Source organism: Asticcacaulis sp. P2_B1 (assembly GCF_056404915.1).
Window position 1 is genome coordinate 1 of sequence record NZ_JBFUDD010000022.1, and the last position, 48,618, is coordinate 48,618.

The following is a 48,618-nucleotide window of genomic DNA, read 5'->3' on the forward strand; positions in this document are numbered from 1 at the left end:
GTTGTCGTCATGCATGCCCTTGGTCGTCGGCAGCAGCAGGCTGTCGGCGCGATGGTCGTCGTGGACGCGGCCCAGTTGGTAATAGTCGTTGAGCTGGGACTCGTAGGTCCCCTCGGAATAGGTTTTCGGTGTTATCTTCTGCGTCGCGGCCGCCTTGATCGCCTTGATGATGCGGGCGTGGCTGGCATCGGTCGCCACCAGCTCGCCGACGCCAAGGGCACGTAGGCGGTTCGACGGTGCGCCGATATCGAAAGCGACCGGCGTCAGGCCGTGGGTCAGGGCTTCCGACAGGGTATAGACATAGGTTTCCGGCCATGGACTGAGGAACAGCGCCGTTTGCGCGCCAGAGGCCTGAATCTTGGCTTCCAGGGTTTCAGCAGTATAGGGACCGAGGTCTTGGAGATTGGGGAAGGAGCGGATCAGATCGATATCGTCGGAGAACCCGATCAGGACGAATTTCAGCTTCGGCTCGCGCTTTTCGGCCCAGCGCAGCAGGCCGATAACCTGATTATAGCCTTTGTGGGTACCCAATCCGCCCAACAGGGCAACCGTGATCGCTTCCGGTGCTTCGATCGGCGCGACTTGAATCGAGGGCGTGGCCGGCCCCTGGTGCGAATGAACTTCCAGCGGCAGGTCGACAAAGACCCGGTTATAGATATCAGCGGCGGCCTGGGACGGGGCGATCAGAAGCTGGGCATTCTTCAGCAGGTCGTGCCATTTATCGCGCCACTTGGTGATATCTGGCCAGATGCGGTCATAGCTCGGGTTCATGTCGCGATGGGCGCCGCCACGTTTCAGGCAGGCATTACAGGCGGCGGCCTCGATCGGCGCCTCGCTGTATTCGCCGCCGTCGTCGAGCAGGGTGACGCGCGGACAGAGATAGAAATAATCGTGCAAGGTGACATAGTAGGGGATGCCCGCCGCGACGAGAAAACGGTCCAGCCCGTCTTCCAGATCGATCAGGTGATGGACGTGGATGAACTGCGGCGACAGGGTCAGGATATCGGCGCATAGTCCGTCCAAACCATCGTTTTTGGGATAGAAGAGGGCGGCGTCGCTGCCCCATTCGGTCAGGCAATAGGCGTAATTGCCGGTCGTCATGCGCTTGGCGATGAGGACCCGGACGCCTTCAGCCTTCAGCTTGGCGGCGAGGAAATTGATGTTGGTGTCGACGCCGCCGCCGGTCGCCAGCGATACGAAAACGACATTGGCGCCCTTGCTCCACAAGGCCTTTTGCACGCGATTGCGGATGGCAGCCATCGGATCGCCGTCCATGAAGCGGCGGACGTGACTGATATAATCCGGATAGATTTTGGCCAATCGGGTCATGGCGGCGGCGACCAGTTCGGCCTTTTCGCCGAATGAGACGGCGCCCTTGTGATAGACCAGGCAGTCGCAGGCGGCGAGGTGACGCCAACCGCGGGTGGCGGCGCGCATGGAAAAGTCGTTTTCCTCGCCGTAACCCTTGCCGAAAGTTTCGGCGTCGAAGAAGCCGACCTCGCGCAGAGCGGCACGACGGATGAACATGCAAAAGCCGTGGGCCGTCGGCAGGTCGACGGTCAGGCCGGCGTTTTCGCGCGCCAGCAAATCATTGATGCCTTTGAGATCGAGGCCGTAGGGCAGGGTTTCGCTGCCCTTGATCGTCGGCAGGGATAGTATGGTGGCATTGTTCGACAAGGGCGTGACCGACGCGACGCGCGGCGCCGAATAGGCGGCGGCGAGCAGGCGATCGAGCCAGCCATCCGACACTTCAGTATCGGCGTTGAGGAGGACGACATCATTGTCGTCGTTGAGTTGCATGCCACGATTGACGGTCTGGACGAAGCCGAGATTGTCGGCATTGTCGAGCAGGCGATAGCCGTGTTCGGCCGCATGCGCCTTCAGCGCCTTGGTCAGATCCGGATCGGGACTGGCGTCGTTGATGACGATCAGATTGCCGCGCGCTTGCGTCTTGGCGTTCAGTACGGAGTCGATACAGGCGAGCGTTTCCGCCTTGCCGCGATAGACGGGAATAATGATATCGACGCCGCCGGCCAGGCTATCGCCGTGACACGGTTGGCTGGATTGCCAGAAACTGGGCAGGACCGCGGGTTCCGTGCCGCGCGCGCTACCCAACAGGACATGGCGGCTGAAAGCCTCCAAGGCTTGGCGACGGGCTTTCGGTAGGTTGCCGCGATCGAGCGCCGATTGCAGATCCAGGGCATTGATGCCGACGAGATATTGCCCCAGCGGATAAAAGGTCGTGCCGCGAATGCGGATGCCCAGTATGCTGGCGGCCTGGCCAAAAGGCGGCTCGGACAGGTCGAACTGACCGGTATCGCCATCGGTCATGACCGTTGCCGCCGTGACGTCGTCGACGTCCATGTCGATTTCGATGGCGACCCCGGGCCTGGTCGTGTCCCGGAGCCAGCCCGAGATGGTCTCGCCGGCAGCCGTCAAGGCGCCCTGGTAGGTTGATTGATGGTGGAAGATGCCGCTGGTCGCCCCTTTACCGGTGCCGGATGCGACCTGAATTTTATGGGCGCGTGCATCGAAAACGGTGAGCGGCAAGGCAAGGCGCAGCAGCCCGCCTTCCCAGGTGAAACTCAAGGGGCGGCCGGTTTCGTCATCCAGAGTGAGATTGGGTTGCGGGTCATAGGCCAGTCCCGCGATCAGCAGGCTTGTATCCTTGAGTTCGAACGTGACTGTCATATGTTATCAAACCATGCGCCGCAGGGCGGCTGCCTCATATTTTTTGCAATTTATACAAACAGATTTTTGCCGCAAGAGTCACGCGCAAAAGGCTTTTTTACACTGACAAAAGGGGCGCCGCCGCCAGGGCGTCGAACACCGGCTTGCGCCTTATCCGCAATTCGCGGCAGAAAGCCCGATTCGCGGCGATGAAACGGCTGGCATAATCGAGATTGCGGTCGTCGCCCAGCTTGCGGTGCGGGGAAGTAACCGCACCGAGCTTCGGTGTCACGCCGACCAAATCGGCGACCGCCGTGACGACGGCTTTCGGGTCGGCCTGGGTCAAGGCTTCGTAGGTGATGAAGCGTGGCTGCATGCCCTTGTCGGCGGCGAAGGCTAGCAGGCGCAGTTCCTGGCTCACAAAGGTATTGATACAGTTGCGGATTTCGGCTTCGTCATAGGGTACGGGCGGCAGCTTGTCGAATCCGGTTTCGGCGGTACGATGATAGAGTTTGCGAACGACGGCGAAATAGACCGAGATGGCCTGTTCGACGATGTTGTCGCGAAACAGAAAGACGGCCGGTACGGTGAAAGGGAACCAGTCTTCAAGCCGGACTTCCCGCGACCAGTCGTCATAAAAGTCGATGGTCATCTCATGGCCGAAAACGCCGCCCGGGGAAAAGCGCGAGCGCATGCGGCTGAAATATTCTTTGAAGGTACGGGCGCCGAAGGCGCTGGCCTGGCCGTCATCACCGCCGATGAAGCCCGGGTTCAGCCATTCGCGTGGTGCGCCGACGCCGCCGGAAGTGAGCAAGTCGGTGAGATGCGACGATCCTGTACGCGCCAGGAACAGGACGATGAAATCCTTGTCGGGCGCGCGTACAGGCTCATCAACGACGTGGCGGGCCGTCGCGGCCAAAAGCGTGGCGAGCGGGCCGGTCATACGCTTAGTGCAGCGCGCCGCCAGCGACCGCGCCCATCGGCAACATCTTCTGGAAATCCCAACCCTCGACGTCGCCGAAATAGTCCTGAGCGCCGCCGTTCAGGACCAGCACCTTGTTGCAGACATTGTGAATCAGACTGATATTGTGGGTCGCAAGGACCAAGGCCCGCGACTTGCTGAGCACATCTTTCATGCGCTGGGCAGCCTTGGCGGCGAACCCCGCATCGCCGGCGCCGATCCATTCGTCCAGCAACAGGATATCGGGTTCGAGGCTGGTGGCAACAGCGAAGACCAGGCGGGTCTGCATACCGGCGCTATAGGTCTTGACCGGCAGGTCGATATACGGGCCGAGTTCCGAGAATTCGACGATCTCATCGACCTTGGCGAGGATCTGGCGGGTGGTAAAGCCGCGCATCCGGCCCATGTTGAGCATGTTTTCCCGGCCGGTGAAGGACGAATCGAGACCGAGGCTGATATCGATCATGGAGGATATGCGGCCGACAACCTCGACCCGGCCGCGGTCGGGCTCGTAAATCCCGGCGATGACCTTCAGCAGGGTCGACTTGCCGGCGCCGTTATGGCCGATAATGCCCATGCGATCGCCCTCATCGAGGGAAAAGTTGATGCCGTCGAGCGCCTTGACGTGGATGATGTCCTGGCCATCCTTCAGCAACTTGCCGCCGATGGCGAGGTTGGCGATGGTGTTGCGCAAGGAATGGGCGCGGATCGAATAGACGGGGTAGGAGAGCTCGACGCCGCTCAGTCGGATAAGGGCTGACATGTCGTTATACTAAATCCAGAAGGGAATACGTTTGCGGAAGGGCGGGAAGACGAGCGCCCAGGTTATAATGCCGACAATCATGCTGCCGATAGCCAGAGCCCAGGCGTGAGCCGGCGGCGCATAGCCCAGCAGGGGCGCGCGCATGACTTCCAGCAGCCCATATAACGGATTGAACTGGGCGACATAGGCGCGCTTGGTCGAAATGTCGCCGACGCGCCAGATGATCGGAGTCACATAAAACATGAGCTGGCCGATAAAGGGCAACATGAAGCGCAGGTCGCGAAAGCGGGCGGACAAGAGGCCGACGATCGTGCCCCAGCACATGACCGTGACCAGGACGATGGGCATACCCAACAAAAAGGTCCAGTGCGGTACGGCCACATTGCCGACAGCGGCGCAGACTAGGAAAAAGATGATGACGTTGTGGGCGAAGGTCAGAACCGATTTGCAAGCCGTCTCGAAAACATAATAGCTAAACGGATAGGCATGGTTCTTGATAGTATTGCCGGAACCCAGGAACAATTCCGGACCTTCGGTGAAGATGAAATTGACGATGGCGAAACAGAGAAAGCCGCCGGTGATGTAGGGCAGGATATCGTGCATGTTGCGGCCCATCAGCCCGCCCCATACCAAGGCCATACAGAAGGAAGTCATGACCATCGATCCGGCAAGCCAGAAGGAGCCGAGGAAGGTGCGTTTATAACGCGCCGTCATTTCATGCCAGGCCTGGTAGGTCCACACCCGCCACAGCGCTGCGCCGCGGGCGACATCGTTAATTGCTTTACCGAACATAGAGACTTTGATTCCGCATAATATCGTTTGAGGGACCTTAATAACCGATCCATATACACACAGCATCCCCCCGGCAATCCTGCGGGCGCGATTGTTAGACTATCCGGCAGGCCAACTCAAGCGCGTGCCGGTAAAGTCGCGAAAAAAGCCGTATTCGGGCGCGTCGCGTGATGGGAAACGGCGAAGAAAAATATGTACCTTAACCGTCTTTGCACCTATAGAAACCGACATATGGCCCGACTCCAGGCCTCAACCGAGTTTCATTATGAAGATTGCCGCCTTCGGATCTTGCCTGTCCAATATCACGATCGCCTGCATGCAAAAGTTCGGTTTCGAGCAACTTTTGAGTGTTCACCACAACCGCAGCGACGCTTTTTTGAAATATTTCGTCGATAAGTCGGCGCCGCAGATCCCGCTTGACGTCCTGATGGAGAAGTTCGTTTTCAAGCCCGAGCATGAGGCCGAAACGCGCAAATATATCCTCAATCAGTATGTCGAGGGCCTGGGCTATCACGACCTGCTGGCGCGCAAGGAAGCGAACGGTCTCGATTTTTTCCAGGAAATCCAGCGTGAAAAGTTCGACGTCATCCTGATGGATAACTTCATGGACCTGGCGTCGAAGATGGCGGTATGGAAGGACCATCCCCTTTACGGCAATTCACCGGTCTTCTTCAATTTCGGCTCTTTCATCAACGAGAAGGAGCTGCTCAGCGAGTTCGACTATACCTACGACTATCTGTCTGGGGTCCAATCGGCCAAGAACAACATGCGCATCTACAAATGGCTGCGCCACTATCAGCCCGACGCCAAGATATTCTTCATGTGTTATCACTGGTGCTCCAGCACCGACAATCCGCGGCGCCAGCGCGACGCCCAGGACTTCTTCAAGAAGCTGACGCAACTGACGGTTTTTGAAAACCTGATGATCATCCCGCCCTTGACCGTCGAACCGCAATGGGGCAAGGGCACTGAGGATTGGCCGCACTTCGATCACCGTGTCTACGAAGCCCTGGCCGGCTATATCTTCCTGCATACCAATGCCGGCTACAGCGCGCCATTCAAGCCGTTCAAGCTGCCCAAGTAAAAACCCGGGACTACGTTAATGACGACCAGCGCGTACATGATCGCTCACAGCGATGATGATTTCCTCGATCAGGCGATAGCGTCGGTTATCGACCGGGTGGACGAATTGGTTTTCGTCGACGGCGCCTACAAATGGGTAGCACCGTTTTTCGAGAAGATGGGGATCGACCCTGAGCGGTCATGGCAGAAGACCCATGACATCCTGAGCAAGTACGGCAGCAAGATCAAGTATCACAGCGGTATCTGGGATGACGAACTGCACAAGCGCAGCTTCGGCTACGACCAGTGCGAAGGCGACGTCATCATCCGGATCGACGCCGATGAGATATTCCAGTTCGATGACGCGCAATACGATGCTTTTCTCGCCTCGGATAAGGGCGTGGCCGAGATGGAATTCCCTTTCCTGCTGACACCGGAGTCTCAGCGCCTCCAGGCCGAGCTCAATCACACGCCCAAGCAGTGCGCGGTCTTTAAGGCCGGGCATTTCCGTTCACCGCTCGATCACTGCGCCTATCTGTGGCTGGTTTTGACTCCCGAAGAGCGGGCGCGTTGCCGGGAACCGAATTGGGAATACCTCTACGGCGAGCCGATCATCAAGACTGCCCACCTGACGGCCTTCCGCACGCCGCGAACTTCGGTCAACCGAGCGCGTTTTTATACCCTGCAATATATCCGCACAGCCGGGCACCTGCCCTGGGCCTTCGACCAGACCCCGGTCACCCGCCCGGAAGACAAGATCCCGCAAATCTTCAACCTGATGACCGCCGACGAATACTCGTCCTTCCTGGAAGGACACGACATCGTTTCGGGTTTTGCTAATATGCAGGACTTTCGTGTCACCCCCTATAGCTTCGACGGCCCGGTTCAGGCCCAGGTCGAGGCAGCCTTCAGCCTGCGTAATAACAGCGTGGCGGCCTTGCTCGATTTCACGGACCATCCGCGTGTTGTCGTTTCCAAGGCGGTGTCGATGGTCGATGTCACCTCCCTGGTCGCCAAGGGCGTCACCAAGCTGGAAATCACGACCGAAGACGCGCTTGAATCGTGCAGCGGCCACCTCTATTTCCTGTTGACGACGGCCGACGATCAGATCGGCAAGAACCTGGCGCCGGCCATCTTCCAGACCGAAGGTCGCACGAGCGTTGCCAGTTTCGCGGCTGTGGACATGTCGCGCGTCTTGCAGGCCGTGTTGATGGTTTGTCCGGTGACACCGGCGCCGTTGAAAAAAACGCGCATCACTGGCTTGCAAGTGCTGACATAAACCGGTCTCATGCCCGGGTATCCCCTGGCGCGGAGGCATCATGGATTCGATCATCACTATTTCCGGTCTCGACAAGACCTATAAGGGCGGGTTCCATGCCCTGAAGGCGGTCGATCTTGAGATCAAGCGCGGTGAAATCTTCGCCCTGCTGGGGCCGAACGGCGCCGGCAAGACCACCTTGATCGGCATTGTCTGTGGCTTGGTGCGGCCTTCAGGTGGCACGGTCGTCGCCAATGGTCACGATATCGTCAAAGACTTCCGCGCCGCCCGCTCGGAAATCGGCCTGGTGCCGCAGGAACTGGCGACCGACATGTTCATCACGGTGTGGGACACGGTGACCTTCAGTCGCGGCCTGTTCGGCAAGGCGCCGGACAAGACGATTATCGAAAAGATCCTGCGCGACCTGTCCCTGTGGGACAAGAAGGATAACAAGATCGCCACGCTTAGCGGCGGCATGAAGCGGCGGGTGCTGATCGCCAAAGCCTTGTCGCACGAGCCGAAAATCCTCTTTCTCGATGAGCCGACCGCCGGCGTCGATGTCGAGTTACGCCGCGACATGTGGGAAATGGTCCGCAAATTGCGCGCGCAAGGCGTGACCATTATTCTGACCACGCACTATATCGAAGAGGCCGAGGAGATGGCCGACCGCATCGGCGTTATCGACAAGGGCAAGATCATCCTGGTCGAGGAAAAGCACGCCTTAATGCGCAAGCTGGGCCAGACCGAGGTGACAATCGAACTGAAGACGCCGCTCGATACTGTGCCGGAGGCGTTGAAGGACTGGCCGCTGGAACTGTCTGACGATCGCTTGACGCTCAGCTTCACTTTTAAAGGCGAAGGCGAGGCCGAAGATGATGTTAGTGATGGGGGCGCCGCCGACCTGATCAAGAGGATGGCCGCGATCGGCATCGACTTCAAAACCATCAACATGCAGCGTTCGTCGCTTGAAGACATTTTCGTCAGCCTGGTGGGGAAATCGTCATGAACTGGCACGCCATACAAGTCATCTATCTCGCCGAACTGGGCCGCACCTGGCGCACCCTGTTCCAGAGCCTGGCCGCTCCGGTCATCTCGACTTCACTTTACTTTATCGTCTTCGGTTCGGCCATCGGTTCGCGCATGCCGGCCGTTGACGACATTTCGTACGGCGCCTTCATCATTCCGGGACTGGTCCTGCTGACGCTCTTGACCGAAAGTACGTCCAACGCTTCGTTCGGCATCTATTTGCCGCGTTTTACCGGAACGATCTACGAAGTCCTATCGGCGCCGGTTTCAGTGTTCGAGGTCTTGGCCGGCTATGTCGGGGCGGCGGCGACCAAGTCGGTCATCCTCGGCATCATCATGCTGGCGACGGCGCGGATTTTCGTCGATTATCACATCGTCCACCCGCTGGCGACCGCCGGCTTCCTGATCCTGATCTCGGTAACTTTCAGCCTGTTCGGTTTTATCCTCGGGGTCTGGGCCGATGGCTTCGAGAAGCTTCAGGTCGTGCCCCTGTTGATCATTTCGCCCCTGACCTTTCTGGGCGGCACCTTCTATCAGATCAAGATGCTGCCGCCGGCCTGGCAGACCTTTACCCTGTTCAATCCGATCGTCTACCTGGTCAACGGCTTTCGTTGGGCGTTTTACGGCAAGGCCGACGTCAACGTGTGGATAAGCCTGGGGATGACCTGTGTGTTTCTTGTGGTTTGCGTGTCGATCATCGCGTGGATATTCAAGACGGGTTATCGGCTACGGACCTAAGCTTCGGCCCATCGCCGCAGCAGGTTGTGATAGGTCCCGGTTAATTGGATGATGGCCGGATCGTCCTGGCCGAGGCGCGTGCCGAGGTCCTGAAGCGCCGTATCCATTTGAAAGAGCGTCAGCCGCGCCGCATCGTCGCGCACAAGGCTTTGGATCCAGAAAAACGCTGCCAGCCTCGCGCCGCGCGTCACCGGCGTAACACGATGCAGGCTCGATGCCGGGTAAAGGATCATGTCGCCGGCGTTAAGCTTGACGCTGTGGCTGCCATAGGTGTCCTCGACGATTAGCTCGCCGCCGTCATAGTCTTCCGGCTCGCAGAAAAAGACGGTCGCCGACAGGTCGGTACGCACACGGAAATCCGTGCCGCGTAGTTGCCGGATGGCGTTGTCGATATGGGTGCCGAAGGCCTGTCCGCCCTGATAACAGTTGAACAGCGGCGGAAATACCTTGGTCGGCAGGGCGGCCGAGACGAACAGCGGGTTGGCGGCCAGGGCGGTTTCGATGACGGCGCCCAGTTGCCGTGCCACGGCGGAACCTTCCGGCAGTTGCAGATTGTGCTTGGCCTGGGTGGATTGGTAGCCGGCGGTAGCGGCGCCGTCGATCCACTGTGCGGCCTCCAGTGCCGCCCGGCCTTGGGCGACTTGCTCTTGCGTCAGCAGGGCGGGGATATGCAGCATCATGGTGTGTCGTCCAGGTGGATGTCACGCTCAGCCAGCCAGGCCGTCATCTTGGCGACGAAGGCTTCGGGTGAACCCAGGCGGGCCCGACGGAAAAGGGCCAGTGCGGCCTCCATCTGGCCATCGGCGACCAGGCATCGTCCGAGGTTGAAATGGCCGCGAAAATCGCCGCTTTCCGAGGCACGGCGGTAATAGTCGCGGGCGCGGTCGAGATCTTTTTCGACCACCCAGCCGTCTTCGTAAAAGCCGCCGATGATGTTGAGCGACTTGGCGTGGCCAAGCGCCGCGGCCTGACGATATAGGGCAAGGGCTTCGGCCTTGTCCTCGGCGACGCCGCCGCCCAGGGCCAGCAGGGTGGCAAGATTGTACATACCCCAATCGAGACCGAGGCCGGCGGCGCGGCGGTACCAATCGGCGGCGGCGCGGGGACTGGCCGGTCGGCCCCAGCCGTTTTCATAGCAACGCCCGACCATGTTGCAGGCCATGGCGTGGCCGGTGCGCGCCGCCTTGAGGAACCAGTCGAAGGCGGCGGCATGGTCGGCGGCGATTCCACGGCCGTCGAGCAGGACCTGGCCGTACAGCGCCTGGGCCTCGGCGACGCCGCGGCCTGCCTGATCACGCAGCCAGGCGGCTGCGTCTTCGGGCGGACCGGCCATGATGGCGGCGACGTCATCATGGCTCAGGGTGTCGGCTATCTCAGGCGTCATCAGAACCTGGCGTTCAAGGTCAGGACGACCGACCGGCCCGGGGCGATGGTGGCATAGTGGTTGGTATAGGCCTGGCTGAAATAGACCTCGTCGGTCAGGTTCTGCACATTGAGCTGGGCTGTCAGGTGGTCATTGATGATATAGGACGCCATGGCGTCAAACTTGGTGTAGGACGGCACCCATTTCGGCGCCAGCGGGTTGGCATTGCCGTAGACCTTGTCCATGTAAGTGGCGCCGCCGCCGATCGTCAGGCGCGGGGTCAGCTTATAGGTCGTCCACAGTGAGGCGCTGTTCTTCGGTGTGTTGGGGAAGGGGGCGCCATCGAGCAGGCCCGCCGCGGCGCCGCTGCCGCCGTTCTTGACGAGGATGGCGTCGAGATAGGTATAGCCGGCGAAGATATCCCAGGCTTCCGTGATCGAGCCCGACAGGCCGAGCTCAAAACCGCGCACGCGCTTCTTCCCGGCCTGACTGACCGAGGCGTCGAAATTAGTGATGCGGGCATTGTCGGTGTTGATCTCGAAGACAGCGCCGGTCAAGGACAGCTTGCCATCCAGCATGTCCCACTTGGCGCCGGCTTCCAGCGTCTTGTCCTTTTGTGGCTTGAGGGCGGCATTGATCGCCGTCGACAGGGCGCTGCCGTCGACCCCCTGCGCGAGACCGTTGCCGGCGGGCGTCGCGGCGGTCGCATAGGAGATGTAAATAGCCGCATCCTTGACCGGCTTGTAGACCAGGGCTGCCTGATAGTTGAACAGATCGTCCCTGCGTTTGAAGGTGCTGCGGACGCCACCAGCCGCCGGGAGACCCGTCGTCGCGACAACCGGCAGGGCCGTGGTGAAGCTGGCATCGTAATCGTCGAAGCGGACGCCGAGATTGGCCTGCCAATGCTCGCTGAATTCGATGGTATCGAAGGCGTAAAGCGCCTTGGTCGTCGTCCTGGCCTTGGTCGGGTTATTGGCGCGGGATATGGTGCCGGTAAAGGGCGCATTGCCGTTCGGATCGATGACGGGGATGCACAGGCCTGCGGTGACAGCGGTCACTGGGCAGGTGGTATAGGTGGTCGCCAGCAGGCCGTTATAGGTGACGTTATAGAGATCGTTCTGCCCCTTTTCTTCGGACAGCTCCAACCCGGTCGAGAAGTTGTGCTTGACCTTTCCGGTCATGAAGACGCCGTAAAAATCGGTCTGGTTGATCAAGGTGGTGACATCGGAAACGCGCGACAGCGGCCGGGCATAGATATAGCCGTAATAGAGGTTGCCTTTGCTGTCGTCGGGCTGGCTCCAGATATAGCCCTGGCGCGTTTCGGCGTAACGCGTCGTATTGCGCAGGTGCAGGTCGTGACCGAAACTGTGCTCGTAGCGGAAGGTCGCCATGTCGGACTGTTCCTTTCGGAAGTCGCGCTCGGCATTGCCGTACCAGGTATTGCGGTCGACCTTGATCGGTTCGCCGTCACCGGGAACGGGGACGATCAGCGTGCCGCCGTTCGGTGCGACGGTCGGTGCGGTCGGGTTGTTATAGGGAATGCCGCTGTCGGGTTCGTCATCGCTTTGCAGGTGGTAATAGCTCAGCGTAAAGCGGTTATTCGTCCCCAGGCCGGCGGTGATCGACGGAGCGATACCCCAGCGGTTGTAATGGACGAAGTCGCGGCCGTCGACGTCGGCGTCGTGGACCATGGCGTTGAAGCGAACGGCGACTCCGTCGTCAAGTACATGATTGACGTCCAAGGTGGCGCGCTTGTAGTCGGCCGAACCCAGGCCCAATTGCGCCGTTGTGAAGTTGTCGCGCACCGGTGTCTTGCTGTTGATATAGATGCCACCGCCGGCGCCGCCGCGGCCGGCATAGGCGCCGCTGGCACCCTTGATGATCTCGATGCTGTCGGTATTGAAGACTTCGCGTGATTGCGAACCGATGTCGCGCAGACCATCGACAAAGGTGCTGGATTGCGAATCGTAACCGCGCAGGAAGGGCCGGTCGCCGACCGGATTGCCGCCTTCGCCGGCGCCGAAGGTGATGCCCGGCACGGTGCGCAGGGCTTCGACCAGGCTGGCGGAGCCGGTGCTCTGGATCAGTTGCTGGGGTATGACGGTGACGGATTTAGGCGTATCGCGCAGAGGTTCGGGACGTTTGGGGGAGTCGATTTCGCGCTGGCCTTTGACGATAACTTCGGTGGGCTGGTCGCTGTCGGAATCCGCTGCCGTATCCGCCATGGCGTGGGTCATGCCGCCCAGCATGGTAAAGGCCAGGCTGGCCGCGCCGGCGGCTTGGAGGCGGGAGGTGGTACGGTTCGAAATCAACATTGTCAGGCCTTATTGTTACAATGCGATTGCGAATAGGTCGCATTCTTGGCCGAGTCAATGGATTAAATGCAAATCATTCGCAATTTCATTACGGGTTCAAATAGGCGATGGATCGTCGAGGTCGGGCGCCTCCGTTAGGCCGCTTTCAGCGCATCTATAAATGTCCGCTGCAACAGGGTCGGACGAAAGCCCGCGCGGGTGGCGATGCCAATGTCGCGCAGCGACCCCGTCAGGGGCGGGCCCATGACCTTGAGCAAACCCGACGCCACATCGGCCGCGATCTGCTGGGCCGACAAAATAGCGGCGTGGTCACTGCGCGACAGCATTTCGCGCGCCGCCACCAGGGAAGAGCATTCCACAACCCGGCGCGGCGAAGGTAACCCTTTGGCGGCCATAAAGGTCTCGAAATTGCCGCGGCCGGGTGTGCCGGTCCGCGGCAGGATCCACGACAGGCCGCCCAATTGCTCGGGCGTCAGCTTGTCGGTCATGCTGTCGAAACCCGGTGCCATGGGGTGGTCGGCGCGCACCACGATCACGACCGGATCCGCGAATACCTTCTCCTGCGCGATATCCTTGTATGGCTCGGCGCGCAGGGCGCCGAGGATAAAGTCGATACGGCCGTGGGTCAGGGCGTTCAACTGCTCATCGTAGGGGCCGTCGACAATGGTCACCCGAGCATCCGGAAACCGCTTAAGGGTGGCCGTCATGGCGCGTGGCAGCCACTGCGAGCGGGCCAGCGGCAAGGCACCGACGCGCAGGCTGCCTTCGATAAAGCCCTGGATTTCGCGAATATCTTCATAGGCAAGGGCCAGTTCGCGAAAGCAGAGGTCGCCATGGCGGGCGAGAAGACGCGCCTCGGTCGTGGGTTCGACGCGCGCTCGGTCGCGTCGCCATAGGGATACGCCGCACAGGGTCTCCAGATCGCGGCCGGCGCGCTGGACGCTGGGTTGTGACAGGCCCAACCGCCGGGCGGCCGCGCTGAAACCGCCGGTCTCGATCACCGCCGACAGGGCGCGCAACTGCGACTCGACGACCAGGCGATGCAGGGGCGTACGCGTCCGGATGGCGGCCTCGCCGTCTTTCAGGTGGCCGGCCGCGGCGCGCAGGCGCTGGCACCAGGCTTCGCCGGCACGGGTCGGGATCATGCCGCGCGACGTGCGTTCGAACAGCGGCGTGCCGATATCGGCTTCGCATGCCGCAACGGCATCGGTCACAGCCGGCTGCGAAGCATGAATCCGTTCCGCCGCCTTGAGTGTGCTGCCGGCGTCATAGACCGCCAGGACGGCCCAAAGACGGCGGAAATGAAATTGGACCATGGGCCCTCCTATAGCCAAAACCTATAGCAGAGGACGGCAATTCAGGGAACCCCTGCGTGTCGATATGTGGAATATGGCGGACAGCTCTCATAGGGACTCGTCATGCCTGTCGTCATCACCGATATCCAACGCCCGTCCGCCGCCGCCTGCGCGACCTTGCAAAGCCACGGTGTGGCCACGGTTCACGAAGCTCAAGGGCGTGTCGGACTGATGAACGCCTATATGCGGCCGATCTATCGCCCCGCCATGATCGCCGGTCCGGCCGTCACGGTCGAGGTGGCGCCGGGCGACAACTGGATGATCCATGTCGCCGTCGAACAATGCCAGGCCGGTGACATCCTGGTCGTGACGCCGACCAGCGCATGCGAAGACGGCTATTTCGGCGACCTGCTGGCGACATCGTTGAAGGCGCGCGGCGTCAAGGGCCTGATCATCAATGCCGGGGTGCGCGATATCGCCACTCTGACCGAGATGGGCTTTCCGGTGTGGTCGAAGGCGGTCTATGCCCGCGGCTGCGTGCGCAATACGCTGGGCAATGTCAATGTCCCCGTCGTCTGCGCCGATGCCCTGGTCCATCCCGGCGATGTCATCGTCGCCGACGACGACGGTGTTTGCGTCGTGCCGCGCGACAAGGCGGACGAGATCGCGGCCAAGGCCGATGCCCGCGCCGCTTCCGAAGAAGCCCGCCGGGTCCGCTTCCAGAACGGTGAACTGGGGCTCGACATCTATGACATGCGCGAGACCCTGAAGAGTCGCGGCCTGACCTATATCGCCCAAAAGGACCTCTAAGGTGCCCTCACGCGCTATTCCCTGCAGCGTCTATCGCGGCGGCACGTCGAAGGGGCTCTATTTCCTCAAGGACGACCTGCCCGACGACACCGCCACGCGCGATGCCGTCCTGCTGGCGGCCATGGGCTCGCCGGACGCGCGTCAGATCGACGGCATGGGCGGCGCCCATCCGCTGACCTCAAAGGTCGCCATCGTATCGCGGTCCCAACGCGATGACGCCGATGTCGACTATCTCTTCCTGCAGATATTTCCCGACAAGGCGATCGTTACCGACCAACAGAATTGCGGCAACCTCCTGGCCGCCGTCGGGCCGTTCGCCATCGAACAGGGCCTGATGGCCACGACCGGCGCCGTCACCAGCGTTCGCATCCACATGGTCAACACCAAAAGCCTGGCCATCGCCCATATCCAGACACCGGGCGGCGTGGTCGAATATGACGGCAACGCGCGCATCGACGGTGTCCCGGGCACGGCGGCGCCGGTGCCAACCGATTTCCTCGACGTTGCCGGTTCGAGTTGCGGTGCCCTTCTGCCGACGGGCAATGCCCAGGATGTCATCCAGGGCGTGGCGGTCACCCTGATCGACAACGGCATGCCGGTCATCGTGGTCAGGGCCGCCGATCTCGGCCAGACCGGTTACGAAACGCCCGAGGTCATGGGACTGGATGCCGAATTAAAGGCCCGGGTCGAGGCCATCCGGCTCGAGGCCGGGCATCTGATGAACCTCGGCGACGTTACGGATAAGTCGGTGCCGAAGATTTCGCTGATCGCGCCGGCCCAGCATGGCGGTACGGTGGCGACGCGAACCTTTATCCCCCATCGTGTTCACGAGGCCATCGGTGTTTTCGGCGCCGTCTCGGTCGCCACGGCTTGCGTGCTGAAAGGTTCGGTCGCCAATGATCTGCTGGGCCTGGATGTGCAGGGGGCAACCGATCTCGAAATCGAGCACCCGACGGGCTTTTTTACGGTTTCCATGGATATCACGGGCGAAGGGAAAGCGCTGGTGATCCGGCGGTCGGCCCTGTTGCGGACGGCGCGTAAACTGATGACGGGCGAGGTCTTTGTGCCCGCCAAGGTGTGGCCGAAATGACCATTTCGACTGTCGCGCTCATCGGTTTTGGCGAAGTCGGCCAGGTGCTGGCCGCCGACCTTAAGGGCGTCACCGTCAAGGCCTTCGACCTGCACAAGGCCTCGCCCTGTGCGTCCGCTACCGAGGCGGTGAAAGACGCCGATCTGATCATTTCGGCTGTCACAGCGGCCCAAACCGTTGCAGCGGCCCAGTCCGTAACCACGGGCATGAAAGCCGGCGCCTGGTTCATGGACTTGAACTCGGCCTCGCCCGAGGCCAAGTTGGAAGCCTGCAAGACCATTACCGCCGCCACCGGCCGCTATGTCGAAGTGGCGGTCATGTCGCCGATCGAGCCGAAACGCCTGGCCTCGCCCATGCTGCTGGGCGGCCCCCACGCTGAAGGTTTCGCGCCGCTAATCCAGGCCCTGGGCTTCACTGGCGCTGAATTCTACTCCGAAATTTCCGGCAAGGCCTCGGCGACCAAGCTGTGCCGCAGCGTCATGATTAAGGGGTTGGAGGCGCTGATTTCAGAATCGCTGCTGTCAGCACGCTATTACGGCGTCGAGGATACGGTGCTGGCCTCGCTCAACAACCTGTTCCCGCATCCCGACTGGGAAGGTTATGCGCGCTACATGATCTCGCGCACCCTGGAACACGGCACGCGCCGCTCCGAAGAGATGCGTGAAGCGGCGAAGACCGTGGCTGAGGCCGGGCTGACGCCGTGGATGAGCGACGCCATCGCCGAGCGTCAAGCCTGGGCGCCCGACTATGCCGCCGCTCTCAAGGCCGATGGCCTGAAACCCATGCTGGACGCCATCAGGGCCCAAATAGAAAAAAAGCTAGAGGATAAGTCATGAGCCTGGATACGCCGCTCATTATCGATTGCCACGGTCACTATACGACCGCGCCGGCGCCGTTGACCAATTTCCGCGACGCCCAGGTGGCGCACTTCAAGGACCCACTGAAGCCGGCGCCGACCGGCGTGGTCGTGTCGGACGACGAGATCCGCGAGACCATCGAAATGAACCAGCTCAAACTGTTGAAAGAACGCGGCGCCGACATGACGATCTTTTCGCCGCGCGCCTCGGTCATGGGGCCGCATATCGGCGATGAGGATGTGTCGAAACGCTGGACGGTCGAGAGCAACAATATCATCAAGCGCGTCGTCGATCTGTTCCCCGACACCTTTATCGGCGTCTGCCAATTGCCGCAGTCACCGGGTGTCGGGTTGCAGGGTTCGATCGCCGAGCTGCAACGCTGCGTCGATATGGGCTTTGTCGGCTGCAACCTCAATCCCGACCCGTCCGGCGGCCATTTCTCGGCGCCGCCGCTCTACGACCGATACTGGTATCCCTTTTTTGAGAAGATGATCGAGCTCGATGTGCCGGCCATGGTCCATGTCTCGGGTTCGTGCAATCCGGCCTTCCACGCCACCGGCGCCTATTACATCAATGCCGACACGACCGCCTTCATGCAATTTATCGAAGGCGACCTGTTCAAGGACTTCCCCGACCTGCGCCTGATCATCCCACATGGCGGCGGCGCCGTACCCTATCATTGGGGGCGTTATCGCGGCCTGGCCGACATGCTGAAAAAGCCCAACCTGCGCGACCACGTCATGCGCAATGTCTATTTCGATACCTGCGTCTATCATCAGCCGGGTATCGACCTGTTGTTCAAGGTCATTGACAACAAGAACATCCTGTTCGGTTCGGAAATGGTCGGCGCCGTGCGCGGTATTGATCCGGAAACCGGCTTCTATTTCGACGATACGAAACGCTATGTCGACAATCTGGCGATTTCGGCCGAGGACAAGTACAATGTCTTCGAAGGCAATGCTCGCCGCGTCTATCCGCGTCTCGATGCGGCCCTGAAGGCGAGGGGGCTGTGATGGATACGGCTGTGTTCACGAAAGACGTCGACTGGCTGGACTGGTGCGCCAATCCGTCGAAGCCGACCTTCCAATTGCCCAAAGGCGCGGTTGACGCCCACTGTCACGTCTTCGGGCCCGGCGATCAGTTCCCCTTCGCCCCGGAGCGCAAATATACGCCGTGCGACGCGTCCGCATCCCAACTGTTCGCCCTGCGTGATTTCCTCGGGTTTTCCCGCAATGTCATTGTCCAGGCGACCTGTCACGGCGCCGACAACCGCGCCCTGGTCGACGCCTTGCAACGTTCTGACGGCAAGGCGCGCGGCGTCGCCACGGTCAAGCGCTCGGTGGCGGACGAAGAACTGTACAGCCTGCATGCCGCCGGCGTGCGCGGCGTGCGCTTCAACTTCGTCAAACGCCTGGTCGACGCCCTGCCATTCGATAGCCTGGCCGCAATCGCCGAGCGCGTCGCCAGGCTTGGCTGGCACATCGTCATCTATTTCGAGGCCGAGGATTTGAAAGAGTATTTCAACTTCTTCACCTCCCTGCCGACGACGGTTGTGGTCGACCATATGGGCCGGCCGGATGTCGCGAAGGACGCCTTCGGGCCGGACTTCGACCTGTTCGTCAAACTGCTGGAATACGACAATTTCTGGTGCAAGACGACGTGTCCGGAGCGCCTGACCAAGTCGGGGCCGCCGTATGACGACGTTGAGCCGTTCGCCAAACGCATCGTCGAAGCCTTCCCGGGCCGCGTGATCTGGGGCACCGACTGGCCGCACCCCAATCTCAAATCGCACATGCCTGACGACGGCCATCTGGTCGACTTCATCCCAAAGATTGCGATAACGGAAAGCCTGCAAAAGAAGCTGCTGGTCGATAATCCCATGCGGCTCTACTGGCCGGAGGAAATCTGATGGTGAAGTCACGTCCCTATGACGATGTCCCCGGCACGACCGTGTTCGACGAGCGCATGTCGCGCCAGGGCTATCATCTCAACCAGTTTTGCATGTCGCTGATGAAGCCGGAAAACCGCGCGCGCTTCAAGGCCGACAACCGGGCCTATCTCGACGCCTGGAAGATGAGCGAAGCGCAAAAGCAGGCGGTGATCGACCGCGATTACAACAGGATGCTGAGCCTGGGCGGCAATATCTATTTTCTCGCCAAGATATTTTCGTCCGACGGCTTAAGCTTCCAATATGCCGCCTCGACCATGACCGGCGTCAGCGAGGCCGAATATCTGGCCATGATGATCGCCGGCGGCCGCTCTCCTGACGGCAATCGCTACAAACACGAATGGGAGAAGAAGTAATGGCCCGGATTACCGCCGGCGTTGCCACGTCGCACGTCCCTGCTGTCGGGCGCGCCATCGACACCGGTCAGACCCAGACGGACTATTGGAAACCGATGTTCGACGGCTTCGATTTTTCCAAAAAATGGGAAGAATCGGAAAAGCCGGACGTCGTCTTCCTGGTCTATAACGACCACGCCACGGCCTTTTCACTCGACTTCATCCCGACCTTCGCCATCGGCGTAGCCGAAGACTATGCCGTTGCCGACGAAGGCTTTGGCCCGCGGCCGGTGCCGGCTGTTGAAGGCCATGCGGACCTCGCCTGGCATATCGCGGCGTCGGTCATCGAGCAGGACTTCGACCTGACCATCGTCAACAGGATGGATGTCGATCACGGCCTGACCGTGCCCTTGTCGCTGATGTTCGGTCAGCCGGAGGCCTGGCCGTGCAAGGTCATCCCGTTCGCGGTCAATGTCGTGCAATATCCGGTGCCGTCGGGCCGGCGCTGTTACAATCTCGGTAAGGCGATCCGCAAGGCCATCGACAGTTTCGACGAAGATCTCAATGTCCAGATCTGGGGCACGGGCGGCATGAGCCATCAGCTGCAAGGGCCGCGCGCCGGCCTGATCAATCAACCCTGGGACAAGGCTTTTCTCTCGGACATGGTCGACAACGTCCAACGCCTGGTGGCCATTCCGCCGGAAGAGTATATCCGCGAAGCCGGTAGCGAAGGCATCGAGCTCGTCATGTGGCTGATCATGCGCGGCGCGCTGGATGACACGGTCACCGAATTGCACCGGCACTACCATGTGCCGGCCTCCAACACGGCCATCGGCCATATCATTCTGAAAAACGGGAAATAACATGAAAGTAGCCCTTGCCGGCGCCGGCGCCTTTGGCATCAAGCATCTCGACGGTATCAAAAATATAGACGGCGTTGAGGTCATTGCCCTGATCGGCCGCACCCTGGAACCGACCCAGGAGGTTGCCGCCAAATACGATATTCCGCACGTCTTCACCGATCTCGATGAGGCGCTTAAGCTGGACGAGATCGACGCCGTTATTCTGTGCACCCCGACCCAATTGCATGCCGCCCAGGCGATCGCCTGCATGAAGGCCGGCAAGCATGTCCAGGTCGAGATCCCGCTGGCCGATTCCTGGGAAGAGGCCGAAGCCGTCATGAAGTTGCAGCAGGAGACAGGCCTGGTCTGTATGGTCGGCCATACCCGCCGCTTCAACCCGTCGCATCAGCTGGTCCATAACCGCATTACGGCGGGCGAGCTCAGCATCCAGCAGATGGATGTCCAGACCTATTTCTTCCGCCGCAAGAATATGAATGCGCTGGGGCAGCCGCGCTCGTGGACCGACCATCTGTTGTGGCATCATGCCGCCCACACGGTCGACCTGTTCGCCTATCAAACCCAATCCAAAATCGTCAAGGCCAACGCCGTCGAAGGCCCCATCCATCCGGAACTCGGCATCGCCATGGATATGTCGATCCAATTGAAGGCGGAAAACGGCGCCATCTGCACCCTCAGTTTGTCGTTCAACAATGACGGCCCGCTGGGCACCTTCTTCCGCTATATCTGCGATAACGCCACCTATATCGCCCGCTATGACGACCTGTTCACCGGCAAGGAAGAACAGGTCGATGTCAGTCAGGTGGCGGTATCAATGAACGGTATCGAGCTTCAGGACCGTGAATTCTTTGCCGCTATCCGTGAAGGCCGCGAACCCAATGCGTCGGTTGCCCAGGTACTGCCATGCTATAAGGTCTTGCACGATCTGGAACAACAACTTCAGGCCTAGGCCATGACGCGCCGATTAGCGGAGAAGAGGGCCATGCCGGCCCATCAGGTCCGGCCCGGCGGGTTGAGCGCAACGGCGATGTCGATCAAACCCTGGACAGAGGGTGACAAGGCCGATCCGCGCCGCCAGGCAATGACCGCTTCGGTCACCGGCAAGTTTTCCGACACGCGGTGGGCCTCGATCTTGTCGCCGTCGAGCGACCACGGCCGGTAAACCAGGTCGGGCATGATGGCGATGGCATGACGGATAGCGACCAGGCTGCGCGCCGCCTCGACCGAATCCGTCTTGAAAATGGCGGGGAGGGTGGTGTTGAGCGTGCGATGGATGCTGAGCAAGGCGTCGGACAGTTCATCGCTGGCCAGGATGATGTGCTTCTCGTGGGCCAGGTCGCGCAAGGACAGCAAATCCTTGCTGCCGGCCGGGTGACCGATTGGCAGCCAGACGCGATAATGCGACATGCTGACCAATTCGGTGCGCAATGACGACGGCCGTAAATCCGGCTGCAACACCATCAGGGCCACGTCGATTTCTCCACCGACCAGCATATGTTCCAGGTGATTGCTCGATTCCTCCAGCAACACGACCTCGATGCCGGGAAATTCGCGGCCATAGTCGGCCAGAAGGCGCGGTAGCAGGTAGCCGGCGATCAGCCGCGTGACGCCTAACACGATGCGGCCGGTATCGGATTTCTCGCTGCGACGGAGGAATTCGCGGGCGTCGCTGACATCGGCGAGGATACGGTGGCAATGGCGCAGAAATTGCTGCCCTTTCAGCGTCAAATGGACACCGCGGGCGTGGCGCTCGAACAGCTTGCAATCGAGGTCGATTTCGAGATCGCGCAGGGCTTCGGTCACCGTCGATTGCGATATCGCCAGGGACTGCGCCGCCAGCGATACCGAGCCGCAGCGCGCCACCGCTTCGAAATAACGCACCTGTCGCAGGGAAAAGCTCATGTAACCGAGCTAAGCCCAAAGAACCTTACAGGTCAATCGGTTACGCCTTTCCGCTATCGCCCGACAGGCGCTGAACCAGCAGAACCGGGATCAGGGTAAAGATAATCACCGCGCTGACCACGACATTGACCTCGGGCAGGCTTTGGCCGAGGCGTATCGAACCCAAGACCCACAAGGGCAGAGTGGTCTGTGTGCCGGCGGTAAAAGTGGTGACGATGACCTCGTCGAACGACAGGGCAAAGGCCAGCAGGGCCGCCGCGGCGATGGCCGAACCGACGAGCGGCAGGGTGATGCGGACAAAGGTATAGAAGCCGTCGCCGCCCAGATCGGCCGAGGCCTCGCTGAACGACTGCGGCAGGCGCGCCAACCGTCCGATGACCGTATTATAGACGATCGGCGTGCAGAAGGTGGCATGGGCGATGACCAGGGTCCAGAAGCTCAAATGCATGCCCATAAAGGCGAAGAACGAGCTCATGGCCATGCCGGTGATGATGCCGGGGAGGGCGATCGGCAGGGTCAAAAAGAAGACGGCGCTGTCGCGGCCGAAGAATTTGAAAGCATGGATGGCAAAGGCGGCCAGGCAGCCCAGCAGGGTGGCGATTACGGTCGCCAGACACGCCACCTGGACCGAAATGCCGGCGCTTTCCCGCACCTGCGGGTCATTCATGGCCTGATGCAGCCATTTCAGCGACCAGGCCTGAATCGGGAAGGTCTGGACGTTGGAAGCGCTGAAGGCATAGGTGATGACGAGGATGATCGGCGCCAGAAGGAAGGCGATGACCAGGAGGGAGGCCAGGATGACGCCTGCCCGTCCCCACAACACGGAAGGATAGGCATTCATGTCGATGCCTCCTTGTCGAGGACGCGCGTCGCCCACAGGTACAAACCCATGACCACCAGGGGCACGACGGCCAGTGCCGCAGCAAACGGGATATCGTTGGCGACGCCGACGGTCTTGTAGATGACATTGCCAATGAAGTCGGAGCTCGGGCCGCCGACCAGGATCGGCGTGACATAGTCGCCCAAGGTCAGCGAAAAGGTGAAGATCGAACCGGCGATCATGCCGGGCGCCGCCAGCGGCAGAACAATCCGGCGTAAGGTCGTGAAACCGTGGCCGCCGAGGTCGGCCGAGGCCTCCAGCAGGTTACGTGGCACCTTTTCCAGCGCTGTAGCGATCGGCAGGATCATAAAGGGCAGCCACAGATAGGTGAAGGTCAGGGTCATCGCCCAGTTCGAATAGCCGATGCCGTTTTCGCCCAACCCCAGTGATCCCATCAGCCAATTAAGGATACCGTCATGCGACAGGATCAGCCGCCAGGCATAGACCCGCGCCAGATAGCTCGACCACAGCGGAATCAGCACGCACACGCCCAGTACGGCGCGCATTTTCGGCCCGGCCATGACACCCATCCAATAGGCGACCGGAAAGGCCAGCAGAATGTCGAACACCGTCACGGTGGCGGCTATGCCGATCGTGCGCAGAATAACGGTATGATAGATCGGCGTTTCCCACAGGCTGCGGAAATTGTGCAGGCTGAAGCCCGGTGTCAGCGCGCCGGTCATGGCATCGACGCTCCAGAAGGCGGCTATGATCAACACACCCAGCGGGATCAGGTAGAACAGCAGGAACCATAGCGACGGCGGCAGACCGAGCAGGCCCAGGCGCAGTCCCGGCAACCGCCACAGCAGAGTGGACAGGCTGCGCAACGGGCCGGGTTTATGCAGGGTGAGGGCGGCTGTCTGGGTCATGTCGGTTGCGAAAGTGGCCCCACGCTTGGTGGCGTGGGGCCCGTTCCGTTATCAGCCTTTCACTTCCAGCCAACGCTTTTGCCATTCGGCATAGTCGAGACAGGTGTCCTGACCGTTGCCGCATTGGGTCTGCGGTGTCTTCCAGAAATGGATCTGGTTGAAATACTCCGCCGGCGCGTCGCCATGATATTGCTTGCAGGTGCCGGGACCGCCCTGCTTGTCCATCTCGGCGCAAGCCAGCTTGTTGACCGGGGTCTCGCCGAAATAGATCGCCTGTTGCGCCTGGACGGCCGGGGTCGATACCCAGTTGATCCATTTATAGGCACAGTTCTGGTGCGCCGACTTGGCCGAAATCATCCAGGTATCGGCCCACCCGGTAGCGCCTTCGCTGGGTATCGTGTCCTCGACCGGCACCGGCGGCTTGTTGGCCTTCAAGGTGTTGGTCTGGTACGGCCATGCCGCGCCGATCACAGCGTCGCCATTGGCAAATAGCGAGATTTCATCCGAGGCGAGCGCCCAATACTTCTTGATCAGCGGCTTTTGCGTCTTCAACAGGGCGACGACCGCGTCCATCTGGGCGGCGTTGAGCTCATACGGATCAGTGATACCCAGTTCCGGCTTGGTCTTGCTGAGATAAAGCGCGGCGTCGGCGATCTGGATGGCATTGTCGGGCACGGTGACCTTGCCCTTATATTGCGGATCGTAGATAGCCGCCCACGAAGTCGGCGCCGTCTTCACCGCCTTGGTGTTGTAAAGCAGGGTATTGGGGCCCCATTCATAGGTGATGCCGTAATGGACGCCATCGACCGTGTTGAAATTGGGCGACTGCAAACTTTCGGTGAAGTTGGGATAGTCGGCGATCAGGGCGGTATTGACCGGCAGCACGTTCTTGCCGGCGATGAGCCGCAGAGTGGCGTCGCCCGAGGCCGAAACGACGTCATACTGACCGTCATTCTGCCGCATCAGGGCGACCATTTCGTCGGACGAGCCGGCATATTTGCGCGTCACCTTACATCCAGAGGCGGCTTCGAACGGCTTGACCCAATCGTCCTGGGCGTAGCCTTCCCACGACACGATGCTTAAAGCGCCTTCGCCGACGCCAATCTCGGTCGGTAGTTTCGGTCCGGCGGCTTCCGGCGTCGCCGGTTTTTGGCAGGCGGCCAAGGCCAGGGAAAGGCAGGCGAGGCTGGCGGCAACTCTCAACGTGGTGTTACGCATGGTTTGGCTCCTCAGACGGGTTAAAGGGGGTGAACGCTATCGGGACTGTAACCGACCCAGACCATCTGGCCGGGGGAAAACCGCGGCTGGCTTTGACTGGCGCGGGCATTGAGGTCGAGTGCGGTAATGCTGTCGCCGCCCTCGGTCTGGATCAGGTAACGCGTCATCATGCCGACATAGACGACATCGGTGATCTCGCCGGTCATCATGTCGAGTGACTGGCTTTGCGGCGAGGTGTCGTAGAGTTTCAGCTTTTCCGGCCGCACCATAAAGGTCTTGCCATTGCGTGTCAGGATATTGGACAGGCCGACGAACCGCGCGACATAGGCGTTGACCGGGCGCTCATAAACGTCGGCCGGCGTGCCGATCTGGGCGATATCGCCCTGCTCGAACACGGCGATGCGGTCGCTCATGGTCAGGGCTTCTTCCTGGTCATGGGTGACATAGACGAAGGTGATGCCGAGATCGCGGTGGATCTTCTTGAGCTCGATCTGCATTTCGTGACGCAGTTTGAGATCGAGCGCACCCAGGGGTTCATCCAGCAGCAGGACATCGGGGCGATTGACGACGGCGCGTGCCAGTGCCACGCGTTGCCTTTGCCCGCCCGACAACTGCGCCGGCTTGCGCGTCATGAAATCGGTCAGCCGCACCATCTCAAGCGCGTCGTGCGTGCGCTTCTTGATGTCGGCCTCGGGCAGTTTCTGCGTCCGCAGGCCATAGGCGACGTTTTCGAAGAGGCTCATATGCGGGAACAGGGCATAGTCCTGGAATACCGTATTAACGTTACGCTCATAGGGCGGCTTGTCGGCGACGTTTTCCCCATTGATCTCGACGCGGCCATCGTCCGGCCGCTCAAAACCGGAAATCAACCGCAAGGTCGTCGTCTTGCCCGAGCCCGAGGGTCCCAGCAGGGTGAAGAATTCGCCGCGCCGGATCGTCAGGTTCAGCTTCTTCAGCGCCGTGAAGCTGCCATAGGTCTTCACCACGTCGACCAAATTGATGATGGGGCTCGCCTCGGCCATCAGCCCAGCCTGACCATGACATGGCGCGCCACCGTGTAGTCTTCCAAAGCGTAGAGACTGAGATCCTTGCCGTAGCCCGAGCGCTTCAGCCCACCGTGCGGCATCTCATTGGTCAGCAGGAAGTGGGTGTTGATCCAGGTGCAGCCGTAGCGCAACTGTGCCGCCACGCCCATGGCCTTCGCCGTGTCGCCCGACCATACCGACGACGCCAGGCCGTAATCGCTGTCATTGGCGTAGTCGATCGCCTGGGCGGTATCGTCGAAACGCGTCACTGACACGACCGGCCCGAAGACCTCCTTTTGCACGATCTCATCGTTCTGCAGGGCGCCGGCAATGACAGTCGGCTCGTAGAAGAAGCCGGAACCCGGGACCGAATGGCCGCCGGTCGTCACCTCGATATGCGACGATTCCCGGGCGCGTTCCACAAACGAGGCGACGCGCGCCTGCTGGCGGCCGGAAATCAACGGCCCGATCTCGTTATCGCCGTCATCGGCCTGGTTAAACTTGAGCGTGCCCACGGCCGACGACAATTCGGCGACCAACTTGTCGTAAATACCCTTCTGCGCATAGATGCGGCACGCCGCTGTGCAGTCCTGGCCGGCATTGTAGTAGCCGAAGGTCCTGAGGCCGTCGACGACCTCCGCCAGGTTGGCGTCGTCGAAGACCACGACCGGCGCCTTGCCGCCCAATTCGAGATGCGTGCGCTTGATCGACTTCTGTGCCACCGAAAGAACCTTGCGTCCCGTAGCAATGTCGCCGGTCAGCGAGATCATGTCGACCAAGGGATGGTCGATCAACGCCTGGCCCACCGTATGGCCACGCCCGACCACGACATTGCACACGCCTTCGGGCAGCACTTCGGCCAGGATGCGCGCCAGCTTCAGCGTGGTCAGCGGCGTCTGTTCCGACGGCTTGATGATGACCGTGTTGCCGCCGGCCAGGGCCGGGGCCAGCTTCCACGCCGCCATCATCAGCGGATAGTTCCACGGCGCGATCGAGGCGACGACACCGACCGCATCGCGGCGGATCATCGAGGTATAGCCGGCGAGATATTCGCCGGCGATCAAGCCGGGCATGCAGCGCACAGCGCCGGCAAAGAATCGGAAACAGTCGACGACCGCCGGGATCTCGTCGCGCAGCACGACATGATAGGGTTTGCCGCAATTACGTGCCTCAAGACGGGCAAAGTCCTCGCCATCGGCCTCGATCTTGTCGGCGATTTTCAGCAGGTAGCCCGAACGTTCGGCCGGGGTAGTGCGCGACCAGCCATTGAAAGCGGCGCGCGCGGCCTTGGCGGCGCGGTCGACCTGGTCGAGGCTGGCTTCTTCGAGATCGAGGATCAGGGCGCCGTTGCGTGGATCGATCACGCCTTCCGGCTCGCCGCGGCCGGTCTCGAAACTGGAACCGATAAGCATGTCGATATTCATCATCGTCTCCACCTGCCGCAGTCGACGCAGGGAAACGCAATAATGGTAAATTGAACAGCCAGTTAATTCAGAATGCGCTTATCGGAAATTCCGATATTATGAGGATTGGTGTGGGCAATGTGGGATGTATCGCCCATCTTACTGTCGTAAAAGCAAGTTATATATTTGATATTTAACGATTAAAATAATCGTTCTGTGAAATGGCGTCTGGATCGATAATTTCGATTAAACACCAGATTTCGGTCTTTAAACCGACAACCTTCGTTCGACCGGCTCATTCGGAGTGTCGGTTTTTGCCGAAAGAGCACCAGTCCACTCCGAATGCCGACAGCGCTCGCCGCCATCGGCTTTTTTGGGCAATATAAGGCATAAAAATCAAAGGTCAGGATAATCTGACACAATTGCAGCCGAAGTCAGACCTCGGCTGCCAGGAACGGATAGCGGTAATCGATCGGCGGATTGAAGGTCTCTTTGACGGTTCGCGGCGACACCCAGCGCATCAGGTTCCACATCGAACCGGCCTTGTCGTTGGTGCCAGAAGCCCGCGCGCCTCCGAAGGGCTGTTGACCGACGACCGCGCCGGTCGGCTTGTCATTGATATAGAAATTGCCGGCGGCGTTGCGCAAGCCGTCGCTGGCCGCCGTGACCGCCTTGCGGTCATTGGCAAACACCGAACCAGTCAGGCCGTAGGCGGAGGTATCATCGATGCGGGCGATCATGCCGGCATAGTCATCATCGTCATAAATATGGGCGCTGACCAACGGCCCAAAGAATTCGTCGCGCAGGAAGCGGCTGTTCAGGTCCTCGACTTCGAGGAGGGTAGGGCGGACGAAGAAACCGGTCGTGTCGTCGCAGTCGCCGCCGGCCACCACGCGAACGCCGGGCGCTGTCCTGGCCTCGGCAATGGCGCCACTCAATCGTTTATAGGCACGGCCGTCGATAACGGCGCCCATGAAATTCGAGAAGTCAGCGACATCGCCGACCTTGATCGTCGCCATGTCGTCAGACAGCCGCGCCTTGACGGCCGGCCACAGGCTCTTCGGCACAAACACACGTGACGCCGCCGAACACTTCTGGCCCTGATATTCGAATGCGCCGCGCAGGATGGCCACCGCCAGGGCATCGGCCGGAGCCGAGGCATGGGCCAGGACGAAGTTCTTGCCGCCGGTCTCGCCGACGACACGGGGATAGCTGCGGTAAGAACCGCCGGCAACCTTGCGCAAGATTCCGTTGAACACCTCGGTCGAGCCAGTGAAGTGCACACCGGCCAGGCGTTCATGACCCAGCACGATATCGGAGACCTCCGCCGGGTCACCATAGACCAGGTTGATCACGCCGTCGGGCAAGCCGGCAGCCTGCAGCAGGTCCATGATCAGATGCGCAGACAGCTTGGCGCCGGCCGACGGCTTCCACACGACCGTATTGCCCATCAGGGCCGGAGCCGACGGCAGATTGCCGGCGATGGCAGTGAAGTTGAACGGCGACACGGCGTAGACGAAACCGTCGAGCGGGCGGTAGTCGACGCGGTTCCACACGCCCGGCGACGACAACGGCTGGTCACCATAGATGCGCAGCATGAATTCGACATTGAAGCGCCAGAAGTCGATCAGCTCGGCGGCCGAATCGATCTCCGCTTGGTGTGCCGTCTTGGACTGGCCCAGCATGGTCGCGGCATTGAGTTTGGCCCGCCATGGCCCGGCCAGCAGGTCGGCGGCACGCAAAAAGACGGTGGCGCGTTCCTCCCACGGCGTCCGGCCCCAATCGTGGGCGGCGGCCAAGGCGGCATCGATCGCCTGGTGCACCTCGGCGGGTCCGCATAGGTGCGCGTTGCCCAAAACATGTTGATGATCATGCGGCGACACAGCCGCTTCCAGCTTACCCGTGCGCACCCCCTTGCCGCCGATAAACGACGGCATGTCGGAAAGCGTGCCGCCCAGATCTGCCAGGGCATTGCGCAGGGCCACGCGTTCCGGCGACCCCGGCGCATAGTCGCGCACCGGCTCATTGACGATCTCCGGCAGTTTCTGCAGGGCAAACCCGCCGATCACAGCAAGCGTCCGCGCAACCACGCCGCAGCGTCATTGAACGCCTGGTCGGCGAGAGGGGAAATCGACACGGCTTCGAGGAAGCTGTGCGAGGCGCCGGCATAGACAATAGCTTCGGCCGGAACCTGCGCCGCCTGCAAACGGTCGCGCAGGATTAGGCTCTGGCTGTGCAGCACGTCGCATTGTGGCACGCACAAAAAGACTGGCGGCAGGTTATGCAGATCGGCGTTCAACGGCGTCGCCAGCGGATTGCGTGCATCGTCCGGCCTCGTGAGATAATGCACCCAGAACTGGTTCATCTCTTCCGTCGTCAGCATATAGGCGTCGCCGCCGAAGCGCGTCGTATCCTCGGCTACCAGCTGGGTATCGAAGGCGCCATAATTGAGCACTAGGCCGGACAAGATCGCGCCTTCACCGGCATCGCGCAGGCTGAGCGCCGTCGCCAGGGACAGATTGGCGCCGGCCGAGTCGCCGCCGATCGCGAGATGGCGACCATCGATGCCGTAATCGCCGGCGTTGTCGCGGACATGGTGGACAGCGGCGATGATTTCTTCCAGGGCGACCGGAAAGCGGGCCTCCGGCGATAGCGAATAATCGATGCCGATAACACACACCTGGGCACGCGCCGCATATTCGCGCATGATGCGGTCGTGGGTGTCGAGGCTGAACATCACCCAGCCGCCGCCATGGACATAGATCAGGGCGGGCTTGGGGCTATCCGGGTTGGGATCGTACAACCGGATACGCACCGGGCCGTGTTGCGACGGGACGGCATAATTCTCCGTCCTGACCATGACCGGGCCGCCCTTGACCCAGGGCTCGCGGACCTTTTCGGCGACTATGCGCGATTCGACATGCGTCGGCGTCGTGCCGTTGCGATGCGTGGCATAGGCTTCGTTGGTGAGGCGGATGAACGAGCGGATCGTCGGATCGAGATCGTCGCCGGGCTTGTTCAGGGTGCTTTCAGGGATCACGGACGCCTCACCTTATCGTATTGGCCCCTACTGTAATCGCCTGCCGCTTACCCTGCCGCCAGGTTCGGACCACATATCGTCTTGATTGGGCCAGTGTGGCCTACCAAGGTTAGATGACTTGAGTCATTTACCTTGGCAGCGGGCAAGCGCCCGCCGCCGCTGATGCGGCGAGCCATGCGGCGTTTGAGCTGAGAAAACTAAGAGCGTTGCGGATTCTGGCTGCGCATGGCGGCCACCAGCGCGTGTTCGCCGGCGTCTGTCAGTCCCTGGATGATCTCACCGTATTCCTGATCGCGTTCGTCCTGGCCCAATTTGAACGCCGCCTGGACCTCGATAATGTCGGCGTGAAAGGCAACGACGCCGCGCGATAGCCGCGCCGCCCGTTCACCCATATCGTCGAGCGACCATGTGTCAGGCCGGCCGGCTTCCATGGCGTCGATCAGGTCGCGCAAGGCGTCTTCGATCCCGACGGGGTCGTCAATCAGCCGCAAAGTACAATCGAAGGCGGCGCCGGCATAGTTCCATGTCGCCGCCTGGGTGCGGTCTGCCATCCATGACGGCGAGACATAGGCGTGCGGGCCCATGAACAACAAGAGCGCCCGCGGCGCATCGCGCAACCGCTCGACCTGGGGATTGCTGCGGGCGAAATGGCCGACAAAGGCCGTCAACCGTCCTTCATCATCGAAACGCGGCCGCAAAGGCAGGGGCGTGGCGCTCCACGGCTCGCCCCCGGACACTACCCAGGCAAACGGATAGGCCGTCACCAGGTCGCGGACATCGTTCGTGTCGCGTGGGGCGTATTTAGCGGGCTTGGCGTCCATGATCGGTTCTCCTCATCCTACTCTATCTCATGACCCGGGGACCGTCATCCAACGGCTCAGGCCTATATCCGCGTCTTTCGGGCCAAAGGACTGGAATGGGCCGCCAAGCCATATCTTTTCGCCTCGCTCCCTGTTATCCTTGACCTGATTGCGACGGTCCTCCCTTAAATGCCGGGAATGAGCCAATGAAACATAGTGCCGACTATCCTCTGACCATACGTCCGGTTGTCGCGCTCGCCGACGACTATCCGGCCGGTTTCGTCGACCCCTTCCACAGTCACCAGCGCGCTCAGCTCTGCTATGCCGTCTCGGGCGTGCTGTCGGTCGTCACCGACACCAACAGCTTCATCCTGCCGCCGCGCCGCGCCATCTGGCTGCCGGCGGGCATGAACCATCAGGTCGCCTGCCGCGGTCCCGTGCAGTTGCACGTCGTCTATCTCGACCCGGATATCAACAGCGAACTACAGAAGGCCTGCCGCGTCTTCGAGACGTCGTCCCTGGTTCGCGCCCTGATCGAGGAGGTGCTGACCTTCGAGGTCGCCTATGACGAGGAAGGCCGCGAAGGCAAGCTGGTCCGCCTGTTGCTCGACGAAATCACCCGCATGCCCAATATCAATATCAACGCCCCGATGCCGGAGGATGTGCGCCTGCTGCGCGTCTGCAACCAGATCCTCGCCAATCCGGCCGACACCCGCGATATCGACGACTGGGCCAGCATCGCCGGCATGGGGCGGCGCACCTTTACCCGTGCCTTCAAGGATGAAACCGGCATGGGCCTGGCGACCTGGAGGCAACAGGTGCGTCTGATGGAAGCGTTGTCGCTACTGCACGCCGGCCATTCGGTGACCACGGTCGCCTACGACGTCGGCTATGAGAGCCCGAGCGCCTTTACCGCCATGTTCCACCGCACCTTCGGCATGCCGCCCAGTCAGTTTATTGCGGGTTAGATACGACCGCTTGAAAACACGTCATTTCTTGGTTGCCAGATAGTCCGCAGCTGTGGTCGGACCGTGGGTCGAGGTGTCGCTATGGTCGGCGATATATTTACGGATCTCGAAGAAGAAGTTAGAGCCCGACGGCAAACCGACCTGATCCCACGCCTTGTCGAGCGCCGCGGCCTTTTCCGGCGGAGTGTGCGCCGGCTGCAGGAACATGAAATCCCAGCCTTCGCCGTCGCTATGGACATAGAGCTGGCGCGGCGGCAAGCCGGCCAAGCGATTGGCCTCATCGCACTTGGCGATAAATTCGAGAAAGGCCTGCTGTTGACCCGGCGCAATGCGGTAGATCTCGACCTGGGTTTCACCGACCGGCGCCGGCACAACCGGCGCAGTTACTGCGGGCGCGACGACGGGCTTGGGTTTGGCAAAGACGGGCGTGGCGGCCAACAGCATAGCAGCGGCGATCAGAACGGGCTTCATTTTGCGTCTCCAGGCGTTTGGTCGGCGTACCACGGGGTGGTGGCGGGTTTGACATCGGGCCAGATCTGGCTCAGGTCGCGATCGTCATAGAGCCGGCCGTTCTTCATGACCTGGTCGATCTGCCAGGCATTCCCGATGTCATTGCGCGGATCGGCGTCGAGGATCAGCAGGTCGGCGAACTTGCCGGGCGTCAGACTGCCGAGCTCGCCGACGCGGCCGATGGTTTCGGCCGAACCGAGCGTGCCGGCATGCAACGCTTCCTCAGGCGTCATCCCGCCCATGACGTGGGCCTCCAGCTCCCAATGGAAGCCGAGACCCGGCGTATTGCCGTGGGCGCCGATACCGACTAGGCCGCCGGCGCGCTGGATGGCTGCTGCGCCGGCCGCCACGGTCGGAAAAGCATAGTCGGACAAAGGCAACCATTGATCCAGCCGCGTCGTCATCTGCTCCAGGGCGAAATGCGGCGTGTAATACTGATATTTGGCGCTGGCCGCCGGATCGTCGCGGGCGATGAAATAGTTCTGCCCGGTGGCGCCGCCATTGGTTATCTGCAGGGTCGTCGTATAGCTGGTCCGGCTTTTCGCCATCAATTGGATGACGTCCTTGTAGATCGGCAGGCCGACCAGGGCGTGCTCATTGCCGGAATAACCGTCCATCACCTGGGTCAGGTCGAGCTTCAGCGACAGGGCGCCTTCCGTCGTCGGCTGTACACCTACCTTGATGGCCGCCATATTGATCCACTGCCGGACGCGTCGGTCGCCGGCGCGGTATTGCTTGATATTGTGCAGGCCATAGGCATCGCTGTAACGGCTCAACACCTTTTCGGCGTCGGCCTGGGACGAAAAACGGTTGAACGAGAAGATGGCCGTGCCGGTCGACGGCAGGCGTGGCCCCTGGATCAGCCCGGCATCGAGCATGTCCTTATAGGCGATCTCGTCGATGGTCAGGGTCGACGGGTCGAAACTGGTCGTCACGCCATAGGCCAGGCGTTCGCGCAAGGCCCAGTCCTCGTTGTCGAGCACATCGCGGCGAACGCTGCCGATATGGTCGTGGGTGTCGATAAAGCCGGGAATAATCGTCTTGCCGGTGACATCGCGGATGACCGCGTCGGCCGGCACATTGAAACTGCCGCGTGACCCGATTTTCGCAATCCGGTCGCCGTCGATCAGGATATCGGCATCGGCAATCGCCGGCCCATCCATGGGCAAGGCGAGCGCTCCACGCAGCAGCAGCTGGCCCTTCGACATGTCGCGCGGCACAGTGACCGTGGCGGCGAACAATAAGGGCTTGCCGACATCCGCCGTCCAATCGGCCTTGTCGGTCAGGGCGACATCGCTCATCTTGCGCTCGTAAAAGGTCGAACCGAGAGCATAGGTGATGGTCTTGCCGTCGGCCGACCATTCGAAGAAATCGGCGCCGACGTCGGTCAGCCGGCGGTGGGGCAGCCTGGTGTCCGAAAGATCGACCGTCGTTGCACCATCGGTTGGCATGGCGACGACGTGCAGTTGTTGCGCCACCAGGGCCAGGACCCATTTGCCGTCGGGCGAAAGGCGCAGGGCATCGACTGGCACCGGCCCGTCCTGGAAGTACCAGCCGGGTCCCGTGACGGACACGACGTCCTTGCGCGCCCCGGTCGTCAGGTCGATACGCGACAGGCCGGCGTCCGTCTGGACATAGACGGCGTCTTTTTCATTGGTGAAGGTCGGGCGCTGGCCGATCGACATGTCGCCGGTGATGGCCGTGCCGTCGCCGCCCGATGCCAGGAAGCTGACCAGCTTGGCTTCACGCAAGGCGCCATATTCCATATAGAGGCGCTGGCGTTGCTGCTGAGGCGAACGCTCGGCCAGGATGCGGCTGCCGTCCGGCGTGAATACTGGATAGGTGTAATAGTCGGATTGCGTGCTGATCTTGACCGGCGTTCCGCCGTCGAGCTTGAGGCTCCACACATCGCCAGCTGCGCGTTCGCTCCACGTCACCCAGGTCAGGCTTTGTCCGTCCGGCGACCATGACGGCTGCCAACCCTCGGCGACACGGCGCGGCGTGGCGCCGGCCGTCAAATCCATGACGTAGATTTGGCCGAGCGCCGAAAAGACCAGGCGCGCCCCGCTGGGCGACATTTGCGGTGTCTGGATGATGTGCGCCTTAACCGGGCCGGTATCCTCGGTGACGACCTGGCGGCTAAGCGCGCCCAGTCCTAAATGCACATCGACGCTGAAGGGCAGGGGCGTCGCCTGACCCGTGGCGATATCGAGCCGTTCGAACTTGCCACCAACCGTTAGCATCAGCGCTTTGCCGTCGGGCGTGAAGGCATAGCGCGGCAGCAGGTCCTGCCAGGCATTGGCTTGCAACTGATCGTGCGTCACCGGAAAGGCCAGCCAGCGGTCGCCCTCGGTTGTCAGGTCGCGCACCCGCAAGCCGGTCTGGTTGTCGCTACGTGTGGCATAGACCAGGGTCTTGCCGTCGGGCGACAGCACAGGGCGGAAAAAGGCGCCGGGATTGCGGGCATGGCCCGATCCATCGGGTTCGTGGACGATCGTCTCTTCCGTGCCGTCGGCGACAGAACGGCGCACGATGTCCCACTGGTCGCGCTGATCGGGATCGGTCGGACCGACATGGCGCGCCATGTAAAGATATTTGCCGTCGCGCGACGGTACCGCGCCCAAACTATCGAGCCAGGCGGAACGCGCGGAATCGGCCGACGCCTTGACCGGCACGATCAGGTTTTCCGTGCCGTCCAGCCCATATTGCCACAACTCGTTGGCGTTATAACTCGGGCGATAGCGTTCGAGATAGACCGATTGCCCGTCGGGTGCCCATTCCGGCGACATCAGCACCGTGTCGTCCTCGCCGAAACTGACCTGGCGCGCACCCGAACCATCGGGCTTCATCACCCACAGATTGTCGGCCCCGGATGCATCGCTGATATAGGCGATCGACTTGCCATCCGGCGAAAACACCGGCTGGGTGTCGAAGGCCATACCCGTGCGCAACGCTTTCGCCGCGCCACCCGTGACGGCATCGAGGCGATAGAGGTCGCCCAGCATGTCGAAGACCATGGTCTTGCCGTCGGGCGAGACATCAAGCGACATCCATGTGCCTTCGTCGGTCGTGAAGTCGATTTTGCGCGCGGCCTTCATTGGCAGGGTCTGGCCGGGTAGTTGACGTGGCCGCGACGGGTCAACGGCGCCGGCGCCATCCTTGATCCAGCCGAAGGCCGGCGCGGTCGGGAAATCGTCGTCCTGGGCATGGGCGGCCGGCGCCATGCATAGAAGGGCAAGGGCAAGAAGGGAGAGGCGGCTCATTTGCGGTACACCGGTGGCAGGGCGTCCGGCTTGGCATATCGGTCGCGCAACAGGGTCTGACGCGTGGTCAGTGACGCCTCGTCACCCTTGACGAAAACCTTATAGGGATAGTTGCCGGGCTCCAGCGGATCGCCGTCCCAGATGACCAGATCGGCATCCATGCCGGCGGCCAAGGTCCCGTAATGACCGGAAATGCCGAAGATTTTTGCCGGCTCAACCGTCATCGCCAACAACGCCTTGTCATAGGGCAGGCCATTGGCCACGGCCAGGCCGGCGGCTTCGCGCATCGCTTCGCCGGCATTGTAGCTGAGATAAATGGTATTGCCTGACGAATAGAAACCCAGGGTCACGCCGGCCTTGTCGAGCAAGGCCGCATTGTCGAGGCGCGCCCCGACGACATCGAAACTGATCGGCAGATTGTCCATCGGATCGAGCACGACGGCGATCTTGGCGGCCGCCAATTCGCCGGCACAGCGCCACGCCTCGTCGCCGCCCATGATGACCACGCGGATCTTGTAGTCACTGGCCAGGGCGATGGCTTGGCGGATATCCGATTCGCGTTCGGTGACGATAACCAAAGGTATGGTGCCATCCAAAACGCGGCCAATCGCTTCGAGATCGCGGTGATTGCCCGTCGTGCTCTTGACCTTGGCGGAAACATTATCGCGCGCGTCGCTCAGAGCATTGCGCAGCAACTGCCATTGGCCGCTGCGCGAACCGCCCGAGGCCGCCAGTGTGCCACTACCGATCTGGACATAAAGAGCCGACTGCGCGTCATCGAGAACGTCATTCGCTTCGACCAAGCGCAGGACCGCACCCTGGCCCATGAACGGCGCCGAGCCCGAAGCGCCGGGATAGGTCACGGCACGCGTCACGCCATCGGCGCGCACGACCGGCAACAGGACGCTGTTGGCGTTCAGGGCATATTGCACATCGAACGAGGCGCCGAGCGTCGCATTGCTGTCCGACATGTCGTTGGTTTCATCGGCCTGGCCGGTTTCTACCAGCCCGAGCTGAGTCGCCGAGTTCATCAGTCCGGGCGTCACCATGCGACCGCCGGCATCGATGACCCTGGCGCCCGAGGGCACGGCCCCTTGAGCCGTCACCGAGACCATCTTGCCGTCCCTGACCACGATCGTGGCATCGACGACCTTGCCGCGGCCGTCCATTGGCCAGGCTTCGGCGTGGGTGATCGCCAATGTATCGGCGAAGGCAAGGGAGGGCGGCAACAGCAGGCCGGCGAGAACAAGACCCTTGATCATTGCGGTACTCCTTGGCCGGCCGGCCTGCCAAGCTGGAAGTCGCTCAACGGTTGGTGCGCCGCATCGAAGCGGTCATAGGCGATGGCGCCATCGATAAGCACCTGGTCAGCATGGCTATAGATGCTGAACGGATCGCCCGACCAGATTACGATATCGGCGTCATAACCAGCAGCCAGAGTACCAATGCGGTCTTCGAGACCCAACACCTTGGCGGGGTTGCTGGTGATCCAGGTGATGACGTGTTCCGGTGGCTCCGGAAGCCCCATATGGCGCCCAGCGCCGGCTGCCTTGGCGGCTTCGATATTCAGCCTCTGGCCGAGAACCGGACCGTCGGAATGCAGGGTGATACAGGCGCCGGCGGCGTCGAGAAGGGCGGCGTTTTCGCGGATACCGTCATTGGCTTCCATCTTGAAGCCCCACCAATCAGACCACACAACGGCGCAGGTACCGGTTTTGGTGAACAGGGCCGGGTTCTTGTAGCCTTCGACGGCATGGTGGAAGGCGGTGATCTTGAAATGGAATTCGCTGGCAAGATTTTGGAATTCGGCCATGTCGTCGGCGCGATAACAATGGATGTTGAGGCGCAAATCGCCATCCAGAAGCGCCGCCAGGGTATCGAGATTGAGATTGCGCACCGGCGCCGTACCGCCGTCCTTCTCATAATTCTGCCAGGCGTCGCGATAAGCCACGGCCTGGGTGAAGATGTCGCGCAGATTGGCCATTTCGGCCTGCCGGCTGCCTGGCCGCTGGTTTAGAGCGCCGAAATGCGATTTCGGGTTCTCGCCGCAGGCCATCTTCATGCCTTGCGGGGCGTCGGGGAACTTCATGGCGTCAACCGAGGTCGCGGGAATCGTGTGCAGCGTAATAGCGCGGCCGCCGATCTGCGGCGTCGATCCCGGCAGGATCTGCAAGGTGGTGACCCCGCCCTGCACGGCATAGATGAAGCTGGCGTCCTGGGCATTGACGGCGTGTTCAATCCAGCTATCCGCCTGGATCGGCGCGCTGGTTTCCGAAACATCCGAAGCGTCGTTGTCGATCGAGGTCAGCGGCATGGAATAGGTGCCGTCGTGGCTGTGCGGATCGACGATGCCGGGCGTCACCCAACGCCCGCCAGCGTCGATAACCTTGGCGGAACCGCCCTCAAGTTGAGAACCGACAGCGACGATCTTGCCGTCGTGAGTCAGGACATCGGCGTGGTCGAAACGGTGTCCGGCGCCGTCCAGGACGGTAGCGTCACGGATCAGCAGATCCTGGCGCGGCAAGGGTTGATAGGTGCTGGGGGTGCGATCGGCCATGAAGGGCAGGGGCGTGCGGGCAACTGGCGACGGCTTGGCGGCCGCTACGACAGGCCGACCTTTGGCCTTATGGACGGCGGCGAAACCGGCAGGGCAGGCGACCACCAAGACCATCGGGACAATCCATGCGGCAAGACCCAAGCGTTTCATCATCGCCCCTATAGTTTTGATAGATTCCGGCGAAAACGATTCGCATCGCCTCCGCCGGATTTTTGTTTATAGACCCGAAACGCCGAAAGTTAGAACTTCCGCGTCAGGGTGGCGATGACTTGTTCGCCGGCGCCGTAGGTACAACCGACACTGCCGGAGCAGCGCGCGACATATTTCTTGTCGAGAATGTTGCTGCCGTTGACGGCCAGGCGCCATTCCGGCGTGTCATAGTGGATGATGGCATCGACCAGGGTCGCTTCCTGACCGTAATAGACGACAGGATTGTAGACGCCTGGCAGGCTTCCGGCGCTTTCCGAGGTGTAACGGGCGCCGAGGCCGAAACCGAGACCGGCGAGGCTGCCCGTCTGGATCGAATAGTCGGCGAACAGGGACAACTTGTGCTTCGGCGTGACGGGCAATGGCGCACCCACTTCGCCGGCGAAGTTGGTGTTCTTGGTCACCTTGGCGTCGGCATAGGTATAGGAACCGTTGACCGACCACTGATCGTTGATCCGGGTAACGAACTCGGCTTCCAGGCCCTTGACCTCGACTTCGCCGCTTTGCGTGCCGAAGACAGGCGTCACCGACGGCGAGGTCGAGACGACATTCTTTTGCTTGATGTCGTAGACGGCGACGGTGGCGAAGACGTGGACGCCGTTGTCGAGGGTGCGGCCGTCATACTTGATGCCGGCCTCGACCTGGGTGCCCTCGGATGGCTTGAAGTCGTCGCCCGTCACCGAATCCGTGCCGAGAACCGGCTCGAATGAGGTGGCATAGGAGATGTACGGCGCAAAGCCGGAAGCGAAGATATAGTTGGCGCCCAAGCGATAGGTGAACTTGCTTTCGCTGACCTTGGTCGAGGCATTATAGTTCTGCACCTTGTCGGTGTCGTAGCGACCGCCGAGGGTGATATAGAGATCGCCCGACGAGATCTGGTCCTGAACATAGACACCCGTTTGGGTCAGACGCATATTGTTGTAGGGATTCCAGCCCGGCGTGGTGATCGACGAACCGGCGCTGTAGACCGGATGGTACAGGTCGATATCGCTGGCGCCGGCAAAGCCATATTCGGCGAAGTTCTTGACATTGCGGTAATCGACGCCGGCCAGGACCTTTTGTTTCACGCTGCCGGACGTGGTGTTCCACTCCAGGCGGTTATCCATGGCGACGCTCTTGACGTCTTCTAGGTAGGGGAAGTTGTAGCGATGGACCGTGCGATTGTCACCGTCCAGCCAGCCGCCATAGATGACCAGGCTGTGTTCGAAATATTTGCTGACCTTGGCGTTGGAGGTGAAGGTCAGGTCGTCATTGATCTTGTGGCTGAAATCGTAGCCGATGCCGAACTGGCGGCGCTTGTAGCTGTTGTAATCCGGCTCGCCGAGATTGGTGGCTTCGGAGACTTCGCCGTTCGGGTTCGGCAGCAGGGTGCCCATGACCGGCATGAAACCATTGGTGTCGCCCAGGACTTCGTCGTTTTGATAATAGACCAAGCCGGTCAGCTTGGTGTCGTCGCTGATCTTCCACGTCGCGGTCGGCGCCACCAGGATGCGCTTGGCGGTGACGCCGTCGCGTTCGGCGCCGCGGTCGAGATAGAGGGCGGTCAGGCGGCCGTCAACCGACGAACCGAGCGCGCCGGTCACCGTGCCGGCGATCGATTTGTAATCATAGGAGCCGTACTTGGCCTGGACTTCGCCGCCGAACTGGCTTTTGGCGCGGCGGCTGGTCTCGTTATAGATGCCGCCCGGAGGGGTGTTGCCGTACAAGGTGGCTGACGGGCCCTTCAGGATGTCGATCGAATCGAAGGCGTAGAGATCGACGCCAACACTGTAGATGGAGGTCGAGATCGGCGCCGCCAGACCGTCGATATATTGTTTCGGCGTAAAGCCGCGCAGGGTGACGAAATCGAAACGCAGGTCCGGCCCGTAGTTTTCACCAAAGGCGCCGGCTGTGTAACGCACGGCCTGTTGGCCGTCGGTGAAGTTGAGCAGGTCGATCTGGTCGCGGGTAATCACCGATACCGACTGCGGCGTCTGGATCAAGGGAATATTGGTCTTGCTCGCCGACTGTGCGCCCTTGGGCACATAGTTGCGCGCCTTGACGATGACGACGGTCTGGCCGTCAGCGTTTTCCCGGGTCGTCTCAATGCCCGTGGCCTGAGTCGCGCCGGTGCCGGCATCCTGAGCCATGGCGACGCCCGCCAGGCAAGACGCGGCCGTGGTCAACAGCAAGGCCAGCGTCATGGTTGTCTTGATGGTTTTATGGGAAAAAATAGGTGAGGTCAGCATTTCAATCCGCTCCTTCATTGCCCCGATGACGGGTGCGATTTGATCGACAAACAACTGTGTCGTCCGTGTCATGAGACTGTCATCTTTTTGCTGCGCACAGTATTTTGCACAGGTCTTTAACTGTTCTATTCGGGCCGCCCGGCGTGGAAACCCAAGTGCCTGTTGCCAAAGAGTCGCGCCCGGAAGTCTCCAAAGACCAGGCATATACATGGAAACATATTGCGTCGCATCATGACGACGCTGCCCCGCAGGACCTTAAAATGTCATTGGAAACCGGGGCCCGCAATTGCTGCCGATGACAATCGGAGTAGATGTGGCCTTATTGAGGAAAAACCGACACTCCGAATGGCATGCGGCTGGCTGTGAGTGGCGCTTTTATGACCTTGTCGTCGGCGGCGAACCACAAGCCCTGCCATCCAGTTGTGAGGTAATATATTGCCGGATACAATAGCCGTGCATCCCTATTCGGAGCGCCGGTTATCTTCGAATCCGGCCACATCTACTCCGAATGCGGCCATTGGCACCGCGCGGATAGCCGCGCACGCCTTGGGACGAACCGGCACCGTTGCTCCAAGCCCTTACGATTTGGGCGAATCTTTTGGGGTCTGGACTTTTTGCTGTGCCATCTGCCGGCGTGTCCACCATAGGCTTAGTCCCAAGCCGATCATGGCCATCAGCCACAATCCAAGGATCAGTTGGACGATACGCCCGGCCGGTCCGGCGATCTGGCCGGTATGCAGGGGGTAGGCGACATCGAGCAGGAAACGGGCCGGGGCATGAGCTTGGCGCGCATCATAGGCGCTCAAAACCTGACCGTTAGCGGCGCTGACAAAAACGGTCGTCATGCCCCAGATGCGCGGCATTTCGCCTTTCGCATGCAGGCGGACACGATACCACGGATTGTCACCTGGCAACGAAAAGCCCGACACGGTGGCGCCAGGGAAGGCGGCCAGTCCAGCCTTCAGAGCGACTGAAGGTTTGACCGGTGTCGTGGCCGGTGGGGCAGCGACGGGTTCGGGCACGCCGGCCTTGAACAGACTGGCGATCGGATCGTCATAGGCGAGGATGATGCCGGCGATAACGGTCACCATGGCCGGCACGACCAGCCATAGGCCCAGCATGCGGTGCCAGCCATAGATCAATGCCACGGGCGCCTTGCCGGCGGGAAGACGCAGCGCCTTCAGCCATTGTCCGAGGCGCGGCCAGGCCATCTTGAGGCCGAGGCTCAAATTGGTCAGCAACAGGATGCCACTCAAACCGATGAACCAGCGCCCGGCGTCACCCAACATCAGGGCCATGTGCAGGTCGCTGAGCCGGTCGAAAATATTGCCCTGGCCCAAACCCTCATTGCTACGGTCGCGCAAATCCTTGCCCTGGCCGTCGATGCGCAGGGTACGGTCCTTGCCGTGGTCGCTGTAAAAGACATCGAAGCGGTTGGCGGCTCCGTTGGCCGACCACATGGAACTGACCGAAATATCGGGTTGCGCCGTCATGGCGTCCAGCCGGGCGCCCACCGCATCGGCATCGAACGGTCGATGCGCCCCCGCTACGCCGGCATCATCAATGTCCCAGCGGAACACGATCAGCACGCCGGTCGCCGCCTGCAACAGCCACAGGGCGGCAAAAACGAGACTGAGATAACGGTGGATCAGCTTTATCGGCATGACACGACGCTAAAAGTATTATTGTGCGCAGTCTGTCGCCTTTGGGCCATCCGCTGGTGCGGCCGCGACAATCTCTACAGTCCGTCCAACTGCTGCAACCATTGCGGAAAGGCATGCGCTCCGGCGGGAAGGGTTTTGCCGTCCTGGCGCCAGTGCGAAGGTGCTGACGCCAGGTCGCGGACCTCGCGCGGCGTCATGCCGAACTCAACCTTGAAGGCGCGCGCAAAGGCCGAAAGGTCGTTGAACCCCCAGCCATAGGCGATCTCGCTGATATTGCGATGGAGATGGACGGGATTGGCCAGGTCGTCACACACACGGCGCAGGCGGCGGCCGCGGATGTGGTCGGCGACCCCGCCCAGCGGCGCGAACAGGCGGTAAAGTGCCGCACGCGACAGGCCGAACTGTTGGCATAACAGAACAGGCCCCAGATCCGAACTGGCCAGGTGTCGGTCGATAAAGCGCTTCAGCGTAAAGACGCAGGCGCCGGCGATGGCTTCGGTTTCTTCCGGCCGGGCGGCGCTGGGCAGGCTGAGGCCTGTGACCAGATCGAGGGTACTGCGTGCAACGCCGCCGGCGTCTTCCGGGCGGATATCGTACGCCCGATCCCAGAGGGTGCTTAGATGAGATCTGATAAGGGCGCCGGGGACCGATTGGCCGCGGATGATCTTGCCGTGCAGCGTGGCCATGTCGGTATCGCTGCGCTGGAACAGATTCCTGGGTATGGCCAGGTGCAGGCTGGCATGCGCCCGCGTCTGAATATGAAACGGCCGCGTCATGTCCTGGATGAAGATATCACCGGGGCGCGCCACATCGTCATTGTCATCGCTGAGGCCGACATCGCCGCCATCGATGACGACGTCGATGACGATAACATCGAGTGTTGTCTCGGCGATCTTGCGGTTGTTGCGTGAATAGGCAAAATCGAGCCCGCCGGTGCCGTTTGTCTCGCCCTTTCTCCGCCCTGCTGTGCGGCCAAAAATCAGCGGACCCATCAGATAGGTTTGCAGGGCGATATCCACGCTGTCTTCGAACGTGCGGTCGAAATGGCAGTCATAAAGCGGATCGAGCGTGTCTATGACCGACGCGAAACCGGCGCCGCCGTCGCCGTCGGCTGAGCGAATCTCGAAATACGGCAGGAGAGGGGGCGACGGAGAGGTCATGGACGCGTTGAGCCGGTAGAATGTGAAGGGGAACCCGCACAGTCTCAACGCGTGCCGGTAACCGTAGCACGTCCGTGGTTAAACAAAAACCCATCATGCTGAGACAATCAACCATGTAATTGATACGCTCAACGCGTTGAAGTTGAAGGTGCGAGTGATAGATTTCGCCGGATAATTTGCCCGACAGAACTGGCGGGGCCGGCTCCACGGCAAGATGGAGCTCATCATGACCAGCATTCTCACCGTCGGCGTCGAAACGCGCGTCAATACCACGATCGACAACGAACAATCGTCCCCTGTTACGACCACGATGGCGGATGGCAGTTATGTCATCGTCTGGCAAAGCTACGCCCAAGACGAATATATGTTCGACTGGGCCCAGCATTACGGCATCTATTCACAACGCTATAATGCGGCCGGCAACAAGGTTGGCGTTGAAACCCGCGTCAACACTACGGTCCTCTACTCGCAGGACAGTCCAAGCGTCACCGGCCTGACCGGCGGCAACTATGTCATAGTTTGGCAAAGTGATCTGGCTAACAGCGACGACACGGGCGTATTTTCGCAGCTCTACAATAGTAACGGCGTCAAGATCGGCGGCGAAACACAGGTCAATACCTTTACGGCCCTGACGCAAGGTTACCCGTCAGTCGCCAAGCTGACGGACGGCGGCTATGTCATCAGCTGGTCGAGCTTTCTGCAGGACGGTAGTTCAGACGGCGTCTATTGTCAGCATTACGCTGCCAACGGCGCCAAGGTGGGCGGCGAACTGGCCGTCAATACCACCACGGCCGGCGGTCAGTACGAATCGTCGGCGATCGGACTCGCCGACGGCGGCTGGGTCGTTAGTTGGACCAGCGACGGCCAGGACGGCTCCGGCCGCGGCATCTATGCCCAGCGCTACAGCAATAATGGCGCCAAGGCGGGGACCGAGTTCCGCGTCAATACAGCCACCGAAGGCGATCAGACCAATTCCGATATGGCCCTGCTCAACGATGGCACCTATGTCGTGATCTGGAACGGCTATGACGCCAGCACCGGCGGGGTCCTGATGCAGCGGTTCAACACCGCGCCGCTGACCTTCCATAATTACGGCTCGGAAATCGTCGTCAATACCACGACCACAGACGTCCAATCGAACGCCTCCATAACCGCGCTCAGCGATGGCGGCTTCGTCATTCTCTGGGAAAGCCTTGCCCAGGACGGCGACAGCTCGGGCATCTATATGCAGCGCTACGATGCCCTCAGCCATCGCATCGGTGACGAGACCCTGGTCAATACCACGACGGCCGGCGGTCAGGGCGCTCCCGATGTTACCGCGCTTGCCAATGGTGGCTTTGTGGTCACCTGGGACAGCCCGACGGTCGATGGCGGCTATGACATTATGCGCAAGACCTACGCACCCGCCGTCACGACGGCCGGTAGTCAGCAACTTTTCGGCACGGCCGGCGACGATGTGATGAACGGCGGCACTGGTGGCGACCTGATGTGGGGTGGCTACGGCAATGACACTTATACGGTCGATAACTTCTTCGATATCGTCTTTGAAAAGGCCAATGAGGGCGTCGATATCGTCTGGTCGTCGGTCGACCATATCCTCGAAGCCAATGTCGAAAATATGCTGCTGACGGCTGCTGTAACCGGCACCGGCAATGCTCTCGACAACGCCATCACCGGCAATGGCGGCGTCAATACGATTATCGGCATGGATGGCAACGACACGCTGGATGGCGGTGCGGGACTGGACAATCTATACGGCGGGACCGGCAACGATACCTATGTCGTCGACAGTGCCGGCGATATCGTCTCCGAAGAGACCGTCGCCGGCACGGATGACGGCGGGACCGACACGGTGCAGGTGGGGTTTAGCTATGCGCTGGGGGCTCATATCGAAAACCTGACCCTGACGGGCACGGGCAATATCGACGGCACCGGCAATGCACTCGACAATACGCTCACCGGCAACAGCGGCAATAACAGTTTAAACGGCGGCGCCGGTGCTGATACCCTGGTCGGTGGCGCCGGCAACGATACCTACTATGTCGATGACGTTACGGACATTGTCGTGGAAGCGCCCGGTGGCGGGACGGACACGGTCATTTCGTCGCTGACGACCTACACCCTGACGAGCGATGTCGAAAACCTGACCCTGACCAGTGTGGGTGGCTTTGTGCAGGGCTATGGCAACGCACTGGATAATGTCATTATCGGCACCAGCGGGGACAATTACCTCAGCGGCAATGGCGGTATCGACACGACGGATGGCGGCGCCGGGAATGACGGTTATACGGTCGACAATTCCTCTGACATTATCATTGAGGTCGTGGGTAACGGTATTGATACGGTGACTGCCTACGCGACATGGAACATGGCGGGCGCAGACGTCGAAAATCTGTCGCTCGGGGGTAGCGGCGATATCAACGCCTACGGCAATGCTCTCAACAATAACCTCACGGGCAACAGCGGTAGCAATACGCTGACCGGGGGCGGCGGCAACGACATCATCGATGGCGGCGTCGGCGTGGACACCCTGTTGGGTGGCGCTGGCAACGACGCATTTATCGTGGATAATGCCGGCGATCTCGTTACCGAATATGCCGGCGAAGGCCACGACAGCGTCCGCAGCCTGATATCCTATACCTTGACGGACAATGTCGAGGATCTTGCCCTGTGGGGTGTCTCAAGCGGCCTGACGGCTACCGGTAATGCGCTCGATAACGGTCTTATCAGTTACACGGGCGGTAATGACGTCCTCGACGGCGGGCTGGGTGCCGACACCATGTATGGCGGCGCCGGCAACGACACCTATATGGTCGACAATGTCGGCGACGTGGCACGGGAAAATCTTATCGGCGGCGTGGATGACGGCGGCGTTGACACGGTGATGGCCTCGGTCAGTTTCGGCCTCGAAAGTTTCATAGAAAACATTCGCCTGACGGGCTCGACCCATATCAACGCTTATGGGAATGATCTCGCCAACGGCCTGGCCGGCAATGACGGCAATAACAGCCTCGATGGCGAAGGCGGGGCCGACACTATGACCGGCGGGTTGGGCAACGACATCTACTATGTCGACGACGTCAACGACAATGTCGTCGAGACAGCCGACCAGGGCACCGACACCATTCTGGCTTCGGTCGATTATACCCTGTCCGGCCGCATCGTTGAAACCCTGACCCTGACCGATGCCGCCAATATCGACGCCACCGGCAACAGCAAGGACAATACGCTGAACGGCAACAGCGGCGACAATGTCCTGAAAAGCCTGGGCGGCGACGACGTGTTGAATGGCGGCGCCGGCAATGACATGATCGATGGCGGTACCGGCGTCGATACCATGTCGGGCGGGCTAGGCGACGACACCTTCACGGTCGACAATATCGGCGACATCGCCAAGGAGCTCACGGGCCAGGGCAGCGATATCATCCTGTCTTCGGTCACCTTCGGCCTGAGCGGAACCTTTGTCGAGACTCTGACCCTGACAGGCGCCGCCAATATCAATGCGACCGGCAATAGCCAGGACAACACGCTGAACGGTAATGCAGGCAACAACACCCTGCTCGGGATGGTCGGAACAGACGTCCTGAACGGAGGGGCGGGCATGGACATTCTCGATGGCGGTGCCGGCGCCGACACGATGTCGGGTGGCACCGGTGACGACACCTTCTACGTCGACAATGTCGGTGACGTGGTCAAGGAAACGGCCGGGCAGGGCAATGACATCGTCTATTCTTCGGTCACCTTTACGCTCGCCGGCTATTTCGTCGAAGCCCTGACCTTGACTGGCGCCTCGACGATCAACGGCACCGGCAATGGCAGCGACAATATCCTGATCGGTAATAGCGGTATCAACAAGCTGAACGGCGGCTATGGCCATGATATGTTGACGGGCAATGGCGGCGCGGACGTCTTTGTCTTCTCGACCGCCAGCGGCGCCGACACCATTACCGATTTCTCGGCCGTCCAGGGCGACACCATCAATGTCAACGCCTACCATGCTCAAGCGACCGCGATTATCGCTCAGGTGGGCAGTGACGCGACCATCGACTTTGGTGGCGGCAATATCGTCACTGTTGCCAATACGATCGCGACGGACGCCACCTTCCTCAGCCATATCGTCTGGTGAAGGTGGCCGCCGAGTCTTATTCTGCGATCTGTTCTGCCGGTCTTCCGATGCAGTAGTAGCTGAAGCCGTGGCGTGCGACCTCTTCCTTGCGGTAGATGTTGCGCAGGTCGACGAGGACCTTGCCCTTGACGGCATTCTTGATGCGGTCGAGGTTGAGCGCGCGGAACTCGTTCCATTCGGTGACGATGACAACGGCGTCGGCGCCCTCGGCGGCTTCGTAAGGTCCGGTGCTGTAGGTGATCGGCGGCAGGACATGTTTGGCATTGTCCATGCCTTCAGGGTCATAGGCCTGGACCGTGGCGCCGGCGGCGACCAGCTCCTCGACAATGGTGATGGCGGGGCTGTCGCGCATGTCGTCGGTCTCGGGCTTGAAGGTCAGGCCCAGGACGCAGATCGTTTTGCCGGCGACGCTGCCGCCGACCGCCTTGACGACCTTCTGGGTCATTTTCGACTTGCGCGCGTCATTGATGGCGACGGTGGCCTCGATCAGCTGGATCGGCGCATCGAAGTCCTGGGCCGTCTTGACCAGGGCCAGGGTATCCTTGGGGAAGCACGAACCGCCGTAGCCGGGACCGGCGTGGAGGAACTTGGTGCCGATGCGGTTGTCGAGGCCGATGCCGCGGGCGACTTCCTGGACATTGGCGCCGACGGCTTC

The 48,618-nt window shown here is 61.0% G+C and carries 39 protein-coding genes; 14 read left to right on the forward strand and 25 right to left on the reverse strand.

All coding sequences use genetic code 11. The features are described from left to right. The 4 genes from AC1DX3_RS23840 to AC1DX3_RS23855 all read right to left on the reverse strand — a co-directional run. A partial coding sequence (locus tag AC1DX3_RS23840) for a glycosyltransferase (protein WP_476991858.1) occupies positions 1-2,691 on the reverse strand: 2,691 nt, incomplete at its 3' end. 97 nt (positions 2,692-2,788) lie between these two features. After that, entirely contained in the window at positions 2,789-3,613 is an 825-nt protein-coding gene (locus AC1DX3_RS23845) for a Stf0 family sulfotransferase (RefSeq protein ID WP_476991859.1), read from the reverse strand. A gap of 4 nt (positions 3,614-3,617) precedes the next feature. Then, positions 3,618-4,394, reverse strand: coding sequence for an ABC transporter ATP-binding protein (locus AC1DX3_RS23850; protein ID WP_476991860.1), 777 nt, complete (start codon positions 4,392-4,394; stop codon positions 3,618-3,620). 9 nt (positions 4,395-4,403) lie between these two features. After that, positions 4,404-5,186 (reverse strand): ABC transporter permease, encoded by a 783-nt coding sequence (locus AC1DX3_RS23855; RefSeq protein WP_476991861.1) that lies wholly within the window; start codon positions 5,184-5,186, stop codon positions 4,404-4,406. A 265-nt stretch (positions 5,187-5,451) separates the two neighbouring features. On the opposite strand from AC1DX3_RS23855, the gene AC1DX3_RS23860 reads away from it, so the two are divergent. The 4 genes from AC1DX3_RS23860 to AC1DX3_RS23875 are packed head-to-tail and all read left to right on the forward strand — an operon-like array spanning position 5,452 to position 9,270. After that, complete coding sequence (locus AC1DX3_RS23860; RefSeq protein ID WP_476991862.1) at positions 5,452-6,270, forward strand: response regulator; 819 nt, start codon at positions 5,452-5,454, stop codon at positions 6,268-6,270. An 18-nt stretch (positions 6,271-6,288) separates the two neighbouring features. After that, on the forward strand, positions 6,289-7,527 hold the full coding sequence (locus tag AC1DX3_RS23865; protein ID WP_476991863.1) for a glycosyltransferase family protein: 1,239 nt from the start codon (positions 6,289-6,291) through the stop codon (positions 7,525-7,527). A gap of 40 nt (positions 7,528-7,567) precedes the next feature. Next, positions 7,568-8,512: an ABC transporter ATP-binding protein gene (locus AC1DX3_RS23870; RefSeq protein WP_476991864.1), complete on the forward strand. Its 945-nt coding sequence runs from the start codon at positions 7,568-7,570 to the stop codon at positions 8,510-8,512. Then, positions 8,509-9,270, forward strand: a complete 762-nt coding sequence (locus AC1DX3_RS23875; protein WP_476991865.1) for an ABC transporter permease — start codon at positions 8,509-8,511, stop codon at positions 9,268-9,270. Before AC1DX3_RS23870 ends, AC1DX3_RS23875 begins: the two co-directional genes overlap by 4 nt. On the opposite strand, the gene AC1DX3_RS23880 is transcribed toward AC1DX3_RS23875, so the two are convergent. From AC1DX3_RS23880 to AC1DX3_RS23895, 4 genes are all read right to left on the reverse strand, one after another. Next, positions 9,267-9,950, reverse strand: coding sequence for a Fe2+-dependent dioxygenase (locus AC1DX3_RS23880; protein ID WP_476991866.1), 684 nt, complete (start codon positions 9,948-9,950; stop codon positions 9,267-9,269). The genes AC1DX3_RS23875 and AC1DX3_RS23880 overlap by 4 nt on opposite strands. Next, entirely contained in the window at positions 9,947-10,654 is a 708-nt protein-coding gene (locus tag AC1DX3_RS23885; RefSeq protein WP_476991867.1) for a tetratricopeptide repeat protein, read from the reverse strand. The genes AC1DX3_RS23880 and AC1DX3_RS23885 overlap by 4 nt, the downstream gene beginning before the upstream one ends. Then, positions 10,654-12,948 (reverse strand): TonB-dependent receptor, encoded by a 2,295-nt coding sequence (locus tag AC1DX3_RS23890; protein WP_476991868.1) that lies wholly within the window; start codon positions 12,946-12,948, stop codon positions 10,654-10,656. Before AC1DX3_RS23890 ends, AC1DX3_RS23885 begins: the two co-directional genes overlap by 1 nt. A 134-nt stretch (positions 12,949-13,082) precedes the next feature. Then, positions 13,083-14,264: a LysR family transcriptional regulator gene (locus tag AC1DX3_RS23895; protein WP_476991869.1), complete on the reverse strand. Its 1,182-nt coding sequence runs from the start codon at positions 14,262-14,264 to the stop codon at positions 13,083-13,085. Positions 14,265-14,366: 102 nt separating this feature from the next. Here AC1DX3_RS23895 and AC1DX3_RS23900 point away from each other — a divergent pair, with 102 nt between their 5' ends. Genes AC1DX3_RS23900 through AC1DX3_RS23935 form a run of 8 tightly spaced genes read left to right on the forward strand, consistent with a single transcriptional unit; the run spans position 14,367 to position 21,092 of the window. After that, complete coding sequence (locus tag AC1DX3_RS23900) at positions 14,367-15,053, forward strand: 4-carboxy-4-hydroxy-2-oxoadipate aldolase/oxaloacetate decarboxylase (RefSeq protein ID WP_476991870.1); 687 nt, start codon at positions 14,367-14,369, stop codon at positions 15,051-15,053. A gap of 1 nt (position 15,054) precedes the next feature. After that, entirely contained in the window at positions 15,055-16,143 is a 1,089-nt protein-coding gene (locus AC1DX3_RS23905; protein ID WP_476991871.1) for a 4-oxalomesaconate tautomerase, read from the forward strand. Beyond that, the gene (locus AC1DX3_RS23910; RefSeq protein ID WP_476991872.1) at positions 16,140-16,979 is read left to right on the forward strand and encodes an NAD(P)-dependent oxidoreductase; all 840 of its coding nucleotides are present in this window, start codon (positions 16,140-16,142) and stop codon (positions 16,977-16,979) included. Before AC1DX3_RS23905 ends, AC1DX3_RS23910 begins: the two co-directional genes overlap by 4 nt. Next, positions 16,976-18,013, forward strand: coding sequence for an amidohydrolase family protein (locus AC1DX3_RS23915; protein ID WP_476991873.1), 1,038 nt, complete (start codon positions 16,976-16,978; stop codon positions 18,011-18,013). The genes AC1DX3_RS23910 and AC1DX3_RS23915 overlap by 4 nt, the downstream gene beginning before the upstream one ends. Then, a complete protein-coding gene (locus tag AC1DX3_RS23920; protein ID WP_476991874.1) occupies positions 18,013-18,909 on the forward strand; it encodes an amidohydrolase family protein in 897 nt (298 codons plus the stop codon). Before AC1DX3_RS23915 ends, AC1DX3_RS23920 begins: the two co-directional genes overlap by 1 nt. Beyond that, the gene (gene ligA, locus AC1DX3_RS23925) at positions 18,909-19,304 is read left to right on the forward strand and encodes a protocatechuate 4,5-dioxygenase subunit alpha (protein ID WP_476991875.1); all 396 of its coding nucleotides are present in this window, start codon (positions 18,909-18,911) and stop codon (positions 19,302-19,304) included. The genes AC1DX3_RS23920 and ligA overlap by 1 nt, the downstream gene beginning before the upstream one ends. Beyond that, positions 19,304-20,146: a class III extradiol dioxygenase subunit beta gene (locus AC1DX3_RS23930; protein ID WP_476991876.1), complete on the forward strand. Its 843-nt coding sequence runs from the start codon at positions 19,304-19,306 to the stop codon at positions 20,144-20,146. Before ligA ends, AC1DX3_RS23930 begins: the two co-directional genes overlap by 1 nt. A 1-nt stretch (position 20,147) precedes the next feature. Continuing rightward, on the forward strand, positions 20,148-21,092 hold the full coding sequence (locus AC1DX3_RS23935) for a Gfo/Idh/MocA family oxidoreductase (protein ID WP_476991877.1): 945 nt from the start codon (positions 20,148-20,150) through the stop codon (positions 21,090-21,092). A 44-nt stretch (positions 21,093-21,136) separates the two neighbouring features. Here the strand turns inward: AC1DX3_RS23935 and AC1DX3_RS23940 are convergent, their stop codons facing one another. The 9 genes from AC1DX3_RS23940 to AC1DX3_RS23980 form a co-directional block, all read right to left on the reverse strand. Beyond that, a complete protein-coding gene (locus tag AC1DX3_RS23940; protein WP_476991878.1) occupies positions 21,137-22,045 on the reverse strand; it encodes a LysR family transcriptional regulator in 909 nt (302 codons plus the stop codon). 40 nt (positions 22,046-22,085) lie between these two features. Then, the gene (locus AC1DX3_RS23945) at positions 22,086-22,886 is read right to left on the reverse strand and encodes an ABC transporter permease (RefSeq protein WP_476991879.1); all 801 of its coding nucleotides are present in this window, start codon (positions 22,884-22,886) and stop codon (positions 22,086-22,088) included. After that, positions 22,883-23,794 carry an ABC transporter permease gene (locus AC1DX3_RS23950; protein WP_476991880.1) on the reverse strand — a complete coding sequence of 304 codons (912 nt, stop codon included), beginning with the start codon at positions 23,792-23,794 and terminating at the stop codon, positions 22,883-22,885. Before AC1DX3_RS23950 ends, AC1DX3_RS23945 begins: the two co-directional genes overlap by 4 nt. Before the next feature lie 51 nt (positions 23,795-23,845). Beyond that, positions 23,846-25,012, reverse strand: a complete 1,167-nt coding sequence (locus tag AC1DX3_RS23955; RefSeq protein ID WP_476991881.1) for an ABC transporter substrate-binding protein — start codon at positions 25,010-25,012, stop codon at positions 23,846-23,848. A gap of 20 nt (positions 25,013-25,032) precedes the next feature. Next, positions 25,033-26,034, reverse strand: a complete 1,002-nt coding sequence (locus AC1DX3_RS23960) for an ABC transporter ATP-binding protein (protein ID WP_476991882.1) — start codon at positions 26,032-26,034, stop codon at positions 25,033-25,035. Next, positions 26,034-27,464, reverse strand: coding sequence for a gamma-aminobutyraldehyde dehydrogenase (locus AC1DX3_RS23965; protein WP_476991883.1), 1,431 nt, complete (start codon positions 27,462-27,464; stop codon positions 26,034-26,036). Before AC1DX3_RS23965 ends, AC1DX3_RS23960 begins: the two co-directional genes overlap by 1 nt. 410 nt (positions 27,465-27,874) lie before the next feature. Beyond that, positions 27,875-29,509, reverse strand: a complete 1,635-nt coding sequence (pruA, locus tag AC1DX3_RS23970; RefSeq protein WP_476991884.1) for an L-glutamate gamma-semialdehyde dehydrogenase — start codon at positions 29,507-29,509, stop codon at positions 27,875-27,877. After that, positions 29,506-30,480 carry an alpha/beta hydrolase fold domain-containing protein gene (locus AC1DX3_RS23975; protein ID WP_476991885.1) on the reverse strand — a complete coding sequence of 325 codons (975 nt, stop codon included), beginning with the start codon at positions 30,478-30,480 and terminating at the stop codon, positions 29,506-29,508. Before AC1DX3_RS23975 ends, pruA begins: the two co-directional genes overlap by 4 nt. Before the next feature lie 197 nt (positions 30,481-30,677). Further along, entirely contained in the window at positions 30,678-31,301 is a 624-nt protein-coding gene (locus AC1DX3_RS23980; protein ID WP_476991886.1) for an FMN-binding negative transcriptional regulator, read from the reverse strand. 185 nt (positions 31,302-31,486) lie between these two features. Here AC1DX3_RS23980 and AC1DX3_RS23985 point away from each other — a divergent pair, with 185 nt between their 5' ends. Next, complete coding sequence (locus tag AC1DX3_RS23985) at positions 31,487-32,248, forward strand: AraC family transcriptional regulator (RefSeq protein WP_476991887.1); 762 nt, start codon at positions 31,487-31,489, stop codon at positions 32,246-32,248. Positions 32,249-32,269: 21 nt separating this feature from the next. Here the strand turns inward: AC1DX3_RS23985 and AC1DX3_RS23990 are convergent, their stop codons facing one another. The 7 genes from AC1DX3_RS23990 to AC1DX3_RS24020 form a co-directional block, all read right to left on the reverse strand. Then, entirely contained in the window at positions 32,270-32,719 is a 450-nt protein-coding gene (locus tag AC1DX3_RS23990; RefSeq protein ID WP_476991888.1) for a hypothetical protein, read from the reverse strand. After that, positions 32,716-36,021: an amidohydrolase family protein gene (locus tag AC1DX3_RS23995; RefSeq protein ID WP_476991889.1), complete on the reverse strand. Its 3,306-nt coding sequence runs from the start codon at positions 36,019-36,021 to the stop codon at positions 32,716-32,718. Before AC1DX3_RS23995 ends, AC1DX3_RS23990 begins: the two co-directional genes overlap by 4 nt. Next, positions 36,018-37,283, reverse strand: coding sequence for an amidohydrolase family protein (locus AC1DX3_RS24000; protein WP_476991890.1), 1,266 nt, complete (start codon positions 37,281-37,283; stop codon positions 36,018-36,020). Before AC1DX3_RS24000 ends, AC1DX3_RS23995 begins: the two co-directional genes overlap by 4 nt. Beyond that, positions 37,280-38,728 (reverse strand): amidohydrolase family protein, encoded by a 1,449-nt coding sequence (locus AC1DX3_RS24005; protein ID WP_476991891.1) that lies wholly within the window; start codon positions 38,726-38,728, stop codon positions 37,280-37,282. Before AC1DX3_RS24005 ends, AC1DX3_RS24000 begins: the two co-directional genes overlap by 4 nt. Before the next feature lie 89 nt (positions 38,729-38,817). Then, on the reverse strand, positions 38,818-41,085 hold the full coding sequence (locus tag AC1DX3_RS24010; RefSeq protein WP_476991892.1) for a TonB-dependent siderophore receptor: 2,268 nt from the start codon (positions 41,083-41,085) through the stop codon (positions 38,818-38,820). A 506-nt stretch (positions 41,086-41,591) separates the two neighbouring features. Next, complete coding sequence (locus tag AC1DX3_RS24015) at positions 41,592-42,677, reverse strand: PepSY-associated TM helix domain-containing protein (protein WP_476991893.1); 1,086 nt, start codon at positions 42,675-42,677, stop codon at positions 41,592-41,594. A gap of 74 nt (positions 42,678-42,751) precedes the next feature. Then, positions 42,752-43,837, reverse strand: coding sequence for a helix-turn-helix domain-containing protein (locus tag AC1DX3_RS24020; RefSeq protein WP_476991894.1), 1,086 nt, complete (start codon positions 43,835-43,837; stop codon positions 42,752-42,754). A 226-nt stretch (positions 43,838-44,063) separates the two neighbouring features. On the opposite strand from AC1DX3_RS24020, the gene AC1DX3_RS24025 reads away from it, so the two are divergent. Beyond that, positions 44,064-47,963: a beta strand repeat-containing protein gene (locus AC1DX3_RS24025; RefSeq protein ID WP_476991895.1), complete on the forward strand. Its 3,900-nt coding sequence runs from the start codon at positions 44,064-44,066 to the stop codon at positions 47,961-47,963. A 16-nt stretch (positions 47,964-47,979) separates the two neighbouring features. Here AC1DX3_RS24025 and AC1DX3_RS24030 read toward each other — a convergent pair. Beyond that, a partial coding sequence (locus AC1DX3_RS24030) for a nucleotide sugar dehydrogenase (protein ID WP_476991896.1) occupies positions 47,980-48,618 on the reverse strand: 639 nt, incomplete at its 5' end.

What these genes read in the sequence shown, in the direction of transcription:
- AC1DX3_RS23900 (WP_476991870.1), top strand. Translation starts at nt 14,367, where the DNA reads ATGCCTGTCGTCATCACCGATATCCAACGCCCGTCCGCCGCCGCCTGC.
- AC1DX3_RS24020 (WP_476991894.1), bottom strand. Translation starts at nt 43,837, where the DNA reads ATGACCTCTCCGTCGCCCCCTCTCCTGCCGTATTTCGAGATTCGCTCA.
- AC1DX3_RS23930 (WP_476991876.1), top strand. Translation starts at nt 19,304, where the DNA reads ATGGCCCGGATTACCGCCGGCGTTGCCACGTCGCACGTCCCTGCTGTC.
- AC1DX3_RS23850 (WP_476991860.1), bottom strand. Translation starts at nt 4,394, where the DNA reads ATGTCAGCCCTTATCCGACTGAGCGGCGTCGAGCTCTCCTACCCCGTC.
- AC1DX3_RS23985 (WP_476991887.1), top strand. Translation starts at nt 31,487, where the DNA reads ATGAAACATAGTGCCGACTATCCTCTGACCATACGTCCGGTTGTCGCG.
- ligA (WP_476991875.1), top strand. Translation starts at nt 18,909, where the DNA reads ATGGTGAAGTCACGTCCCTATGACGATGTCCCCGGCACGACCGTGTTC.
- AC1DX3_RS23920 (WP_476991874.1), top strand. Translation starts at nt 18,013, where the DNA reads ATGGATACGGCTGTGTTCACGAAAGACGTCGACTGGCTGGACTGGTGC.
- AC1DX3_RS23890 (WP_476991868.1), bottom strand. Translation starts at nt 12,948, where the DNA reads ATGTTGATTTCGAACCGTACCACCTCCCGCCTCCAAGCCGCCGGCGCG.
- AC1DX3_RS23955 (WP_476991881.1), bottom strand. Translation starts at nt 25,012, where the DNA reads ATGCGTAACACCACGTTGAGAGTTGCCGCCAGCCTCGCCTGCCTTTCC.
- AC1DX3_RS24010 (WP_476991892.1), bottom strand. Translation starts at nt 41,085, where the DNA reads ATGACACGGACGACACAGTTGTTTGTCGATCAAATCGCACCCGTCATC.
- AC1DX3_RS23950 (WP_476991880.1), bottom strand. Translation starts at nt 23,794, where the DNA reads ATGACCCAGACAGCCGCCCTCACCCTGCATAAACCCGGCCCGTTGCGC.
- AC1DX3_RS23965 (WP_476991883.1), bottom strand. Translation starts at nt 27,464, where the DNA reads ATGATGAATATCGACATGCTTATCGGTTCCAGTTTCGAGACCGGCCGC.
- AC1DX3_RS24000 (WP_476991890.1), bottom strand. Translation starts at nt 37,283, where the DNA reads ATGATCAAGGGTCTTGTTCTCGCCGGCCTGCTGTTGCCGCCCTCCCTT.
- AC1DX3_RS23910 (WP_476991872.1), top strand. Translation starts at nt 16,140, where the DNA reads ATGACCATTTCGACTGTCGCGCTCATCGGTTTTGGCGAAGTCGGCCAG.
- AC1DX3_RS23875 (WP_476991865.1), top strand. Translation starts at nt 8,509, where the DNA reads ATGAACTGGCACGCCATACAAGTCATCTATCTCGCCGAACTGGGCCGC.
- AC1DX3_RS23915 (WP_476991873.1), top strand. Translation starts at nt 16,976, where the DNA reads ATGAGCCTGGATACGCCGCTCATTATCGATTGCCACGGTCACTATACG.
- AC1DX3_RS24005 (WP_476991891.1), bottom strand. Translation starts at nt 38,728, where the DNA reads ATGAAACGCTTGGGTCTTGCCGCATGGATTGTCCCGATGGTCTTGGTG.
- AC1DX3_RS23935 (WP_476991877.1), top strand. Translation starts at nt 20,148, where the DNA reads ATGAAAGTAGCCCTTGCCGGCGCCGGCGCCTTTGGCATCAAGCATCTC.
- AC1DX3_RS23865 (WP_476991863.1), top strand. Translation starts at nt 6,289, where the DNA reads ATGACGACCAGCGCGTACATGATCGCTCACAGCGATGATGATTTCCTC.
- AC1DX3_RS23995 (WP_476991889.1), bottom strand. Translation starts at nt 36,021, where the DNA reads ATGAGCCGCCTCTCCCTTCTTGCCCTTGCCCTTCTATGCATGGCGCCG.
- AC1DX3_RS24015 (WP_476991893.1), bottom strand. Translation starts at nt 42,677, where the DNA reads ATGCCGATAAAGCTGATCCACCGTTATCTCAGTCTCGTTTTTGCCGCC.
- AC1DX3_RS23945 (WP_476991879.1), bottom strand. Translation starts at nt 22,886, where the DNA reads ATGAATGCCTATCCTTCCGTGTTGTGGGGACGGGCAGGCGTCATCCTG.
- AC1DX3_RS23880 (WP_476991866.1), bottom strand. Translation starts at nt 9,950, where the DNA reads ATGATGCTGCATATCCCCGCCCTGCTGACGCAAGAGCAAGTCGCCCAA.
- AC1DX3_RS23980 (WP_476991886.1), bottom strand. Translation starts at nt 31,301, where the DNA reads ATGGACGCCAAGCCCGCTAAATACGCCCCACGCGACACGAACGATGTC.
- AC1DX3_RS23845 (WP_476991859.1), bottom strand. Translation starts at nt 3,613, where the DNA reads ATGACCGGCCCGCTCGCCACGCTTTTGGCCGCGACGGCCCGCCACGTC.
- AC1DX3_RS24025 (WP_476991895.1), top strand. Translation starts at nt 44,064, where the DNA reads ATGACCAGCATTCTCACCGTCGGCGTCGAAACGCGCGTCAATACCACG.
- AC1DX3_RS23860 (WP_476991862.1), top strand. Translation starts at nt 5,452, where the DNA reads ATGAAGATTGCCGCCTTCGGATCTTGCCTGTCCAATATCACGATCGCC.
- AC1DX3_RS23870 (WP_476991864.1), top strand. Translation starts at nt 7,568, where the DNA reads ATGGATTCGATCATCACTATTTCCGGTCTCGACAAGACCTATAAGGGC.
- AC1DX3_RS23960 (WP_476991882.1), bottom strand. Translation starts at nt 26,034, where the DNA reads ATGGCCGAGGCGAGCCCCATCATCAATTTGGTCGACGTGGTGAAGACC.
- AC1DX3_RS23855 (WP_476991861.1), bottom strand. Translation starts at nt 5,186, where the DNA reads ATGTTCGGTAAAGCAATTAACGATGTCGCCCGCGGCGCAGCGCTGTGG.
- AC1DX3_RS23885 (WP_476991867.1), bottom strand. Translation starts at nt 10,654, where the DNA reads ATGACGCCTGAGATAGCCGACACCCTGAGCCATGATGACGTCGCCGCC.
- AC1DX3_RS23940 (WP_476991878.1), bottom strand. Translation starts at nt 22,045, where the DNA reads ATGAGCTTTTCCCTGCGACAGGTGCGTTATTTCGAAGCGGTGGCGCGC.
- AC1DX3_RS23990 (WP_476991888.1), bottom strand. Translation starts at nt 32,719, where the DNA reads ATGAAGCCCGTTCTGATCGCCGCTGCTATGCTGTTGGCCGCCACGCCC.
- AC1DX3_RS23895 (WP_476991869.1), bottom strand. Translation starts at nt 14,264, where the DNA reads ATGGTCCAATTTCATTTCCGCCGTCTTTGGGCCGTCCTGGCGGTCTAT.